Consider the following 57,671-nt stretch of genomic DNA (forward strand, 5'->3'; position numbering starts at 1 on the left):
GCTTATCAACTCCGGAAGGGAAGGGCGCCCTGCCCGAACCAGTACGATCTGCAGCTACGACACGCCGACCGACATCGTTGCGATCACCATCATCGTGCCGCCTGCGTCCGAACGAAACTCGGCTGCGTACCTGTCCCAGCGGGAGGCTTACTTTCGGCAGTATCCCGGTTCAGCACGACATGTGTCCGGAATTGGTGAGGATGCCTGGCTAGCTGCCGGTACCACGCTTCACGTTCTCGCCGGAAGTAACGCCCACTTCATCGTTGCGACGCGAACGGCGCAGCCGAAATCGCCGGAGGTTGTAGCTGCAGTGGCGCGTGCGGTGCTCGACCGACTTTATCGGTGAAGCAATGAGAGCCGGCTTTGACCGGCTCTCATTACTGCCACCGCGTCCGCGGAGTACTCCCGACTGCTACGGGGTCCCGAGGTTTATCGTGAACGGCCCAATTCCGTGAAGCTGAATTAGGGTCGCGCCCTTTGCTCCGCCAAAGTGCGGGTTCCTTGCCGGCAAATACAGGAAATCTCCGGGCTGATACGTCTTGACGGCAGAGGCATTGACCTGGCCGCCCATGCCGAGGAGCAACGCTCCCGAGAGCACGGTCACGTGCTCGGCTTTGGGGTGCCAGTGGACCGGGAACTGATATCCATCGGGGAACTGAAGGCGCACGGTGTAGTCGCCTGTCCCTCCTGGATCACCGTGGATCACGGCCAGCTTGGCACCGGGCGCGAAGCCGGGCGCCTTGAGGTCGGTCCAGGAAAGCGCTGCGCCAGCGGTCATTCCCATCGTGGTAACCGTATCGAAGACCACTACAGTGGGCATCGGAGCGTGGCTCGTGACGCCCTCGTTGACGATCTTCCACTGGCCGCCGATCTTCTGGAGAACAGTGACGTACGACCCGCTGTCGACGACCGGGCCGCTGGGACTGTTGAAGCTCGTCCGATAGGTGCCAATGCTGGTCGCGAGGTCGCCGCCTTTCGAAATCCTGATGGATGTAGGCGCCGCCGTCAACTTGAGGCCCGGCATAGCGGACAATCCGGCATAGGCCCCCATGATCGCCCTGGACCCCCTCGCGATGGCCACGTTGGGATACATCCCGATTGCATCCGGGGTGTAGAACGTGGCGAGCCTCACCGTATCGCGCGCGGCGAACACCGCCAGCCACGTCGAATCGAGCGCGCGGATGAGCTGCTCATCGGTCTGGGCGCGGGCGGGTGCAAGCGCCGCGCACGTGAGCAGAATTGCGAGCATTCCAGTTGAATGCCCTCTTGCGTAGTGTGGCATAAGTTCCCCTTTGGTGGATAAGGCTTTTCGAGCGAATGCCGGGCCCGGCCCAGGATTGCCGAGCCCGCAACCACAAATCGTCCTGAGAGAAATGTGCCAAATGATGCAGAGACACAAGGGTTGTTCGCCTCGTAAGAACCGCATCTTAGCCACTGGTATTCTCATGCTGGTCTCGACTACTGCCGGGACGCAGCTCGACGCGCAGAGCCAGACGCTGCCACCGCGTCAACCGGACTCTACTCGGATCAAAGCGATGCGAGCGGCCGAGGACGAGCGCATCCGGACCGATTGGCCGAGCCTGCAGAAGTTCGCACGCGCGAACGCACAGCTCCGTCCTCCAGCGGCGGGAGAAGAACGTGTCGTCTTCATGGGAAACTCGATCTTCGAAGTCTGGGCGCGACATTTCAGCAGCATGTTCCCCGGGAAGCCTTACATCAACCGCGGGATAGGTGGTCAGACGACGCCGCAGATGCTCGTCCGCTTTCGTCAGGACGTCATCGGGCTCAAGCCCAAAGTCGTTGTGATCCTCGCCGGAACGAATGACATCGCGGGCAATACCGGCCCCGCGACGCTGGAGATGATCGAGAACAATCTTGCGTCGATGTCGGAGCTGGCGAAGGCAAACGGGATCCGAGTCGTGCTCGCGTCGGTGCTCCCGGTTTACAGGTATGCCTGGCGGCCGAGCATTCGACAACCTGCCCAGACCGTCATTGCACTGAACCGATGGATGCGCGACTACGCGCGAAGGAACGGACACGTCTATCTCGACTATCATTCCGCGATGGCCGATGAAAGGCTGGGAATGAGGGGAGACCTTTCAGGCGATGGTGTACACCCGAATGACGCCGGACACAGAATCATGGCACCGCTTACGGAAGCGGCGATTCGGGAAGCGTTGCGGCAGTAGCCCCGGAGGTTGGTAGCTGTTACCGCCGCGTGCCCGACGGCAGTCTGCCGCAACCCAATTTGCATGCTAGAAAACACTGAGGCGAAGTGACTTGGTCGTGGCCCCGTGGACGATCGGCACGCCCTATCGTACTCTTACTGTTGCCGATATTTCCTAACCCGATGACGAGGCCCACATGTCCCGATCGTCCAGGAATGGCCCGTCGCACATCAGGGTGGTGATGGCGTGCTTAAAGGCGAGTTGATTCTCCCTTTTCCACCCGAACTGAATGTCGGGCGACGCTGAGCAGCTGGAGCGGCTTAGATCAGCGCTCGCACACCGCTACCAGATCAAGCGAGAGCTTGGTCATGGAGGGATGGCCACCGTTTACCTGGCCGAAGAGCCTCGCCATGCTCGCCATCTTGCTCTTAAAGTATTGCTTCCGCATCTGGCGGCTACCATCGGCGCGGACCGATTCCTACGCGAAATCAAGACAACCGCGGGTTTGACTCACCCGCATATCCTTCCGCTATTCGATTCCGGCGAGGCGGATGGGTTTCTCTTCTATGTGATGCCGTATGTAGAGGGCGAGTCCTTGCGCGATCGGCTGAAGCGGGAGATCCAGCTCCCAATTGATGACGCGTTGCGGATCGCAAGTGACATTGCTGATGCATTGGGGTTTGCTCACAGTCGACAAGTTGTGCACAGAGACATCAAACCGGAGAATATTCTACTCGAAGCGGGCCATGCGATTGTAGCAGATTTCGGTATCGCGAAGGCGCTTACTGATGCGAGTGCAGACGTGCTGACGGCCACCGGCCTCGCAATCGGCACTCCGCAGTACATGAGTCCCGAGCAGGCAGTAGCAAGCCCTAACTTGGATGGACGCAGCGATTTGTACAGTCTCGCCTGTGTGCTGTTTGAGATGTTGGCCGGCGACCCACCGTTTGCGGGTTCAGCTCGGCAGGCGATTCTGGCTCGAAAGTCGCTCGAATCTCCACCTCGATTGCGAACCGTGAGAGAAACCGTTCCTGTGGCCGTGGAGGCGGCTATTGCGAAGGCCCTTGAAAGAGTACCCGGCGACCGGTTCCGTACCATGCAGCAGTTTGTGGACGCGCTTTCCACGCGGCAACCAGCGCGACGATCCGACAATAGAGAAACTAGCATTGCAGCGCGCTCGGTTGGTGAAGGCGTAGAGACCCTTCTCCCAATGGAGCTCAAACCGCTTGACGAGGAGCTCGACGCCTTTGGATTAACTCATCCCGGAAAAGTGCAGCGGGTAAATCAAGAGCACTTTCTGATATTCAGCGTCATGCGAGACGCTTCTTTTCACCAAACGAGTCTCCCCAACGGAAGCCGGCTCCCTTACAAAGGAGATCGTCGGGCATTCGTTGGAATGATCGCGGATGGCGTAGGCAGGGGCGCTTGGGGTGAGGAAGCGAGCAGACTTGCAATTGAGGTAATGGCGCAGTACTTGGTTCATACCGTCCGGTCGTACGACACCTCCAACGAGGCGAACGAGCAGGCATTTCTGAAGGGACTGCAGATGGCCGCGATCCAAGGTCAGGCGAACGTTGCGCAGAGGTCTTGGGAGACCCCTGGTGCGGCGGGAATGACGAGCGGGCTCACGATATATGTCGGGATATGGCCTCGAGCTTATATCCTGCACATTGGCAGTAGTCGTCTTTACGCACTAGTCGATGGCCAGGTCAGTGAAGTCACGAAAATGATGCGATCTCAGCAGACTGGAGACCAAGACGTGGCGACGGATCCCTTGGGGACGACCCAGGCGGCAGCGACGGCCCAAGGTGGCCAATTCGAAGGAAGCTTAGTCTTACCGGCAACCCTCACATTTCCACAGAGATGGGGGCAAGTCGGTCTCATGTGCACAAAAGGATTGACTAAGCACGTGCCGGAAGAGCAGATCGAAAAGCGCCTAAAGGTTGCGACGTCGGCGAAGCAGGCCTGTCAGGAACTCCTTGAAGACGCTCTCAATGCTGGAGGCACCGAGAACATCACCATGATCGTCGCCCGAACTCCGAATCCGCGCCAATAGCCCCACGAGGCTTGCCCAGTTCTACGCGAGTGCGATAGCCAATCGTCCGAGTATTTCCCCCAAATCCGGGCGTCCTTCGAGGACGGGCACCACCGGGTCGGCGCCCAGGCTCTCCATGCGTCCCACTGCCGTCTTGATTGTGAAGGCTTGTGGATTCAACGACTCGTTCACCTCGTCCCACGTGAGAGGCATCGATACCGACGCGCCAGGCAGCGGTCGCACGCTGAACGGCGCAACGATGAGCTGTCCATGCCGGTTCTGGAGGTAATCGAGATATACCTTGTCGCCGCGCTTCGTCACGTGGCGCGTGATTGTCGCAATGTCCTTCAATTCGCGCAAAGCGAGACGCGCGAGTAATTCGCCAAGCGTCCGGCACTGCTCGTACGTGAACTGGCGTCCGAGCGGGAGCATGATGTGCAGGCCCGTCTTTCCAGTGGTCTTCACATAGTTTGGCAAGCCGGCTGATTCGCAGATTCGGTGCAGCACCTGAGCTGTGCGAATGACGTCCGAGAACGGCGCTTCTTTCGGATCGAGATCGATCACGCACCAGTCCGGCAGCTCGAGTGAGTCCACTCTGCTGCCCCAGATGTGCAGCGGAATCGAGCCCATGTTCGCGATGTAGAGGATCGACTCTTCATCGTCGCAGACGAAGTAGCGAATGTCACGCTGCGTGTCCTGGCTCCAGATGGGAACGGTGCGCATCCATTCGGGCGCGAATTCCGGCGCATCCTTCTGATAAAACGACTTCCCCTCGATTCCGTCCGGAAATCGAGTGAGCACAACTGGGCGATTTCGGAGATACGGAAGCAGCCATCGCGAAACCGCCCGATAGTATTCGATCAAGTCGCCTTTTGTGTAACCCTCTCCTGGCCAGTAGATCTTTTTCGGATTCGAGAACGCGATCGTTTTCGAGACCGCAGCCTTGGGCGGCGGCGCAGGAGGCTCGGACGGTGCCACAGCCGCGGGCGCGGCGTCGACCGCGTCAGGGTGCCATTTCTGTCGATCGCACTCGTGCGGGAGCTTGTCGGTCCTCATTCCCATGAACGCGGAATGGCGCAACAGCCCGTCAGGCGTCCACTCGCGAAATCGCACTTCGCAGACATACACCGGGTCGACCCAGGTCGTCGTACTCGTCTCGGCGATGTCTTCACTTGCGAGCGGCTCGAGTCCCGGCGCAAGGCACGGCCCTGCACAAGGAGGGTTGGCGCGGACTATCGGGTCGAGCAGTGATTTCAATTCCCGGAGAAGCGCGTCGTTGAATCCGGTGCCGACACGCCCCGCGTAGACGAGCGTCCCGTCGATCTGATCAGCGAGCTGCAACGCGCCGAAATGACCGCGACTTCTCTTCGGCTCCGTGAACCCGACAATGACGAAATCGGCCGTCGGCTCAGCTTTGATCTTGAGCCAGTGGCCCGAGCGTCCCTTGCGGTAAGGCGAGTCGGCTTTCTTGGCGATGATTCCTTCCATGCCCATCGCCATTACCTGCTCCAGAAACGCTTCGCCCTCCCGCTCGATGTGATCGAGCGCGCGCAGCGGCCCTAGCTTCGGCACGACGTCGATCAGAAACTGCTTTCGCTCCGTGAGCGGGAGTGGGCGCAGATCGAAGTCCTCGAAAGCAAGGAGATCGAACGCGTAAAATGTCGCGGGCAGCTCCACGGCGGCGCGCTTGATGTCGATCGACGATGACAGTCGCCCACGGCGTTGTAACATCGCAAAACTCGGAAGTCCTTTCGAGTCGCACACGACAACTTCACCGTCGATGATGCATTCGTCGACCGGCAACGCTTTCACCGCGCGCGCAATCTCCGGAAAAACGCCGGTATAGTCGTTGCCGTTACGCGTGAGCAGCAGCGCTTCGCCCTTCGACTTGCTGGCGATCAACCGGTACCCGTCGAGCTTGAGCTCGAAGATCCACCCGTCGCGCGTGAACGCTTCGTCATGGGGCTCGGCGTGCATCGCTTCCACCGATCGTGAATCGACGCGCACACGCGGTGCACCGTTCTCCGCCAGCGCCTCGCGCAGCCGACTCTTTGGCACAACCCCGGCTTTTACTTCGTCGACCGTCAACCCCGAGAGCACCGACTCTTCAGGGAACTGATCGCCCGGGTGCTTCACATGGGCGTCGCGCTCCTTGATGAGCAGCCAGTCCTTCTCGCTCTTCTTGATCTTCACGAGCGTCCACTTGCCGTGGAGTTTGTAGCCCTTGAGCTCGAAGAGCAGCTTGCCTTTCTCGAGGCCGGTGCGCCAATCCTCGAGCGGCACCCACTCGCCGCGGTCCCAGACAATCACTCCGCCCGCGCCGTAGTTGCCCTCGGGTATCACGCCCTCGAAGTCGCCGTACTCGAGTGGATGGTCTTCGACTTTGACGGCGAGTCGTTTGTCGGCCGTATCGTACGAGGGCCCCTTTGGAACCGCCCACGAGCGCAGGACGCCGTCCATCTCCAAACGCAGATCGAAATGCAGCTGCCGCGCGGCGTGCTTGTGAACAACGAAAAGATGACCGGGAACGGGCGACACGGTTCCGACCGGTTCTGGGGACCGGTCGGCCGATCGCTTCGCGCGGTATGTGCTTAGGCTATCGCCGGTGCTGGGATCGCCGGGCGGCGTCATCCATATAGTATGCGCTCGGGACTAGCCTTTTTCATCTAACGCCACGGAATGGCAGTCGTGAGCGTGAGCACGTGACCCCGATACTTCTTGTCGGGATCGTTGGAGAATCGCATCTCGTACTCGTACTCCAGATCCGTGCGCATATTGCGCGACCACTCGTGCACCCATTTCAGCTGAGGCTTCCATCGCCTGTCCACGCGCGGCTCCTCGCCGATTTCCTCACCTTCTTCGTCGAGTAAGTCCACTGTTCGCTCGGGATACTGCACAGGTCTGTACTCCAGGCCTGCGAACAGCTCGGCGCGTTCGCCAACTTGCCGCCCGTAGCGCGCGCTATAAGTCTGCCGGTTGAATCGAAGCCGATGGATCTTCGGGAGATTCTTCTCGAAGCGGGCGGCGCCTTCCAGGGTTTCGTCGCCGAACCTTATGCGGGAATCGAAAGTGACGTACCTGTTGATCGCATTGCTGGTCGGAGCCTCGTCGAAATGGCGCTGCCGGTAGCCTGTAATGATGCGAAGGCGCACGTCATCGATCGGCCGGATCTCGATGCGCGGCAGAACGGCGTACTGATCTCCGACTTCCCGGTCTTCCGAGCTTCCTTTCAGGTAAATCTCGCCAGTGACTCCGACGAGGAGCATGTCGCCGAGGGGGATATCGAATCCCAGGCGGCCAAGCTGGCTTACACGGTCCCACCTGTCCGTGGCGGTGTACTGGTGAACGGCGACACCGTATTCCATGTAAACGCCCGGCTTGGAGCTGCGACTGCGATAGCGGCCAGTCGCACCCACGACGATGCCATACGACCCGATGTTCGTGCTGTCGTGCTCGACGTTGCTGTCGTACACGTTCGTCACGCCGTTCTCGAAGTAAAAGCGCTGCCGCAGTGGAGGAAGACGGCGAATAGGCGACGGCACGAGGCTGTCGGTCACCCTCGCGTCGACCAGAGCCTGGGCGGTCTGCACCGGCTTTGTGGTGTTCGCGGTATCGGGCGAGGTGTCCCGCGGGCCAATCTGGGCAGCCGCGACAAATGGACTGCCCACCAGCAGGAAGGCGAGTCGCATGCACAATCTAGATGGAGAATTCATAGGTCTTTGCCGTGTACGAGTCCATGTTCTTCAGGGAGCGAAGCCGCCATGATACGAGCCTCATTAGGCGTGGCAGCGTCGAGCCGCTCTCGAGCGATGTCGATAAGTGAAGCAGGCAGATCCGAGTCGCGATCCCGCAGTGCACGCGCGGCGCCCAGCCGCAGCAGCATCAATGCCTCGCAGACGGCGAGATCGCCCGCGGGTTCTCCGGAGGCGTCGAGATACGCGGCTCGGAGTCTTTCGGCCGCGGATTGCCCTGTCCCACGTTGCAGCGCATTCCAGCTGAGCTCGGAAAGTAGAGATCCCACGTCGAGAAGCGGATCGGCGAGCACAACGTCGTGAGCCAGGGACGTGGCAATTCCGGCATCGGTGATCCGAAAATTGGCCAGGCTGACCGGAAAAATGGTTGGAGCGCGCCGGTCTACCATCTGATCGAGAAGAATCTCGAGCGAAGAGAGGAGCTCGCGGGAGACGCCTGACGCGGGATGGCCGGCTTTCTCGAGGGCCCTCACGCGCCGGGCAACCGCCCTCCACGTGTGCCGGCTCGCGCGCTCCTTGGTGACGACGGGAATCTCGAGCGAGTGAAACTCCGCCAGCGCGAGGCCCAGCTGGTCCAGCGACGCTGACTCGCGGTCGGAGCCCAGCACCGTGACCAGCCGATCGCCACGTGGAGGCTCGAAGACGACGAGAGAAAGAGGGTCCATGCGGCCAAGCGGACGCGGAAGCTGCAGCGCCGAAGGTCGCTCTGACGTGGCGGCGTACGTCGCTTGGAGTCGGCTGAGAACGTTCTTGCCCCTGGTGTGCGGGAACCCAATCGCCTCCAGGGCGCTGGTCCATCGCTCTTTACCCTTGTAACCCTTGAGCACCCATCTGACGTGAATGCACTCTCGACTCACGCTCTTGATCGACGGAGTGGTCTCGGTGAGCTCGATGTCCGGGCTGTATACCTCGTGCACGAGGAGCACGAGCAGAGCTTGCGCGTAGACTCGATCCATCGCCCATTCCGGGCGGTCGCTGAAGGGAATTTCCCGCCTGAAATCCTTCGGCGTCCCGGCAACGCGCGGACCGGCAAGCGAGAGATCCAGGGTGCGCTCTACCTCATCGATGAGCAGGTCGGCATGCTCCTCCCATCCCTCTCTCTGCATCCGGAAAGGGGATGCCGCGGCAGTCATGAGCGAGACCGCCTCGAGCAGGCGCGCCCGCTGAACGCTTTCCCCGGTCTGCTCGAGGTATGCCTCGAGGAATCCGTCGCCCACGGCGGCGAGGCCGTCGAGGGTGCCGGTCATGCGGAGCGAAGTGACACGGAGCGCTGCGAGGAAACGCCCGACGTCGAGCATCGGGTCGCCGTGAGCCGCCTGGTCCCAGTCGATAAGCATCACGCCGTGCGCGTTGACAAGGACATTTGCCAGATGAAAATCCGCGTGGATGGTGCCGGTGATTCGCATGCGCTCGACGACCTCTCGTCGCAGACGATTGCTCAGCGATTCGATCCGGAGTGCCTGTGCGGGACGTACCTGCGACAGGACACCTCCCCAGCGCGCAACGTTGCTCATTTCCTTCTCAACGCTCCGGTGCTTCAACACCGGCAGCGTCAGCGCGTGGACGTTGGCAATTGCCCGTGCGGCCTTGCGCACGGAACCTGCCAGCTCGCCCAGGCCGGTGATGTCGGACAACCTCCTGCCTGTCAGGAACTCCTGCAGCGAAAGGCGCGCGACCGCGACGTAGCCGACCGGGGGAGCGAGCGGCGCGCGACCGGATGCCTTGCGCCAGATCGCCCAGTGCCCGGCGAACAGACGCGCCGGCGGGCGCCGGGCATCGATCTTACCGACGAGGCGGCGCAGCTCCGGCACCAGTGACTTGCGGTCCTCCGCCAGCACTTCGTACTGAAGCGCAGCTCTCATTCCGGGCGTGTACGAAAGGGTATCAACGTGCACATGTCTGACTCGGGCACCGCGCGCCTGCCACAGGTGTTGAAATGCGACCTTCATTTCCTGGGGATGCGCAACGGTCAGAAGGTTCGGCATCACCGGATCCAGCGGATATGCGTGCACGACGACATGAGCATCGCGCGCTGCCAGCCAGGGTGTCCGGAACGGCATCCTGCGCGCCATTCCCTTGCTTGCGCGCAGATCGCGGTACCGCGCAATCAGCTCCACAGGGTCGGCGGGGATCTCCTCATCCACGCGAAGAGCCCGCACGAAGAGGAGCTGTCGTCCCGTGCGCCCGGTATCGGGATCACGAACCTTGATCTTCCAGAGGACCTTCGCGCCAACGCCGGGAGTGTATTGCACGTCCTGCAGCCGACCATCCAGAAAGCGTAGACCGTCGCGACATTCATCGAGTCGCTGCGTGAGCAGCTCGAACAGCGAGTCTACGCGCAGTGCGAAGCCCAGGCCCGGCACCGCGGGATCAGCCGGCGTCTCGGGTACAGGTCTCACGATCAACGCACCTGCCCGAACTCGACGAGCTCGCGGAACAGCCCTGCCCGCAGCGACATCTCCGCGTATCCACCTTCCTGAACGAGACGTCCATTCTCGAGAACGACGATGCGGTCGGCATCGCGGAGCCGATCCAGATCGTGGCTGATCATGAGCACGGTGCGGCCCTGCATGAGCTTCTGCAAAGCGTCCGTGACGATCGATGCCGCGCGCTGATCGAGCCCCGCCGTTGGCTCGTCCAGCACAACGATCGGCGCATCGCGCAGCATCGCGCGCGCGATGGCGACACATTGACGCTGACCGCCGGAAAGTGTGCCGCCCCGCTCGCCCGGAATCGTGTCGTAGCCTTCGGGAAGCGCGGCAATGACATCGTGGATGCCGGCGCTCCGCGCAGCTTCCACGATTGCCTCGCGGTCAGCTCCCGGGCGCCCCGCCGCTATGTTTTCCGCGATCGTCGTCGCGAACAGCACGGGCTCCTGAAACACGAAGCTCACCTGCCGGCGCAGAGAGACGAGAGTGAACGAGCGCACGTCGCGCCCGTCGATGCACACGCGGCCTTCTGTCGCATCGTAGAAGCGGGGAACGAGACTCACGAGCGATGACTTGCCCGCCCCCGTGGGACCGACGATGCCCAGGCGCTCGCCAGGGCGCACGGTGAGATTGACCGTGCGCAACACCCACGGTCCTCTGCCATGGCGAAGGCCGACTTTCTCGAAGCTCACTTCACCAACGAACGCCGGTGCTTCATTCGCATCCGGCAGATCGCGTACACCCGGGACGAGATCGAGGACCTCCAGTATCCGCTCTCCGGCAGTCGCCGTTCGCGTCACCTGCTCGGTAGTACGCGACGCGCGCCTCAATGGCCGCGCGAAGGTGCGCAGATAACTGACGAACACCACCAGATCGCCCGGCGACAGCGCGCCCGACATGATACGGCGCGCGGCAACTCCCACGACCACTGCGGTAATCGCACCGACGGCGAGCTCCGACGCCCACCGGAGCCTTGCCTCGATGCGCGCCGCCTTCAGACCTTCCCGTAGGCTTCTGTTGTCGAATCTTCCGACCCGCTCCGCCTCCTGCTCCTCGAGCCCGAATCCGTGCACGACGCGAATCGCCCCGAGAGATTCGCTCATCTTCGTCGCGAGATCGCCCTCCTGCCGGCGCTGCTTCCGGATCGCGGCTCGCATCGGTTTTCGGTATCGTCGCATCAACAGGTACAGAAGCGGGAGCGACGCAAAAGAGACGAGCGCCAACCGCCAGTCCATCAGCAGCATGATGATCGCCATGCCGACCATCAGGAGCGAGTTCTCCGAGAGGCCGAGCGGAATCTTCACGAGGGCGTCACGGAGCAGCCGGATATCCGCGGTCAGACGGACGAGAAGGTCGCCGGTCTTTCTGCGGTCGTGGAACGAGAAATCGAGATGCTGCAGATGTCGAAAGAGATCGGCTCGCAGGCGTGCGACCACTTTCTGTCCGACATACGCGGAGAGCACGTTCTGCCAGTAGTAAAAGAAGCCCGACAGGACTGCGATAACGACGATGGCGACGACAACGAGGTTGAGCAGCCCCGTCCTGCCGCCGGTCCAGTCCCCTACAAACGAAAGTGACTCGGGGAGCGGCTTGCCGAGGAGCACGTTGTCGAGGACGATTTTGATCGGCCACGGCTCCAGAAGTCGCAGCAGCATGAAGCCAACGGTCGAAAGCAACGCCAGCGCGAGGTCCCTTTTTCGACCGCGCAGATACGGTGAGAGTCGTTTGATGACCCGCCGCAGCGCGTCGATCTTCTGCAACACCTTCGGCCGCGCCCGGCGCCGTCGCGCCACCGGCTCGCCCGTTTTCATGCGGCACCCACCGGAACGTCTCTCATCGCAATCGAGACGATGTCCGCAACGCGCGAGGTCCACGCGTGGTTTTCCCGTGCTTCCGCAAGACCCGCTTCGCCGATCCGCTGCCGCATTGCCGGATCGCCCGCAGTCGCAAGGAACGCGGCGGCTAGCGCATCGGCATCGCCGGGTCGGACCAGGACCCCGGTCTCGCCGTCGCGGAGAAGCTCGGGGATCTGCCCGATGTCGGACGCGACGTTGCAAACTCCGCAAGCCATGGCGTCAAGAATCTTCAGCGGCGAAAAGTAAAATCGGTCGATGGGCGGGTACGGCGCGACCGCAATGTCCATCCCGCGAATCCATGGCGGTACGTCCTCCAGCGGCAGAGCGCCCGTGTGTGTGACGCGTCCGGGAAGCTCGGCCGCAAGGCATGTTACTTCGCCACGAAGCGGGCCATCGCCGACTACGAGGAGATGGAGTCGCGGGTCAGCGGCGGCGGCTTTCCTGAACGCCGCCGTCAGGACATCGATGCCGTGCCACGCCTTGAGGCTTCCTGAAAATCCAATGACGACAGAGCTGTGGTCACCCGCGCGCTTAACTTCGCCCACCGGCGAAAAGAGATCGAGGTCGACGCCGTTGACCACCACCTCGACTTTCGCCTCGTCCACTCCTGCGTCCACCAGGCGGTCGCGCATCTGGGCGGAGTTGGTGATGATGCGCTGTGCTTCGTGCATGACCACTTCTTCCAGCGTCTCCGCCGCTTCCTGCAGGGCCTGCGAGCGAAACGTGGCCCCTTCCCACGCCAGCGGCGCGTGGACGTTGAGTACGTGCGGCACCCCGAGCCGGTTACAGGCGAATACTCCGGCGACGCCGAACGGAGAATAGAGCTCGAAAACGAAATCCGGATTGAATCGTTCTATCTCGCGCTCGAGCTCGTCTTCAGCGAGCACATTGTTCAGCAGCTGCCCGACAGCATGAGCAACCCGCTTTCGCGTGCGCTGAGCTTCCCGGCTTGGGGCAGCCATCGCTTGCGCACTCCTGAGCAAATCGTCGAGCACGGGCGGAGTGGGAATGCGAACAACGGAAGCGCCAAGTCTCCCCGAGTCGACATCGGACGGCGTAAGCACGACGACCTCGTGTCCCGCGGACTGAAACGCGTGCACAAGGCTGCGGAAATGCGCGGTCGCGCCATTGTGCTTCGCGAGCGTGATGCCGCGGTCCGCACACAGATAGAGGATCTTCATGCGGGCCGCTCCTGCAGGAGGTCGTACAGCTTTGCGGCAGTCTTTGTCTGATCGAAGGCTTCCACCACCGATGGGCGGGCAGCCGAGGAGAGCCGTGTGTGCAGGTCTGCATCGCGCATGACTCTTTCGATCGCGTCGGCGAGACTTGTCGCATCGCGCTCGGGTACGATCAACCCGTTGACGCCGTGATGCACCGCTTCGGGGATTCCCGTGACCGCTGTGCTGATTACAGGAACACCGCAGGCGAGCGCCTCGACGATCGACACGGGGAGGCCGTCGCGGTTGCCGTCCTCTCCCACGATGCACGGGAGTACCAGCAGATGCGCGCCCTGATAGTGGCGGACGATCTCCTGTTGGGGCAGCGGCTCCAGCAGTCGCACGTGATCGCCAAGCTTCGATTCGAGAACCATGAGCTCGAGAGTGCGACGCTGCTCGCCCTTACCGATGATGTCGCAGCGGAAGTCGAGGCCGCGGTCCCTCAGTATGCGGCAGGCGTCGATAAGCACCGGGATGCCTTTCTTCTCGACTAGGCGAGCGACTGTGATCAGTCTGAACGGACCGCCAGGCGGGTTGCGCGGCGGTGAAAAGCGTGTCATGTCGATGCCGTTGCGGACGAGCTCCACTCGCGCCGGATTTCCATTCACGAGCGATTTGAGGAACCGGACATTGTAGTCGCTCACCGTGACCGTGAAGCTTGCATCCGCCATCTTCCGCGCAATCACTTTGTGGTCCGCATGGCGATAGATGTCGAACGCGTGGGCGGTGAAGCTGAACGGGATGCCGAGAAGCTTGCTCGCCTGCTGAGCAACTGTTGTGGAGCGGTTGGCGAAGTGCGCATGCAGATGCCTCACGCCGAGCCGGCGGGCGCGCTCGGCCACCCACGATGCCTGAAGGAAACGCCAGAGGAACGAAGGGCGGCGCGTGGCAAGCACTTTCTTCAAGTGACGCCGATAGCGTTTCGGATTGCGGGCCGCAAAGCGCTTCGCATACCGGAAGAGCGCCTGCATGTCGTCGATGCCGGGCACATAGTGGACGCTGGCTTGCAGCCGGCAGACGCCTTCATGGAACCTGGGATCGCGCGTGGGCGCCAGCGAGAAGATCTCAACCTTCACTCCCATCGCCTCGAGTGCGAGGATCTCGTTGAGAATGAAAGTTTCCGACAGGACCGGAAACTTCCGGACGACGTATCCCACCGAAGTCTTTACGCGCGCCATCGGCTACTCCCGATCCCGTGCCAGAGCGAGCAGATGATCCGCCACGCACGAAGCGCCATTGAGATCGAGACGACTGCTCCCGTTGCGGCGAGGCTGCGCGAGCGCGCGCGTCATTGCCCTGGCCAGGGTGTTCGGGGTCAGCTCTTCGGACTCCAGCGCGGTGACGAGCCCCAGCTGCGCCAGCCCAGCCGCTCGCACATGCTGCTCAGCGTCCACTCCCGACCGGCCGCGGCTCCCGTGCTCTCCCGCTCGCCACGTGCGCGGAACGAGCACCGATCGCGCTCCGGTGGACATGATCTCGGCCGATGTGTTGTATCCGCCCATCGCTACAACCAGATCGGCAGCGGCCATAGCCGAAGGCATGTCTGCGAGGTGATTCCTTACGGCAACTCCACGGCGTCCCGAGGCCGCGTGCACGATGGCCGCACGGTCCGACGGTGACATGAATTCGCCGGCGACAACGACTGCGGGGCGATCAGGAAACTCGTCCAGCGCCCCGATGAATGCCTCGAGCAACGGCCTGCCGTCGCCCCCTCCTCCGACTGTCGCGAGGAAAAAGCCCGCGTCCACTCCCAGCTCGCGACGCACCGTTTCAGGATCGCTGCGCGCCAGTCCGGACTCGGTGACGTAGCCGCAATAGGAGAGTCGATCGGCAACCGTATCTGAAAGTCCGTAAGCCTCAACCGCATCCAGAACTTCGCGCACGCCGTACACGAGCACCTTGTCGTAGTAGCGCTCGATGATTCCGTAGATTCCGTCGCGCTCCCAGTCGCGCTGGACTTTCTTCGGCGGGTCAACGACGTCGCGCAGGCCGAGCACCGTTTTCGTCGGGCGGTGCCGGAGCTCGCGAAGTGTCGGAAGCAGCTCGAGTCGCGTCCCGAGCGGAAAGTTGTCCACGAGCAGAACGTCGGCGCCGAACAGATCGAGGGCGCACCGCGTCAGCTCGCCTCGCATTGAAGCCAGCTCGGCTACGCCGATACCGAGCGTCGGCGGCTGGGTGCCTTCAGTTCCCGACGTGACGATCGTCGGGATCTTGATCGTGTCTGCATTGGGTGGAAGCTCACGAAGCAGGTGCGTCGCCGGAGAGCCGGTAATCAGCAGGAGAGCGGAGCCGGGTTCCTTCTCCGCCAGCGCCTGGAGAATGCGCGAGCTTCTCCGCACGTGTCCGACGCCGTACGCGTCGTGCGTGAAGACTGCAATGCGTGGAGCGCGAGAGGGCATCGCGCTACGCTGAAGCTTCTAGAAGCCAGTCATCCGGCGGCTCGGATTTCCCGGCCTCCAATGAGACCGGTTCGAGCACTTGCTGCAGATATCTGCCTGCACGCTCGAGACCTTTCATGTCCATGCGATGCCGGACGCGCGCGGCTGGGGAAGGGCGCTCGAGCCATTCCGATATCGCGGCGGGAGAGAGGCTTTCGGGGTCCAGCCATTCGATCAGGCCGAGGTCCGCCAATCTCCGCGCACGGATGAGCTGTTCGCGGCGAGGAGCAATCCGCGGGATGATCAGCGCATGCTTGTCTTGCGAGACGACTTCGCAGACGCTGTTGTATCCACCCATCGTTATGACCCTGTCGGCCAGTGAGAGCAGCGCCGCCGGCTCACTGATCAGGTCGAGAACGTGGAACTGCGCCGGCCGCCGGCTCGCGCGGCGGCAGAGCGCCTCACGCTCCCTCGCCGGCATGAACGGCCCGGTGAGGAGAACACCGACATAGTCCTTTGGCATTTCAGAATCGACGAACGCCTGGGCGATGCGCATTCCGTCCTGTCCGCCACCCACCGTGCACAGAACAAAGCGGGCACTGTCGAGCAGTTTCACCGCGAGTGTGTCCGCGTCCCCGGCTCCCTGGGTATCCGGGGAAGGAGCCGGATTCAGGTAGCCGGTGAACCGCGCCTTTCGTGCGACAGTCTTCGGAAACTCGTACTCGGAGAGCAGGTCGAAAACGGCGGGATCCCCGTAGATCCAGATCCCGTCGTAGAACTGCTCGATCATCTCATGATTTCCCGCACGTGCCCATTCAGACCGAACCGTTTCCGGCTCCTCGAGGATGTCGCGCAATCCGAGGATCAGCCGCGTCCCGCGCTCCTTGAGCATTTCCAGGCATGGGGCGAGCTCGCCGAGGGCGCCGCGCGGGAGGTGATCGACGATCAGGACGTCCGGCGAAAACTGAGAGAGGGCGGAGGTGATGACGTCGCGCCGCAGGCGAATGAGCTCGTGAAGACCGATCCGGAGGCGCCGCGGCGAACAATTGCCGTCGGCATCCTTTCGCAGCGCCGGAAGGCTAAGGCAGTCGACGTTGTCGGGGAAATCGAAGATGCCTGCTTCGCGCGCCTCAGTGAGCATGAGGAATGATCCAGCCGGGTACCTCGCGGCGAATCTGCGGACGAGGAGGAGATTCCTCCGCATATGGCCCAGGCCAACCATGCCGGGCGAATACAACGCGATTCTAGGATTCAGCTTACTGCTCCCGCCACTTCGGCTCTCGGTGCTTTGCCCCTCCGGTGCACCAAGCCCGCGAGCAGCGCTGCTTGTTCCGACGCTAGAGCATCCCAGTTACACGCGGAGACTCTGCGTCATTCTGTTGATTGTTACCACTTCGTGACTGTAACGCTGCACAGCACATGCCGTAACGGGCTTGCGGACGCCCGTGTCACATCACAAATATTAGAGTGCTGAAGTTTCCAACAAAATATCGTTGCGTATTGCCCGTGCGGCCTCTTATCGTACTTTGGCTGCCCGGCCAGTCAGTCCTCTAACCCCAACTCCAATGGCTGCACGCTCTATAGCTAGCGCGACGATCTCCTTCGGCCTCGTCTCGGTTCCAGTCAACGTCTACTCGTCTTCCGAGTCGAAGTCGAGCGTCTCCTTCAACATGCTGCACAAGGACTGCGGCGGCCGGTTGAAGCAGCACTACACATGCACGAAGGACAACGAGGTCGTAACCCGCGACAATACGGTGAAAGGGTACGAGTTCGCCAAGGATCAGTACGTGATCCTGACGCCCGAAGAGCTGAAGGCACTCGAGGAGAAGGCAACGAGCACCATCGACATCGTCGAGTTCGTTCCGATGACGGAGGTGGACCGGGTCTACCTCGACAAGGTGTACTATCTCGGGCCGGACAAGGGTGGCGATCGCGCCTACCGGCTGCTCGTCGAAGCGTTGAAGACGAGCGGGAAAGCAGCGCTGGGTCAGTACGCCGCGCGGGGACAGCAGCATCTCGTCCTCCTTCGGGCGCGCGATGGCGTTCTCGTGATGGAACAGCTTCACTACGCTGACGAAATTCGTCCGCCGAGTGAAGTTCCCGTTCCGAACGGCGATGTGAAAGACGCCGAGCTGAAGCTGGCGATGATGCTGATCGATCAGACTGCGAACGAGTCCTTCGAGCCGACCAAGTACAAGGACACGGTGCGCGAGCGGGTTCTGGAGACGATTCAGCGCAAGGTGGAGGGTCAGGACATCACATCCGAGGTCGCGCCCAGCAATGGAGGCGACAAGATCCTCGACCTCATGGAAGCGCTGAAGGCGAGCCTTGCCAAAAAGGCCACACCCGAAAAATCGGAGCGCAGAAAGCAGAAGGCCTCGTGAAGGTCCTTGCTGGGACTAGCGGCTACTCGTTCAAGGAGTGGAAAGGAACGTTCTATCCGGCCGACCTCAAGTCAGCCCAGCTGCTCGGCTTTTACGCTTCGAAGTTTCCGACGCTCGAGATCAACAACACCTTCTACCGGCTGCCGAAGGAGCACGTCCTGCTCGAGTGGGCGTCGCAGGTGCCCGAGCAGTTCACGTTCTCGCTGAAGGCGAGCCAGAGGATCACGCATCACACGCGGCTCAAATCGGAATCCGAGTCGCTCGTCCGGTTTCTTCTCAAGAACACATCCGTGCTCGGCGAAAGGCTCGGGCCGATTCTCTTTCAGCTTCCGCCGAACCTGAAGAAGGACGTCGAGCGGCTGAAGAATTTTCTCAGCTACCTCCCTGCCGAGCGGAAATACGCGTTCGAGTTCCGGCACGAGAGCTGGTTCGACGACGAGGTGTTCGCGGTGATGCGGGACCGCGATATCGCGATGTGCGTCGCCGAGCAGGCCGAGTTCAAGTGTCCGGTGGTTTGCACGGCGTCGTGGGGCTACTTGCGGCTTCACAAGCTCGACTATGACCAGAGCGCGCTTGAAGAGTGGGCGAAGTGTGTCACGTCACAGGGCTGGAAGGAGGCATTCGTGTACTTCAAGCACGACGAGGGCGTCGGCTCGGGGCCACCGGCGGTCGAGGCTTTCGTCAAGGCGGGACAGGCGTGAAAGGCCGGCATCTATGACGAAGGTTCAAAGAGATTCGGCGGATTATCCGGATTGAGTCTTACCGGCTTAAGCCTGGTGCCCACACCCGACCGTTTCTCTTTTTGTTTTGACAACAACACAACTCGACATGCTGAGTGGCGTTTCGCCTGCCTTGGCGCCAGCTCGGAGACACTCCGGATAATCAGTCGAATCTCTTCGAACCCTCCGTCACCGATGCCGAAAAAGCACCAACTCATGTCACAAATTTTTTTGTAGCCGGACCGGGTTGAAAGTTCGAAAACGGCACGGTGTCTGCGGCATTCTCCTCTGATTCACCAATAAGGAGGGAAGATGGCGAACATTGAAAACCGCAAGGAAACGGACCTGGGAACGACGCCCAGCGGCACGTTTTCGGGGGACTGGAATCGCGACCGCGGATGGTGGCGTGAGAACTTCAGGAATCGCCCCTACGCAATGGCGGACCGCACTTTCGAGGACTACGAGCCTGGATACCGGTACGCGTACCAGTCGTATGGTCTCTACCGGGGCCGGAACTTCACCGACGTCGAGCCCGATCTTCGCAGCGGGTGGAATGCGTTCGAGGGACGCGGCAAGTCCACGTGGGAGAACGTCAAGGACTCCGTTCGCGATGCGTGGGACAAGCTGACCGGCAAGGAGACAGGGATCTAAACGGCAGCAGCAACTCAGAAAACCACAGAGCCGAGATCTCAGAGGCATGGTCAGCGAGTTTCGATGTTACTCTCGCAACTCGCCGACTACGCTTCCGGGATCGCGGATCTGTGATTTTCTGAGTTGATTTTGCAGTTGATCTCGTAGTGAATCGCCCCTGACGCACCCCGACAATCGTCGCGCAGATTTATTCGCATGCGAACAATCATGCGCGCCAGCGTGGCGGGACTCATTCTCGTCAACGCTTTTCCCGCGGCCGCTCAAGCACCCGACCCCGAGCTCTGGCGTCAGGTCGAGATCATCCGCACTGCTCACGGCGTGCCGCACATCCGCGCGGAAAACCTTCGCGCCGCCGGCTACGCGCTGGGGTGGCTCCAGCTGGAGGACTACGGACCGCGCGCCGCATTGATGGCTCTGCGGGCCCGCGGCGAGATGGCCAGAGTCTTCGGCCTCGACAGCATCGAATCGGATTTCGAAGACCGCCGCAACCGCAGCCGGACAGCCGCTACGTACCCTCGTCTCGAGCAGGCAACGCGCGACGTGTACGAGGGCTTCGCCGCGGGAATGAATCGCTACATCGCCCTGCGCGCGGAGGAGTTTCCGGCGGGGATGCCGGCAAACTTCACGGGGCACGATGTCGCGGCGAGGGACATGGGCGGCGCCGCGAGCGGGGGCGACGCGATCGACAGGTTTCTCGCGCGTCTGAAACCGCCATCACGACGCGACACGACGAGACAACCAGATGGTGAGGGCGACGCCCGGAGTGCGGAGGTAATCGGCTCCAACGCGTGGGCGTTCGCGCCCTCGCGCACGAAATCAGGCAAGGCCATCCTCCTTCGCAATCCACACCTCCAGTGGACGGCCGGATACTACGAAGCGCACATCACTGTGCCCAAAGTCCTCGACTTCTATGGCGACTTTCGCATCGGCGGTCCGTTCAGCCAGGTAGGTGGCTTCAACCGCTTCCTCGGCTTCGCGACGACGAACAGTCAGGCCGACCTCGACGAGTTCTACGCTCTCGACGTCGATCCCGCGAAGACCGATCACTATCTCTTCGACGGAGCTTCGATCCCGGTTACGCGCGAGCTCATCACCGTCGAGTTCAAAAACGGCGACGGTATCGGAACAGAATCGCGTGAGCTGTGGTCGACGCAGCTCGGTCCGGTGATTTATCGCGGCAACGGCAAGATCTACATCGTCAAGGCCGCAACCGAAGGAGAGTTTCGCGCCGGTGAGCAGATGCTGCACATGATGCGCGCGACTTCGCTGGCTCAATGGAAGGATGCGATGCGGCTACGCGCGCGTCCGACGTCGAACTTCACTTACGCCGACGGGGCGGGGAACATCTTCTATCTATGGAATGCGTCGTTGCCGGCGCTTCCACATGCGCCCGGTGGTGATACCATCGCTTTCCCGGCGCGAGGGATGCGGGACGTGTGGACGCGGTACGTCCCCTTCGATTCGCTCACGCAGGTTCTGAATCCAAAGGGCGGGTACATCCATAACGAGAACGCCTCGCCGCATTTCACCAACATTCGCGGCCGCATCGATACGACGAATGCGTACCCGAATTTCGAGAAGCCGCGCCTTTCGCTTCGCAGCCAGCTCGGCCTCGAGCTGGTCGGCGGCGACAACAAGGTGTCGCTCGAAGACGTCATCAGGATGAAGCACAATTACAGAATGCTCCTCGCCGACCGTGTGAAGCCGGACCTCATCGCGGCGGTGAGGGCGACCAACCCGACGGGAGACGTCGCTTCAGCGCTCGTGATGCTCGAGAAGTGGAACAACACCGGCGCGGCCGAGAGTCGAGGCTCGACACTGTTCGAGGTCTGGTGGCAGCGGTACTCGTCGCGGCCGGGCAGCAACGCTCAGGAGCGGCGTGTTCCGGATTCGCTTCTGTTTTCGACGGTGTGGACTGCCGCCCAGCCGACTACCACGCCGCGAGGGCTCGCGGATCCGACCCGTGCAGCACAGTCATTCGCGTGGGCTGTAGCGGAGACGACGCTTCTGTATGGAAGCTGGGACAAGGAGTGGGGTGAGGTGCATCGTGTTCGACACGGCAGCGTCGACGTGCCGGTCGGCGGATGCGCCCTCGGCTGTTTTCGAGTGCTTGGCTTCACGCGCGCTCCCGACGGCAAGCTCGTTGCGAGCGGAGGCGATGGCTGGGTGCTGGCCGTCGAGTTTGCCGACGTCCCGCGCGCGTACTCGGTGCTCGCCTACGGCGAGAGCGCGAAACCCGAGTCACCGTGGCACGCGAGCCAGGCAGCGATGTTCGCGAAAGGCGAGATGAAGAAGGTCGCGTTTACCGTGCGCGATGTCGATGCGAGCGCGGTCGCGCGATATCGACCTGGCGAGAAGCGCTGAGGAGGCTCTTAGAACTAAAATCGGGATCATAGGGTCGGGAATCGTCGGACAGACGCTCGGGCCAATGCTCGCAGCCCCGTGTGGGTGCGCCTCTACGCTGCTCTGGGAACGCCGATGTTCAACTTCAGGATTGCTCGTTAGATCCTTGGTGCGCTGACGAGGAGCTAGCCCGGGAGTTGCGGACGAATCGCGGCTCCGGGCGGGAACCAGAAAGAAAAATCGTAAACCTTGTCGATTTCTCTCCCGGTCGTTCGACGTACTTGTAGAGACCAGGTAGAGCGGGTTGAAGCCAGGTCCGAAACCCGAAACCGAACAGGAGATACGACAATGCGGTTCCTAGTGCTGGTGAAGGCGAACGCGGAGAGTGAAGCCGGCGTTCTGCCCGACGAGAAGATGCTGACCGAGATGGGGAAGTTCAACGAGGAGCTGGTCAAGGCCGGCGTGATGCTCGCGGGCGAGGGGCTTCAGACGAGCTCGAAGGGCGTGCGAGTGAAGTTCGACGGCAGGAAGCGCACGGTTACCGACGGTCCGTTCGCCGAAACGAAGGAGCTCGTCGCCGGGTTCTGGATGTGGCAGGTGAAGTCGAAGGAGGAAGCGATCGAGTGGCTGAAGCGCGCGCCGTTCCATGGAGGAGAGGAAGTCGAGATCCGACAGATTTTTGAATCGGAGGACTTCGGAGAGGCATTCACGCCCGAACTGCGGGAGCAGGAGGAGCGGCTGCGCCAGCAGGCCGCGTCCAACGCTCAGCGATAACGGAACAGGCTGCGTAGAAGGTCGCTGCCGCGGCCGCCTTTCACCGAAGAGGAGACAGAAGCGGTTGCGAATCGGGTGTATGACCATCTGTGGCAGAGAAGTGCCGGCGGACGGGATCTGCGCGTAGCCTAAACCGTCCATGAAATCGATGGCATCCTGGCCGCTGCTCCCGTAAGGCCGCCCTTCCCGTCTTGCGTTGGATAGCTAATACGCTATCATGATAGCATGAACGCTATCAAGGACTGGGTGCCGCTGCTTCAAGAGGCGAGAACACGAGCCGCCCTCACCCAACGCGAGCTCGCCCGCCGGGCCGGAACCGCGCAGTCCGTCGTCGCCCGGGTCGAGCGCGGCCAGACCAGCCCCACGCTCGAGACCCTGGCGCGGCTGCTGGCAGCGACCGGCTTCAACCTCGACGTCGAGCTCGTTCCCCGACCCACCGCTGATCCGCTGATCGAAGCTTTCAAACGCGATATCGACCGGTCGTTGCTGCGCCGAAACCTCGAAAAAACCGTAGACGAACGAGTGAGATCGCTCCAGGCGCTCGCTCGCCTCGCCGAGGAAGCCAATCGCGCCGGACGAGTCGCTCGAAAGAAACGATGACCGATTTCGCCCGGCTGCTTGGCGCTCTCCATAAGACTGGCGTCGAGCACATCATCATCGGCGGCGTGGCAGCGACAGTCCACGGCTCCAGCCGCCTCACGCAGGACGTCGACGTCTGTTACGCCAGAACCGACTCCAATCTCGATCGCATCGTCCGCGCGCTGCGTCCGCTCAAGCCCTACCTGCGTGGCGCCCCGCGCGGCCTTCCGTTCCAGTGGTCGGCCGCAACGCTGCGAGCGGGTCTGAATTTCACCCTCACCACAACTGCCGGCGACATTGATCTGTTTGGCGAAGTGACTGGCGGCGGGCGTTACAACGATCTGCTCGCTCACACAATCGACGTCACACTCTTCACGCATCGCACCAGGTGTCTGAACCTGGACTGGCTGATCGCCACCAAGCGCGCCGCGGGGCGCCCGCGCGACCTCGAAGCGATCGCCGAGCTCGAGGCGCTGCGCGAGGAGATCGGAGGGATTGGACCCTGAGCATCATTTGACGGAAGGGGAACCTACCCCCGCTTCGGCGGAGGCACTCCGGTCTCAGCCCGCTGGCCCGCTGGCCCGCTGGCCCGCTGGCCCGCTCACTTTCTGGCGATCACTCCCCTGTCCACGACGTTCCCAGAGCGACTGATCGCCAGATAGTACATCTCCTTGTCGGTGATCTCGGCCAGCAGGAACGAGCGATCCCTGTCGAAAGTGGCATCTGTCAGCGGACCCTGGCGCGTGTCGCCGGCGCGCAGCTTTGCCGCTCCGCCAACCGTGAAGTGGTAGATGCCCTTCTGTGGCTTGAGCCGTTCGTATACATGCTCGTGGCCGGCAAACACCACCTGCACGCCATGCTTGACGAATAGAGGCTCGAGGATGGCGGGAAGCTCGACTTCCGGACCACGGCGCGCCGTGGTGTAAAGCGGATGGTGGAAGTACGCGATCTTCCAGTCGGAGCCCGACGATGCCAGCTCTCTCTCCAGCCATTTTCGCTGCTCGACGTCGAGATAGTTGCTGTCGATGACGAAGAATCGCACGTTCCCTTTCTTGAAGGTGCGATAGCGGGCGCCGTCCAGATTGTAAGGCTTGAAGTAACGCTGGTTGGGATCGTCGTGATTGCCGAGGGCAGCGTGGAACTCCACCTTCGCGTCAAGCAGCGCCTTGTACGGCTTGATGAACTTCTTGTCGAAATCCTGAGGCCGCTCCCGCCCGTAGATGTTGTCGCCGAGCATGATGGCAAAGGTGAACGGAAACCGCTGGCGGTACCGCTCCATCTGCGCGCCCACTTCGTATTGTGGCGTGTCGCCGGTGCCTCCGTCGCCCATCACGAGAAATCGTACTGATCCAGGCCGCAGCGGAAGGTCCGGCTGTTGAGCCTGCGGAGCCGGTTGCGCCTGTTGCGCCTGTTGCGCCTGCTGCGCCTGTTGCGCCTGCTGCGCCTGTTGCGCCTCGAGAGACGCCGGCCAGCAGATGGCCATGACGACGACAAGGCGGATGAGTGGCGTCACGATGGTCAGCCTCCTGTTGGAACCGCGTTGGGCATGAAATCGAGTATCAGGTTCGCTTCGATGTCCCGCAGAAGGAGATAGTCCTGGGCGATGCGATATTCGACCTCCTTCGGCAGCTGGGGCAGCAATGGCAGCAGCGCCGGAGGGAATGTCGCAAGCGGATACGACGTCGGGTAAATCTGATTCACTGTTGGGACGAAATCCGGAAGCTCCTCCTGCTGATCTTCGCGGGTTTCCTGCACCGGCTCGGAGCGGCGGCTGTACTCCTCTTTGATAAGCGTGGCAAGGACGGTCGCCACTTCGGGCGTGAAGATGTCGCCTTGTTTCGCTCCGGACCGCTTGGCGATTATCGCGTTCCCAAGCGCGGCCGCGCGGACGGTAATCTCCGCCTGGCTATTCGTCGGATCGAGCTCGCCGACGGAGTCGGCGAGCTGGTTCCGGAGCGCGACATATGCGTCGACCCGCTTACCGAAATCTGCGAACACCGCCGCAGCGGGATCGACGCGCGACGGCTCCCGCTCGTTACAGGCGGTGCCGGAGGCTAGCAAAGCGCCCGCGATACCGAGTAGCGTGAGCCCGCGGCGCTGGTGTGTTAGTGACACGCTCTTCCTCCGTTAAAGGGAAGGTCAAAGGCCGATCCGCATCGTATCGCAATAGACGGCACTCTGCCAGTTCGGTGCCCGGAAGACCCGAATTCCGGGCATCCCTGTCGGAAGCCTCAAAGGGGATACCGGCGGTTTAGCTTTCAGTGAAACTCACGGCACGCGAAATTCGTCCGACCATTGTGACCCCTCCTTATCGCGTCCGTCACACCGCCGAACACGGCGTCCTGGTGAGAACTCTCCCCGAGGATCTCATCCCGGAGCTGAGCCGAGTCGTGGCCTGGTGGACGACCGAAAAACGCGAGGGGGAATGGGTTGTCCCTCGGGAGTTCAAGGCGTTCGCGTGCATGGGGACTGTCGAGCTCGACCTCACCTACGCACGAATGGGCGCGGGGATCAGCGACATGGAGCTCAACGGCTTCATGGCGAATATCGAAGTGACGGTTCCCGCCGACATCCGCGTTGAGTGTGACGGCGACGGGATGCTCGGCAATTTCGACGTCAAGCGCATCGGGAATGCCGATCCGCCCCCCGATGCACCCGTCCTCAGAATCTCGGGAACGGCCTATGTGGGCTCGATTACGATCAAGATCGTCGATCCCAATGCGCCCGGGTGGGCGGAGAGGCTGAAGGCCCGGTGGGAGTCTCTCAAAGTCAAAGCAAGCGTGTAAGGAGACCGGCGCCCTGTGCAACGGGCTTGCATCGGGGAATGAAGATGGTGTGATTGGAAATCGTGACCGTTTCCGATGCGCACCGCGCCATCGACGCCGTGTGGAGAATCGAGTCCGCGAAGCTCATCGCGGGTCTCACGCGGATCGTGCACGACGTTGGTCTCGCCGAGGACCTCGCTCAGGACGCACTCGTCGCTGCCCTCGAGAAATGGCCCGCCTCTGGCGTTCCCGACAACCCCGGCGCCTGGCTCATGGCGACGGCGAAGCACCGCGCGATCGATGCGCTGCGCCGGAACAAGTTGCTCGACAGGAAGCACGAACAGATCGGCGTTGAGCTCGAGGCTGAGCAGGCGATGGGGGTGCCCGACCTCGACGCCGCGATCGACGATAACGTCGGCGACGATCTCATCCGTCTCGTTTTCATATCGTGTCATCCGATTCTCTCGACCGAGGCCCGTGCTGCGCTCACGCTGCGTTTGCTCGGCGGCCTCACCACCGATGAGATCGCGCGTGCATTCCTCGTCCCCGAGCCGACAATCGCGCAACGAATCGTTCGCGCCAAGCGGACGCTTTCCGATGCACAGGTTCCCTTCGAGGTCCCGCGTGGCGGGGAGCTCGATGCGCGTCTCTCCTCGGTGCTGGAGGTTGTGTATCGCATTTTCAACGAGGGATACTCGGCGACCGCGGGTGACGACTGGATGCGCCCCGCGCTCTGCGAGGACGCGTTACGACTCGGGCGCATACTAGCCGGGCTCGCGCCGCTGGAGCCGGAGGTGCATGGGCTCGTTGCGCTGATGGAGATTCAGGCGTCGCGGATCCGCGCGCGCACCGGGCGGAGGGGAGAACCCATACTGCTGCTCGATCAGGATCGAGCGCGTTGGGACTACGTGCTCATTGGGCGCGGACTTGCCGCGCTCGAGCGAGCGGAGATTCTGGGCGGCAGGCTCGGGCCGTATGGATTGCAGGCGGCGATCGCCGCCTGTCACGCGCGAGCCAGAAAGGCGGACGAAACCGATTGGGAACGGATCGCATCCCTGTACGATGAGCTTCTGAGGCTCACTCCATCGCCTGTGATCGAGCTCAACCGGGCGATGGCGGTGGCGATGGCGTTCGGCCCGGCGGCGGGACTCGAGCTCGTGGAGCCGCTCGAGTCGGAGCCCTCACTCAGGAAATACCATTTACTGCCCAGCGTGCGGGGAGATCTCCTGTCGAAGCTCGGGAGGCTGGATGAGGCGCGCAAGGAATTCGAGCGCGCTGCATCGCTCACGCGAAATGAGCGTAAGCGTGAGCTTCTGCTCGAGAGGGCGCGTGCGTGCGGCTTGGCGGATGTTCCCGCCGCATGAGCAACAACGGGCAGAATGGCGATTCGGACCTCGATGCCGATTTTCCTCTCGGAGATGGCACCGTGGATACGACGGCCGATGTCGTCTGTCCTTACTGCGGCGAGACTGTGACGATCGCCGTCGATCCCGGCGGCGGCCCCGTGCAGGAGTACGTCGAGGACTGCGAGGTCTGCTGTAATCCATGGGCGGTGAAGGTGCGGTTCGTCGATGGAGTGCCGGAGGTTCTTATCGCTCCCGTCGACGAGTGAGGGTCTTCCTCTAAAACACCGGGTTATGCGGCCGCCGTCGATCTCTCGAGTCCCGGCATGGTAAAGCCGGCATGCACGAGATCCTCGAGCAGTGAAGTGTTCTGTTCTGCCGAAAGCTCGACGAGCGGGGGACGTACGACCGCCCAGTCCGCATCGCCGGTGTAGCTGGCGATCGCGGCTTTGAGCGCGGGGATCATTGGATATTTCGCGAAGACACCACGAATCTCATTGAGCGCCGACTGCTGTTCGTCTGCATCGGCCGCCTGCCATGTGGCGAAGAGCCGCGCAATGGCGGCCGGGTTCACATTCGCCGTGGCGCTGATGCAGCCCGCTCCCCCATTCCGTAGCCCCTGGAGCAGGAAGGTCTCGCTTCCCGGAAAGACGTCGAAAGCTTGCTTGCCGAAGTTGTCGAGATACGCCTTCGTGTTGCTCCAATCGCCCGAGGAATCCTTGACGCCCGCGATGATCTCCGGATACGCCTCGAGCAGTCGCTCGATCAATGGAACCGTGATCGCGACCTGTGAAACCGGCGGGATGTTATAGAGGTAGATGCGCAGGCGATTGTCGCCGACGCGCTCGATCACCTCGGCGAAGCTTCGGAAGAGTCCCTCCTCGCTCACGCCTTTGTAGTAGAACGGTGGGAGCATCAGCACTCCCGCGCAGCCGACTTTCGTCGCATGTGCCGTGAGCCGAACCGAGTCCGTCAGCGCGCAACAACCGGTGCCCGGCATCATGCGCGCCGGGTCCACTTCGCTGTCAACGAGTCGGTCGAGGAGCTCGATTTTCTCGTCGACCGCCAGCGAATTCGCCTCGGAATTCGTCCCGAATACAGCCAGGCCGACATTCTGCGACAGCAGCCAGCGGCAATGCCTGGCCAACCGCTCCGGATCGGGGGAAAGATCCGCGTTGAAAGGGGTGACGACCGGTGCCAGGACGCCCGTGATGCGCGCTCTTGTGTTCACGCTCTGCTTTCGATCATCTATGGGCTCGTAACCATCTGTGGTGGAAATATTCGGTGAGGACTGATCAACTGCGCAAGCGGTTGACAGCATTTGCCGTCTGGTGTATTATACCATATGGTTAAATACGCTACGGGCGATCGGCGGCTCTCAGTGGAACGACTGAACCTCGCGTTCGGCGCTCTAGCCGATCCGACACGGCGGGCGATCCTCTCCGGGCTTGCTTCCGGCGAAGCTTCTGTGTCCGATCTGGCGAGACCGTTCAAAATGAGCCTTCCTGCCGTCTCGAAGCATCTCAAGGTCCTGCAGCGCGCGGGGCTCGTCACGCAGGGGCGCGAGGCGCAGTGGCGGCCGTGCCGGCTCGAGGCCGCACCGCTGAAGGAGGTCGCCGACTGGGTGGAGCGTTATCGCGTTTACTGGGAGCAGAGCTTCGACAGTCTCGAAGACTATCTACTGAACGTCCAATCAAAGGAGAAGAAACGTGGCCGAAAGAAATAGCGACACAGTGACAGCGAACGATCGAGAGCTCGTCATCACCCGCGTGTTCGATGCGCCACGCGATCTCGTGTGGAAGGCCTGGACGGAGCCTGAGCGAATCAAGCAGTGGTCGGCTCCGAAGGGCTTCACGATTCCCGTGGCCGAGGGTGAGCTCAGGCCCGGTGGCGCGTGGAAGTCCTGCATGCGGAAGCCTGACGGGACTGACTTATGGCTTGCCGGCGTGTATCGCGAGATAGAGGAGCCGAAGCGGCTCGTGTTCACGCACGCGTGGCTGGATGAGCACGGGGATCCCGGCCCGGAAACTGTCGTCACGGTGACTCTCGTCGAGCGCGGGGGGAAAACGGAGATGACGTTCCGTCAATCCGGTTTCGATTCAGCGGATTCGCGCGACGGTCACGCCGGCGGCTGGAACGAATGCTTCGATCGGCTGGACGAGCTGCTCGCGCGCAGGTAATCGTCGCGGACCCGGACGTCTGACCTCAGGTGCCTAATGGCAACATTGCCATTAGGCACGCGAGAAAAGGGTGCGGAGCGGCGCGAATAGTGCGGCAATTCGTTCCGTCCCGCGCTGACGCAGAACACCATGACAAACTGCATCCACCTCGATTCGATTCGTCCCGTTCAGCCGCGAACGCCGCAGGGTTGCGAGGAATGTCTCAAGACGGGGTTGACCTGGGTTCACCTTCGCCTCTGCATGACCTGTGGCCACGTCGGATGCTGCGATAATTCTCAGGGCAGGCACGCCACGGCGCATTTTCACGCGAGCGCCCACCCGATCATTCGGAGCTTCGAGCCGGGGGAAGACTGGGCGTGGTGCTACGTGGACGAGCTGTTCATCGAGCCCGCACCCATGCCTGCCTAACAAACCCGCCACCTCGCTTCCGCCGATCAACCAGACTGAAGGCGCAGGCGCTCCGGAAGGGTGTTTGACGACGGCGCGGATCGCGCGGCGCCGTCGCGGTCCCGCAAGTACTCTAAAATCCCGTCGTGACTGAGAACCGGAGCGTTCGCGGAGCACCCGGGCTGATGTTGTTATTGTTGTTTGCCGTGGGGTAGTAGCGCGCGTTGAACACGTTCTCGACGTTGATCTGCGCGCGCAGGTTGCGACCGAAAGCATAGTAAGCCGCGCCGTCGAGCTTCGTAAACGCGGGCAGCGTAACCGTGTTGTCGATTGCCGCGAACGATTTGCTCTGGTGAATGATTCCGGCGCCGAGTGCCACGCGGTCGGTCAGTCTCACGCGGTTCCACAGCGACGTCGCGGCTCGCGGAACGAGTGGTACCCGCGCTCCGCGTGGCGCAGCGGTCGTAGCGCTGCTGATGAACGCGTTCTGCCAGGAGTACCCGCCTGCGACTTCCCAGGCCTGTGTAAGCTCACCACGCAAGTCGAGCTCGAATCCATTCGTCCGCTGGCTACCCGTCTGAAGTATCCGCGCCGGGTCCGTGGGATCGTTCGCCCGAGTGTTGTCGCGATCGAGGCGATATGCTGCGGCTGAGAATGCGAGGCGATCGCTCACGTCCCATTTCAGGCCGGTCTCATAATTGACGAAGCGCTCCGGCTCGAGCGCCCGCGTCACCTCTGTGAGCGCCGAGAACTGATCACCCGAGCTCGGGAGGTACGAAACGCTGGCGGAGCTGTACAGTGAGATTGGCGCACGAGGCTTGTAAACAAGTCCGACGCGCGGGGAGATCATCCCGTCCTGACGGCTGAGCGAGCTGTCATCGCGGTTGTTCTGAAAGTCGATGTCGAAGCTCTCGTATCTGAGTCCTGCGACAATCTGCCATCGCTGCGAGAGGCGTATCTGATCCTGTCCATAGAGTGACAGAACGGTATTGTCGACGTGATTGTCGGCGTCGGTCGCGCTCTGCCTGAACTCCAGCGGCGCGGATATTGTCGGGCTCGATACGGGCATCGACGTCGCCGTTGCCGTGCCGTTGAAGTATCCCGTGCGCCGGAAATTGTCGGTCGATTGCCTTCCTGCCTCGGCACCGAGCACCATCGTGTGGTTGATGCGGCCCGTGAACACCGGCAGCACCGCGTCGGCCTGCGTGAAGAAATTTCTACGCGTCGTCGCATTGTCGTACGCCGAGATGCTGACCGTGGTGCCGGTCGCACTCACTGCGCCGGGGAAAACGTTGCTGTAGAACTTGTCGTACCCGGCGAACCGAGTCCGGCTCGTGAGGATCACGCCGGCCGGCGCTTGATGCGTGATCGTAGCGGTTGCAGCGTTTACTCTGGCGTCCGAGTGGCTCGCCCGCGGGTCTCCGAAGAACGTCGAGCGGTTTGCCTCGAAAGGGCGACCCTCGAACGACGGAATTCCGCGATCCGCCGTCCGATGATCCTGGAAATGCTCGTATCCGACGGCGACACTCGTGTTCGGTCCGCTGAAACTGAGCGTGGGATTCACTCCGTAGCGCTCGAGATCGACGCCGTTCCGAAACGACCGGGATGACTGATACATGCTCGTCAGGCGGGTAGCCATCGAGGGGGACAACGCCTGGCCGAGATCGGCCGAGAAGCGCCTGTGGTCGTACGCTCCGACTTCGGCGCTCACGTCCCGCACCGTGTTGAAGTCGGCCTGCTTCATCACACGGTTGATGACTCCGCCGCCGCCGCCTCGTCCGAAGATCATCGCATTCGGGCCCTTCAGCGCTTCGACGCTCTCGACGTTGAAGATGTCGCGGAAGTACTGGACGTCGTCACGCACACCGTCGACGTAGAAATCCGCGGTGGAGCTGTTGCCGCGCAGTATCATCTGGTCGCGGTTTCCCTCGCCCTGTCCCGCCGTGATTCCGGGGATATAGCGCGCGACGTCCGCCAGACTCTGCATGCCGCCGTCGCGGATCATCTGGCTCGAGACGACCGACACCGACTGCGGCACGTCGCGAAGAAGCACGGGAGACTTGAGCCCCGACCTGTTGAGTCCCGGGACGTATCTGCCTCGCGTCGCCCTTACCGCGACCGGCTCGAGTTTCTGCGCGCGTCCGGTGTCGGCGGGAGTGACTTCCGGGGGCGCGGTACTATCGGCGGGGTTTTTGGGGGTCTCCTGCGCTGCAGCGGCGGCGGCGAAGGAGACAGTCAATACCAGGCAGGCGACTGAAGCGGTCAATCTCATTTCTGAAGGGCTCGTTGGCGAATCCCGAGCGCATCTTTCGGGATTCGCGCAACGTAAGGATCGACGCGGTCGAGGTCAAGTTGACCGCTCGGCTATCTGAGAGAAGCGCGCCCCACGAGCCGCTCGAGCACTGGATCCCTGTTCGCGAAATACTGGCTCGAGCTGAGCTCGATTTTCAAGTCAGGCTCGATCCACTCGCGTTTGTCGCCGGGGATGTTCTCGTGGTACCGATTCGAGATGCTCACCATCGCGCCGCTCCACGGCAACGCGAGGTTGTTTTCTTCGCCCACGAAGTTTGGCTTCGAGCTGCTCGGCTCGCCGACGAATACGGCGCGTGTGCGCCGGTCGAGCTGCGCGATGAAGTTCTGCGCCGCGGAGAACGTGTTGCGGCCAGTGAGCACGTAAAGCTTTCCCGACGGAACGTCTCGCTCCCATGTAGTGAGCGCGTCGATGATGGGCGGATACAGGTACGAGTTGCCGCCGTTGTTGTGCCTGACATCGAGAATCACGCGGCTTGGCCGCTTAGCGGTAAGCTCCTGCTTGAGCGCCGCGCCTGACTGACTGAGTGGTTCCGTGTCGCCATCCCTCACCTGGTTGAACTGTACGTAAAATGCTCCGTCGGAGAGAGAACTCATCCAGAAATTCTTTTCCACTTGCCGCAACCAGATCGGTGGCGCAGGAGCTCCCGGAAGCCTGGACGCCATGAGCTTAGGCACTCCCTGCATCCTTGGCGGAGGTCCGCTTGCGAACTTCAGCTTGTGCAGGCGTCCCGCACGATCACGAAGCGTGACCGGAATGCTGTCGGATGTTACTCCATCGGCAACCGATTCGATCACGCCGCGGAGATTGAGGAAAGGCGGTCCGATCCAGCGATAGCCGAAACGATTGTCGGCGCTGATTGCGGGCTTCATCCGCTCGAGGATGACCGCCGACGAGGTGTTGCCGATCGATATCAGCTTGCTGCCGATCCATCCCTCGTGGCCGGCGCTGGCGTCGATGACGAAAAGCCCGTCCGAGAACAGATAGAAGCGGAGTGGAATCACGCTTCCGCGAACGCGCTCGGCGCCGAGGGGCAGGACGTACGTGTGACCGTCGCCGACGTGCGCGGCGAGCCGCTGCATCTCGAAAAGCACACGCTCGTCGCTGAACCTCGGAACGTTCCGCGAGAGATCCGCCGCCGCTTTGACCAACGACGCAGGAAGCGGCTTCGATTTGTAGATGTAGTGCTGTTTCCGGAGCTGTTCAAGCCAGAACGCGATGTCGTACCTCCACCCATTCACCCTGTCGGCCGGAACAAGTGGGGCGCCGGGAGTTCGCGTCTTCGGCGTCTGGCTCATCAACAGGGCCGGAACAATCAGGATAGCGGAAGCGGTGATGGTGAACACCGCGCGGGGCAGGGAAGCTGGTGCGAGTAGCCTCATAGGTAATCGTCCTTCCTCTTGTGGCGAGGGTCCGATTTACCTACGGCGTTACATCTCCCGAGGGTTCATTCGAGCCTGACGGGCGATCGCTCATCAGCTCCGCCATCCATCTCGACTCTTCAAAGCTCTCGAGCAGGAGCTTCAAACCAATCGACAGTGGAATCGCGATCAAGGCGCCCAGCGGCCCGAGCAGCCATCCCCAGAAAAGCAGCGAGAGCACCACCATCAGCGGCGAAAGGCCAAGGGTCTGCCCGACAAACCTTGGCTTGATGACGTTGTCCACCAGAAAGTTGATGAGGGTGTAACCGCCCAGAACAATGAAGGCGCGCGCAAACCCGAACTCTATCAACGTGAGAAGCGCGGGCGGGATGAGCGCGATAATGAACCCGATGTTGGGGACGAAGCTCAGGAGAAAGGAGAGAACTCCCCAGAGAAAAGCGAAGTCGACGCCGAGGGCGAGAAGCAGAGCGGTATTGACAACCGCTGCAGCGAGCCCGAACACCGCGTTGATCAGCACGTAGCTCTTGATCCCCTCGCCAAGCTTGTGAAAGCTCTCGAGCACCGGAGGATTCGATGCGAATGCTGAACGAAGCTTGGCGGGAAAGCCGATGGCTTCGAGCATCATGAACGCGATCAGCAGCGCAAGAATGAGCAGATTGCCCGCCGTCTCGGTGAGACGCCGGATGATCCTGACGGCGTACCCAACCAGATTGCCGGGCTGGAAGGTCTCCACCGAAAAGATGCGGCTCGAATCAATCGGAATGATGCGCAGCTTCTCGGTGAGCGTTGCCTGCAATGCGGCGATCTTTGGCTGGTATTCCGGAAGCTTGTCCTGAAGCTGGAGGAGCGAGATCCAGACGAGCGCCACGAGCAATCCGAGCACGACTAATCCAGCGACGATTCCCGCGGTGGCCGCCAGAGTTGGATTGACACCACGTTCGCGCAGCCATTCCGCCGCAGGACTCCAGGCGATCGTAATGACGAGGGCGATCACTACCGGCGCGAGGATCGGCGCGGCTACTCGCATCCCGGCGAGCACAGCGACTGCCGCGGCCGTGGCGAGAAGCATTCGGCCGATGGGTGAGAAGCTCCCGCGATCGGGGGGGGCCATGTGAGGGGGAAGGTAGCCTCACCAGGGGAGGCTGTCACCCTCGACTACGCCCGCGCTGCATTCCAACTTATTCCAATGAAGATTCAGTCGATGTTCGGCACGGCACTGATGCTGCTCGGCGCCTTCGCGTTTCGAGCGAATGCCCAGGCGAGCCCCGCTGACAACGCGCGTGCATGGCGCGAAGCACTCCGCGCCGCCGACGAGACGGCCAGCACCGCCGCATTCAAGACCGGTATCGCCGCAGCGCTTCCTCTTGCAATGACTGACGACGCGGTGCTCCTCTGGGACGCGGCTCCGATTGTATCCGGACGCCCCGGAATCCAGCAGCTGCTCGCTGCACAGCCAGGCGTTCGAGTGAGCTGGCAAGCGCTCAGCATTCTTGTCTCGAGGGATGGGAACTTCGGTGTCACATTCGGCGCGACGTCGCGGTACGGCGATAGCAGTGCGCCTGTGGGCTCCGCGCGATACATCAGCGTCTGGCGACGCGCTGCTCCCACCGGCTGGAGAATGACGGCGCACGCGCAGATAGGACTAGTGAACCCCGACAGCGTGAAAATCCCCGCTGCTCTGCCCGGGACTCTGAGCCCAACCAAGGTTCCGCAAGACCCGTTTGCCGCAGCCGACATCGCATTCGCGCGGATGGCAATCGACAGCGGAGCACCGGCCGCGTTCTACCATTACAGCGCGCCCGACGGAATGACTTTCGCCGGCACAGGCGAGCTCAACATCGGTCCGGAAGCGATTCGCGCCCGCCTCGGGGAAGGCGCCGCTGGAAAAGCGAAATGGGTGTGGCGTCCATTAATCACGATTGCCGCCGCGTCAGGCGAGCTCGGAGCAACCGTGGGCACCGCGGAAATTCAGCTAGGCGCGGGACCGAACGATGTCTTCTTCTCGAAGTACCTGAGTATATGGAAGCGGCAACCTGACGGATCGATCAAGTTCGTCGTCGACGGAGGTAGCGGTCGGCCGCAGAGGCCGTGACCGAATGAAAGCCGTTCGCTTCCTCGCTGTGCTTGGCGCGATTTCGGGAACTTTCCTAGCGCCAGCGGAAGCGAAAGGGCACGAGGGTTGGGGCATCGTGCGCGATGCCAGCGGGCGCATCTACGTCACCGACATTCCGGCAAATACTGTCTGGCGCATCGACGCCGATGGCCGAGCAGTGCCGGTTCGACGTACGACTCACTCACACGCTCTTGCCGTCGGAGCGGACGGTGCGATCTATGGTACGCACGTTCATCTAACCGCGCCGATAAGAAGTGTGTGGCGCCTCGATATGACAGGCCGCTCGACGGCATTCGTTCCGGAAACACGAGGGCTGCCTCTCGACCTGCAGCCGTTTCTGCTCGCCGCTGACGGAGCCATCTACTCAATGAGCCCGCATGAACCCGCACTCCCAGTGGATCAGCGGCGGCTGTTCGTCGTCCGGCGCTCGCCGGCCGGTGTTATCGACACAGTAGCCGGCGGACTGAAAGGACATGCAGACGGAAACGGAAGGAATGTGCGATTCAGCGGCGTCGACGGAATAGCCTGGCTTTCGGACGGCTCACTACTTCTTGTCGATGGCGCGCGACTCCGGCGACTCACACCCGACGGGACCGCTCAGACCCTCACTCCGCCACTAACGGAGTTTCAGTGGGATCAGGATCTGATGGGAGCCAGCGTTGCACCGGACGGGTCAGTGTACGTCGCGGATTTTTCAGGGCAGCGTGTTCTCAGGATCGATGGACCGAACGTGAGCACGGTAACGAGCACTTGCGGGTACTGGGCACCGACAGGCGTGCTTGCAACGGCAGACGGCGCGTACACCCTGGAGCATCCGCGCGCGCCGTTGGGCATCCTCGGCGATCTTGGTATCGGCCCTTACCTTCGCGTTCGCCTGGCACGCCCGGATGGGTCGACGCAAGTGATCACGCGCATCTGGGGCCGTAACACGAAATACGTAGTCGCTTTCGCGGTGGGAGTGGTCGCGCTGATCGTCGGCCTGCGCGCGCGGCGTCGCGCGCGACGACGGTCAGGGTAGAATCCAGTAGGGAAGGCCTCTCCGGCTGGCGCCGCGAAGATTCCTTTCCTGCGCCGCCTTGTTGAGGACGGTCGCGGAGAAGAGATCGTCGAGTATCTGCTTGTTCGCGGCAATGTACGAGTGACCGAGCCAGTCTCCGTCGACCCGCGAAGCATCGATCGTCTCCATTCCTCTCAGTATCGTCAGTGACGGGCCGGCTTGGCCTAATCGCGGTGCGCCGTGCACTTTGCGGGAGGCTTTGAGGGCCTCATCATTTGCCGACGCGTAAAGCGTGACACGCTGCGCCGAACGGCGCAGCCGAGGCGCGATCTGCTCGATGAAGACATCCCGATCGATGTCGGGTGCAGCAAGAATGACGTTGTGAAACATCACCGGACGCGGGCTCTGCGCGATCTGTTCCAATGCCCTCACCAGCCCGCGGCTGCCCATGGAGTGGGCGAGCAGATGAATCTTGCTCGCTCCGCTCTTCGCTGCGACCTGCTCCAGGAACGATCGGAGATTCGGTATGGTTTTCTCGATCGACGCCTCGTCTACCGTGTAGGCCCACGTTTGCGCCTGCGAGGGCCAGCTGTACATGACCGGAACGATTCTCAAGTTGAGATCGAACGCGATTTGAGCGGTTCGGCGCGCCGCATCGTCGAACGAGACATTGAAGCCGTGCACGAACACGAACAGCTCGCGACTATCGACCCCTTTCACCGCTTCCGCGAGGCTGCCGAACATCGCTGCCTGCGAAAGCGGGCGGACCTGGTGAAGCATGACGTGCTTTCGGGGATTGAAGTGGAACTCCAGACGCTTCCACGACGGGGATTCCAGGTCGCCCGGACGATGTCCAGGCGGGATCGACACATCGAGAACTCCGTACTCCAATCGGCCGCGTGCTCGGCCGTAGCGAACGATGTTGCCCGGCAGGCGTGACCTGTCCGTGGCGTAATGCACGCGAAGAGTCGTTACGCTGTCAGCGATCGGACCCTCTCCGCCGGCGAAAATCGGAAGCGGCGGCGGCGGCGGCGGTGGTGGTGCTGGGGCTACGCACTGCGGGCTGTCGGCAGGAATAGACTCGAGTCCGGCGTACTCGCAGCTCGGCCCGGTACGCCCGGAGCCCGTCGCCATACATCCCGCTACGGACGCGCAGGCCAACGTTGGAAGCAACCGGGAGAGGAAAGCAGTCCCAGATTTGAGCGGACGGGAAGTTCGCATCACCGCACCGGTCCGAGATATTTGTCGAGCCAGCTCAGCGACTCCGCAATGAGCTGTGTTCTTGGAACAAAATGCCCGCCTTCATAGAGCACGTAACGCTTTTGATCGGCAGGAGTGCCGAGCAGTCGGAAAAACGGTTTCTGTGACGTCTCCGGCGGGAAGAAGTGATCGTACTTCCCGTTGAGCATGATGACGGGGACTCGAACCCGCGGAAGAAAATTGAGTGGGTCTGCTTCCGGCCGCGGGCGCTCCATCTCGAGTCCGGCCACATAGAGAATAGCTGTCTTGAGGCGAGGCTCGACTGCCGGCATGATCCCGCCCAGGTAGCCGCCCCAGCTGACACCGAAATATCCCAGCTTTTTCGAGTCGATCTCCGGCCGTGTCTCCAGATAATCGATTGAACGCCGGAGATCCTTCGCCCACATCAGGACGTGGTCGCGATAGAAGATCGTCTCGTCGGCGTAATCACTCTTGAGACTGTCGCCGCGCTCATAGGTCCCCTTGTAGATCGGATAGATGACTGCTCTTCCGCTCTTCAGGAAAAAGTCGATCCGGTTGATCTCGAGATTGTTGGTGCTCGACCGCGTGTGAATCGCGTTGGAGCCGGGAAAGTAGACGATCGTCTGATACGGTGGCTTACGTCCCTTCGGAAGGAAAATGTAAGCCGTGACGCGCTCGTTTCCGTACGCGGCCGCGAAGGTGACCTTTTCGCGGGACATGTTCGCGTCGGCATTGTCCCTTTCCTCGACCTTCGCTTCGAGCGGAAGAGGGTCGTAGTCGTAAAGCGTGAGGAAAGTTCTGAACTCCGCGTCCGACACCGGCTTCTCGGCGGAATAATCGCGGTAGGCGCGTGCGACCGGCTGCATCGCAGTGCGAAGGTTGGGCTCGTCCTTCAGGTACTTCACGAGTCGAATCCCGTTTATCACTGAGCGGTCGAACGGCGGCTGAGTGAACGCGTCGTTGAACAGGTATGTCGCATCGCTCCATCCCCCGCCCAGAATGAATCGATTCTGACTGTCACCGTTGAAGCACCATTCGCGGACGTTCCCCGCCATGTCGAACACCCCGAATCCGCTCATGCCGGCTGTAGTTCCTCCGCGCGCGGGGCCCTGACCGGCAAAGTTGCTGCCCGGAACGATGTAGGCGCTGATCGGCAAAGTCGCGGCGCGCGCCCAGTGATACAGAGTAGGGAGAGACTTGCCGGCGAACTTCGCATAAGCGGCGGCCTCGTACCAGCTGATGCCGCCAACCGCGAAGTCCCCCTGGCTGGAAGGAAAATCTCCCGCCTCCCAGGTGGAGGGGCCGGGTCGGCCCGTTTTGTCGATGAAAAGCGCCGTTGCCTCAGCGAAGTTGAGCCGCCGGCCGTCCTTCACGAATTCATGCTCCCAATACTCCGGTTTCGCGTAACCTCCGGCGTCCACGAACGCCTTGTACTGGCGATTGGTGACCTCGTGGCGGTCCATGAGAAAGTCTGAGAGCGCTATCGGCTCGAGCGCATCGAGACCAGGCAGGGCACCCGGGAAGTTTCCGCCGGTGACGCGCACCATTTCCGCATTGGGTGCGTTCGCGGCGTCGAGCACGATCGTGCCCGCGGGTACGACCATCACCCGATTCACCGTTCTATAGCCCGGCATCTCAATGCGGATTCTCGATATCGACGGCTGGCTGGGCAGCCGCACCGTGTCGGTGGGAGTTGTGCCAACCAGTTCCCAATGCGTCGTGTCATTGAAAAGTGCGCGGTAGACCTTCGCACCTGCGGGCTGGGTCAGGAAAACTCCCTTGCGAGTGAACCGCGCCCAGAGTGATCCGAGAACGGAATCACGAGGGTTCACAGCCACGACCTGCATTGCGAGCGCGAACGCGCTGTCGTTCGCGCCAGCTTCGATGTGGCGCTGGATTGCCGGCATTGCTTCGCTGCGCACCCACCGTTCGCGACGCCAATTGGATGTGAGTGCGTAGGCAGCTCCGGCTGCCAGGATTACACCGGCCGCAGCTCCCGCAATAAGGCGTTTGGCATTCGACGATCTGCCATTTGCCGAGCTGCCGCTGGTGAAGGTCCCGGTTGGGGTCGCAAGAGCTTCGAGCTCGGTCAGCAGCTCGGCCGCACTTTGATAGCGCGCCTCCCGTTGCTTCTCGAGGCACTTCATTACTATGCGCGAGACTTCAGGAGGCACCGACGGCTTCGCGCTTGAGAGCGGCTCCGGCGCAGTCACCACATGTGCCGACATCACCTGCTGCGAATTCCCCGTGAACGGAGGCTTTCCAGCGAGCATCTCGTACGCGACGATGCCGGCCGAATAGATATCGGCCCGCTGGTCCACGTCCTCATCGGCCGTGACCTGCTCCGGCGCCATGTACGCCGGAGTGCCAAGCGACATGCCTGTTGCCGTGAGGTTGTGTGCACTCGCGGAGCCCATTGCTTTCGCCACACCGAAGTCGAGCACGAGTGCGTGGCGATTCGAGATCATCACGTTGTCGGGCTTGATGTCGCGGTGAACCATGCCGTGCTGGTGGGCATGAGCCAGCGCGTCAACGATCTCGCGGAAAAGTCGAGTGGCTTCCGAAACGGGCAGCGCGCCATCGCGGGAGAGTCTCGACCTGAGAGACTCTCCATCGACGTACGGCATGACGTAATGGAGGAAGCCATCCGCGTCGCCCGAGTCGATCAGCGTCAGTATGTGCGGATGCTGAAGCTGCGCAGCGATGGAGATTTCCCGGATGAAGCGGTCGGCTCCAATCGCCTGACCGGCTTCGCGGTTGAGGACTTTAATAGCGACGACGCGAGCATGGCGGAGATCACGGGCCAGGTACACGGTGGCCATCCCGCCGTGTCCGATCTCTCGCTCTATCTCGTAACGGTCCGCAAGTGCGGCGTACAGGCGACTGACGTCGTCGGCCATGGGTGCCTTCGTGAAGGAAGAGCGATTGCCTTTAGGGACATGCGTCCCACGATAGATTGTGCCCGGGCGCTAATTTAGGGAGCCGCGCCGGGCGAATATAGTCTCGTCCGTGACACGCTCCAACGGGATCCTCGACCACTACGCATGATCGTCCACCTTCTCGATGGAACGTACGAGCTCTTCCGTCATTTCTACGGAATCCGCCGCGGCGTGAAGGTCGATCCACCTTTCGGCGCAGTGGTCGGCGTGCTGCGCACAGTCGCGAAGATGATAGAAGAGGGTGCGACGCACATCGCTGTCGCAACGGATCACGTGATCGAGTCCTTCCGCAACGATCTATGGACTGGCTACAAGACCGGCGAGGGCATCGAGCCCGTGCTCTATTCGCAATTCATCCCCCTCGAGGAATCGCTCGTTGCTATGGGCGTAACAACTTTCGCGATGGTGGAGCTCGAGGCCGACGATGCCCTTGCTTCTGCTGCGCACATCGCGGCGCAGGATGAGCGCGTTGAAAAAGTCTGCATCTGGACGCCGGACAAGGATCTCGCTCAGTGCGTCGTCGGAGAGCGGGTGGTGCAAGTTGATCGGAAGAGCGGAAACATTCGCGACGAGCAGGGTGTCCGCGCGAAGTTCGGCGTCGCCCCCGAATTCATTGCGGACTACCTCGCCCTCGTAGGCGATTCCGCTGACGGATATCCCGGACTCGCGGGTTGTGGTCCGAAGACGGCCATCAGTCTCATCACGCGGCACGGTCACATAGAAGACTTCCCCGCAGCCGTACTGGGACCGAATCGCGAGCGTGTGATCCTCTTCAAGGATCTGGCGACGCTCCGAACCAATGCGCCGCTCTTTCGCGATGTAGACGAGCTGCTCTGGACCGGCGCGACAGGGTCGTTTCCCGCGGTGGCCGAGAAGATTGGCGATCCGCGACTGGCGGAACGGATACGAGATCTGGCTGCGCGACTCGTTGTTTCGGTTTTGTTTCTGGTGTGTTTGCTGCCATCGGCGGTGAGCGCGCAGGGCATCGAGGCAGTACGCGTTACCAGCTCGGCGCTACAGCTCGACGGTCGATTGAGCGAGAACGTGTGGCGAACAGCTCCGGCCGCACGAGGCTTTCTCCAGCGCGAGCCGAATGAAGGAGCGCCGGCCGCAGACAGCACCGAAGTGCGATTTGCGTACGACGAGAGCGCGCTCTGGATCGGCGCCAGGATGTACAGTCGCAAAGCAAGCGACATCCGGGCACTGGTGACGCGACGCGATCGCGAAGGGAGCTCGGAGCAGATCAATATCTCTCTCGACACCCATCGGGACCGGCGCACCGCCTACACCTTTTCCGTAACACCGGCCGGCGTACCTATCGACTACTTCCACGGCGAGGACTTCGAGTCGGAGCGCAATTACGACTACAACGCAGTGTGGGAAACGGAAACAAGGATCGACTCGCTCGGCTGGACGGCGGAGATCCGCATCCCCTTCACTCAGCTGCGCTTCAATCCAGGCGACGTTCAGGATTGGGGCGTGAATATCTCCCGCGTCGTGCCGGAAACGAACGAGCAGAGCTATTACGTGCTCGTGCGCAGGAACGAAACCGGCTGGTCGTCGAGAATGGCGTCGCTCACAGGAATCCGCGGCATAGAGCCGAGTCGCCGAATCGAGATTCTTCCGTACGTGGCCGCGGACTCGAGGTTCCTTCACGTGACCGATCCAGCCGACCCCTTCGCGGAAAAACGTGACGCGGGAATACGGGCCGGCGCAGACCTCAAGATCGGCATGGGGCCGAACCTCACGCTCGATGTTACCATCAATCCCGATTTCGGGCAGGTCGAGGCGGATCCGGCGGAGGTCAATCTCACCGCCTACGAGACGTTCTTCGATGAGCGGCGGCCGTTTTTTCTCGAGGGGTCACAGCTGTTCGGTGGAAGAGGCTTCTATTACTCCCGGCGCATTGGCGCGGCTCCTCCCGGCAGCGCGGATACCGACTACCAGGAGCGACTCGACAACACGACAATCCTCGGCGCAGCGAAGCTGACGGGAAGGCTTCCGTCCGGTCTTTCGATTGGAGCGCTCACGGCAGTGACCGGTCGCGAATCCGTGCGCACCTACGATGCAGCATCAGCGGACTTCGGCACGGCGACAATCGCGCCGATGACGGGTTACGCAGTGGCCAGTGTGCAACAGGAATTCGGCAAAACCCGCTCGACGTTCGGCGGAACCGTGACGATGGTGCAGCGAGGCCTCGACGCCGGATCGCCGCTGTCCGCGCTGCTCGTGAAATCGGCGTATTCGGCAATCTTCGACAGCCGGCTCCGGTGGGCGGGCGGTATGTACGACGCCCGCGCGTACATCGGAGTCACTCACATTCGCGGCGACTCGCTCGCAATTCTCCGGCAGCAGCTGTCATCGCGCCGGTACTGGCAGCGTCCCGATGCGTCTCACGTCGAAGTCGACCCGTCGCGCAGGTCGATGAGCGGAACGATCAGGGGACTCAGCCACAGCAAGCTTTCCGGGAAGCACTGGCTCTGGGACGTCGACTACTGGGAGAAAGGCCCCGGCCTCGAGCCGAACGACATCGGCGCATTCGGCAGCGTCGACGATCGCGGCGGCGTCGCCCGGATCCGCTATCGGGAGACGACTCCGCGGGCGTGGTATCGGTCGTACGTGGTCGGAGTCGGCGCTGAAGGCGAGTGGAGCTTCGACGGCACCCGCACGAGTGCGGAAGCGTTTGCTTTCGGCAACGCGACGTTCAGGAATTTCTGGCGCTTCAGCAGTGATTTTGAGTGGGCCCCTCGTTCGCTCTCCGACGCACTGACACGAGGTGGTCCGTTGATGGGAACACCGAAAGGCTACAGGGCGGAGATCAAGTTGCAGAATCGTGCAGGTGCGCGGAACGGCTGGGGATTCGAGGTGGAAAGTGCCAGGGACGAGACAGGAGGGTGGGACCGCGAGCTGGAGCTCAGCCTTTCGTATCGGCCGGGCACGCAATGGGAGCTCAGCTTCGACCCATCGTGGGTCCGTGGAAAGACATCGCAGCAGTTCGTCACCTCACTCGGTGGAGGCCCGACGGAGACATTCGGCACACGGTACATCTTTGCCCATGTCGATCGCAGCGAAGTAGCCGCCCGGCTCCGACTCAATTACACGTTCACCCCGCGGCTCACTCTCGAGACGTACGCGGAGCCATTTGCTTCGAGCGGCACTTATCAGGAGTTTGACGAGCTTCCGGCGGCGCGAGCGCGAGAGCTTAGGATCTACGGTGCAGAGGGCACCGGCACGAGCATCCGGAAAAACGCGGATGGAACGCGGACCGTCACCGCTGACGGTCAGACATTTACGCTGTTCGACCCCGACTTCAACGTTCGGTCGTTCCGGAGCAACGTGGTTTTCCGGTGGGAGTGGCGTCCCGGCAGCACGATGTTCGTCGTCTGGCAGCAGGACCGGAGTGCAGATCGTGCGGTGCGACTGGTTCGTCCGGGCGACCTGTTCGACTCCTTCGACGCTTCAGGGGATAACTTCTTCGCTCTCAAGATCAGCTACTGGCTTGCAGTCAGATAACACGACTCGCCCGAGGGGGAACGGGAGTTGAATGATCGCGCTGGAAGTCGCACCTTCCCATTCCTCATTTCAATGAAGGCCTGAAAGCTTGGAACAGGTCCTTACCCGGCAGCAGGGAGAGCTGGTTGCGCTCGAGCGGAAGCTCGTGCTCCGCGTTCGCGATATACTCGCGAAAGCCGACGGCTCACGCGCCGACCTCGAGCGGCTCGGCTCACTCGTCAACGAGATGGACGAGCTGTTCCTGCTCGTCGTGGTGGGCGAGTACAACAGCGGCAAGAGCACGTTCATCAATGCGCTCCTCGGCGACGAGGTGTTCGCCATGGGAGATCTGCCGACCACACGTACGATCTCCATTCTGCGCTACGGTAAGGCGGGACCGCCGGAATCGCTCGGCGAGAACATGCACCTCTACCAGTATCCGCTGGAGGTCCTGCGTGACCTCGACATTGTCGACACTCCGGGAACCAACTCCATCGAGCGGATGGAGGAGGCAATCACGCGCGATTTCGTGCCGAGAGCCGATCTGGTGCTGTTCGTGACCAGCCTGCTCCAACCGTTGACGGCGAGCGAGCTCGACTTCCTCGCTCATATCCGGCAATGGGGAAAGAAGGTCGTCTTCGTCGTGAACGGAGTGGATCGCCGTAACTCCGATGACCAGGTGAAGCGGGTGCGCGAGTACCTGACGAAGGAAATCGCTGCTCGGCTCGGTGCTTCGTCTCCGACGATCTACTTCATAAGCGCGCTGCTTGCGCTTCGCGCGAAGCTCGCTGCTAAGTCCGCGACCGATTCGAAGAACCCCTCGGCGCCCGCGCTGGGTGGCGCGCCAATTCCCGACCCACTCAACGAGTACCCGGCGCTCGAGCGGTACGTCATGGAGACACTTCGTGAGACCGAGCGCGTGCGACTCAAGCTTCTCAGTCCGCTTGGCGTGTTGCGGCACGTCCTGAAGGTCAACGTTTCTGCGCTCGACACCCGCCTCAAAGTCGTCGACGAAGACTCGCGTGTTCTACGCTCCATTCGCGATCAGCTCGAGGCTTACACCAAGGAGATGCGAACGGATTCCGAGCGCTACCTCATCGAGGTTCGGAACGTTCTCTACGAGCTCGAGCGGCGAGGGAGGTCATGGTTCGAGCGGACGATCAGGATTGGAAACGCGAACTTCCTTCGCAACAAGGACGCTGTCGAGAACCGGTTTCGTCTGGAAGTCGTTCAGGAGACTCCGCAGGCGATCGAGAACGTCGTCCACCGCATGGTTGACTGGACTGTTCAGCGCAACCTCAAGCTCTGGAGCACCGTGTTTGCGGAGCTCGACGCGCATACCGCCCGGCTCCGTGCATCGGGCGCGCTAGCCGCGCATGGCGACACCGAGTTCCAATACAATAGAGAAGAGCTCTTCGCGAAGCTGCGTGAGCCCGTGGAGCGGCGGCTAAGCGATTTCGACACCGAGAGGGAGGCGCGGCAGATCACCGAGTCGGTGAAGGAGGCGGTGATGAGCGCCTTCGGCGTGAACGTTCTCGCGATCGGTCTTGGTGGAATACTCGTCGCCGCTTTTACGACGGCCGCGCTCGACGTGACTGGCGTGCTTACGGCGACTGTATTCGCAATCGCCGGCTGGCTGTTGATTCCCGCGCGGCGGCGGAAGCTGATAAAGGAATTCGAGACGAAGGTGGAGAAGCTGAACGAGGACCTTGCTGCGTTGTTGAAGGCCAAGTTCGAAGAGCAACTCGGCAAATACGAGCGGCAGCTGCTCGAGGTGATCGCTCCTTACGAGAGGTTTCTCGAGACTGAGCGGGCGAAGCTGGAGAGCGGCCTTGCCGAGCTGCGCGAGGCGGAGCGGGAAGTTACCGCGCTCGAGGAGCGAGTGGGCGCGGCCTTCCCGGAGTAATCGTCAGCGCTGGCGATCGACAATCCTTGCCAGCGCGGTTGATTCATCATCCCAATTGTCCCGCGGCTCGGCGGCAAGACGGGCGAATGTCCAGCGCCAGACGCGCTCGTGATCGACCTCGAGTAGATCTGCTACGGACTTGATGGTTTCGTCCGGTCGCGATCGAAGGCGCTCACGGCAGTTGAGGAGATGCTGCGTGGCGTCGTAGGCTCTGTCTCCGACAAACGGCTTGGGATCGATGACGAGCCACGGCTCGCGCTCCGCCCTGAGAACATTTCCCGCGTGGAGATCTGTCACAAGCAAGACGTCGGATGCTGCCGCGACTCCCATCTCCTCGAACGTGCGGAGTCCAGCTCGCACGAGCCCTGCATCGTGCCATCGCGCTTCGTTACGCCTTGTCTCTTCACTCCAATGCGTCAGCATCTCGGAGAGATGACCGAACGTCGAATTTGACGGAGGCGGTCGCCAGAATCGCCTGAGCAATCCGGCGATGATCACATCCTGTTCAGGCTCAGCCAGGGCTCGCAATGAAGTTCCGGGTATGCATCGCTCGAGAAGCATCGCGTTGAGATTCTCATCCGCCTCGAGCAGGTGAACTGTCGGATAGCCCTTCAAGAGCCGCAGTCCCGCAATCTCCTGCTCGCCTTCGAAATGCGGCATGCCGAGCTTGAGCACGACGGAAGTGCCATCGCGTCGCGTTGCGGGCGCGACCCACGCGCAGCTCACGTCGTCGCCTTCGAAAGGTGGCGCGATCTTCAGCGACCACCGGGTTGTCAGCTCACCGATCACGCGCGGAATCACGTCGAGCCAAGTCGCGCGTACCGGGGACCTGGCGCATGACGAGGCGAGATTCGCAGGGATGGAAAACGGGATCACGGTGGTGAAGATATCGGGATGGGTCGGTCGCCCGAATGAGCCAGGATGGGGCGTGACCTGCGTTGGTTCACGCAGCTTTTCGATATGTCCACGGAACAAACTCTGGACGAAATCGCGCGGTTGTCCACCCCGGCGTTGCTCTCAAATGCCGGCCAGAGCTATCTTGACGCGAGGACCAGTTCCTCGGACGCGGGACGTACACACCAGCCCGCACCCTGTGCTGCCGAAGCGGGGCAGCATCTTGGCGCTTGTGGCGTACGCCGTTCTCTCAACCAGACGCCATGTATCGTACGCCACTCAAACTTGCGTATTTCCTGCTGTTGCTCGGCTGTGACAGCACCGGCCCGAAATCAACGAGCCTACTCTTCGATGGGACTGTCACAGAAGCGGCAACCGGAGGTGTGATCGCCAGCGCTGACGTTAGCGTGAGGGACTTTGGTGGCAGCTATGGTCTCGTCGGAAAAGACCTGCAATCCACCCGCACGAGCTCACAGGGGCGTTACACACTTTCGTATAACGCGTGTGCCGGGTCGCCTGCGCTCGTTGTTTACGCTGTGGGCTACCACCCGAAGAGCGTCGAGGTCGGATGCAAGGCCGAGAGGCAGGCTGTAGACATCTCCCTGACTCGAGATCCGCTTGCGCCAAGTAACTGAGAGGTACTGACCACGGGCCGAATGGATCAGCGCCGAATGGCCGGAATAATCACGTTCGGAACGATATCGTCGAGAAACCTCACCCACACTCCGCCGTGACCGTAATTGCCCGCCGTGAACACAACCGCGAGCTCGAGTTCGGGCACGACCATGAGCGCCTGCCCGCCGTTTCCGGTCGCCGCGTAGGCAGGGTAGGTCCTGTTTCCCGATTTGAGAGTCCACAAGTGCCACGCATAACCGTCCTGACCAGCCGAAACATTTTCATCCCGATAAGGCCACTCGATATGCTTCGCCGTCGATCGTGTGACCCACGCTTTCGGGACGATGCGCTTCCCATTCCACATGCCGCCGTCGAGATAGGTCTGGCCGAACTTGAGCAGATCCCGCGGACGCATCCACATGCCGCCGCCGGTGTATCCCTCGAACGTCGGCATGAGATTGAAGTAGTACCGGCCGAACTGTAACGGACGCGCGATGGCGCGATCGAAGAACTCAGGCAGCCATGTCTTCGTCGCGGCAGCGACTCCCGCGCCGACGAGATTCATTCCACCGGAGCAATACGCCCAGTAACTGCCGGGATCGCGCGCCATCGGAAGGTCGAGGACGTACTTCCACCAGTTCCGCTGAGCCGTCTGGCTTTGCATAGTGCCCTCGTTGCCCGGAGAATCATCCACGTTGTCGTCGCACGCCAGCCCGGAGCTGTGCGTCATCAAATGGGCGAGGGTGATCCGCGGCTTCCGAGAATCCGAATTCGCGAAGGGTCCGTAGCGGGAGAGCAGCGTCGTGATCGGCGTCTCCGGAGCGACTGGAGCTCCCTGCATCATCGCGGCGCCGAGCATCACTGAGGCGAAGGTCTTCGCGGCCGATCGCGTGTCATGCGGGCGGTCGCGGTCCCATCCATAGAAATATTCTTCGAGTACCAGCTTTCCTTTTCGCGCGATGAGCAGCGAATGGATCAGCGGCGCCCGTGGCAGTGTTGGAACCGTGTCGGCGATGCTTTGTACCAGTCGCTCGAGGCGTGCTTCATCGAACCCCGCATCGCGAGCGCGCGCAACTTTCCAACCGTCCTGCTCGGCAAGTGGGGTGGTGTAGGAGTACTTCAATCCGCGAGGTACCCGCGGGAAGAGACCGATCGCCTGGTCTGGTGCGCGTCGAGTGAGCGCGAGGACGCGGCCGATCTGCCACCACCACACGACGATCTGATTGTTGATCGTATCGAGCTTCGCTGCGAACCTCACCACTGGCTTTGCAGTATCGGGCCCCGCGGCGAAAATCACCGAATCACCGACGAGAGCCATCCGGTGCCGGAGTGCGCCACCTCGAAGGTTCAGCTCGGGATTGCGAAACGCGCCGACGAGCATGCCGTTGGGCTCTCGCCACACCGACAGATACAGCGAGAAGCGATCATCGACCGGCACGACAACAGCGCGCCAGACGTGGCGCTGCTGGAGCTGTAGAGTGAGCGGCGTTGCGAACGGCTGGTCGAGGCCGCCTGGGTCATGTGGTCCAAGCTCCACGGTCACGCCGTTGGGCTGAATCCAGAATCCTCTGATCGCCCGCCGATCAGCGGAGAGGACGCCGCGAAACTGTCCGTGGTTTCCGGGAAAGCCGAACCGAATGCTGTCGCCGCTTGGTTGAAAGCGTGTCTCGACGCTCGAGATTGTCGCGCTCCAGTTCGATCCGTTACGCCTCACCGTGAGCTCGCCGCGCAGAGCAGGGCCGAACGTCGTCTCGCTCGCCCAGATGCCGATCAATCGATCGGAGGGTGTCGCCGGAGATTGAGCTGTAGAGGTCGAATGTGCGATCACAACACTTGTCAGAGCGACGAGGCAGGCAACGACACGAAACGGGGTCACTTGCGCATTTCCTTCGCGGTCTGAGCATCGCGCGCAACGAGCCATTTCATGATTGGCGCGAAGCCAATCTCGCAGTTGAGACGAAGCGCGGCGCACGCCCCCTCGAGATCGCGTTTTCGAAGTGCCGACGTGATCGCTTTGTGCTTGGTGATTGATGCGAGGACATTCCTGCGCTCCCGCATCAGGGCGATCTCGTAACGACGCGTTCGCCGGGCGAACTGCTTGATTAGGTCGACCAGCACCTTGTTGGGACAGGCCGAGACGAGCTCGAGGTGCCATTCGTCGTCGAGTCCGATGATCTCATCGGCGTCGCGCGCTTTTTCGATCCTGCGATTGATCTCATCCAGCCGCTTCATTTGTGCGGGCGATGGCAGTCCGGCGAGTCGCAGCGCCGCGGGGTCGAGGATCGGCCGAATAGTATAGATCTGCTCGAACTCTTCGACAGTAAGAGGGCGCACGAAATAGCCGATCCGCGGAAATGCTTCTAACGCCCCCTCGTGGGCAAGCCGGGCCAGCGCTTCGCGGAGCGGCGTGCGGCTGACGCCGAGCTGCTGAGAGAGGTGGACTTCGTTGATGCGCTCGCCGGCGGGGAGGCTGCCGTCGACGATCATGTTCCGGAGGGCGTCAGCTACGTCATCGCTGATGTTGCCGCGGATTATCCGGGTAGGGACTGATCTCATACTGTATACAGTATACAAGTGACTCCACGCGCGCAACAACCTCTAACCGCTCGCCGCTGCCTGCTTGCCGTTACCCGTACCCGTACCCGTTGGCCGTTGCCCGCTATGCCGTTACGCATTCGCCGCTGCCCGTTATGCGTTTTCCGTCAGCGCGTCCACGACCGACGATGAATCGCGCTGCCGCGTCAGAAGCAGCAGCGGCAGACCCGCCGCTATCAGTACCACACCCAGGATCGACGGACCCGGTGCGTAGCGGAAGCTCGAGACCGCGATCATCGCTACACTTGCCACGAACGCCAGTGGCACGACCGGATAACCCGGCACCGCAAACCCCTTCGGTGCACCGTACCTGCGGCGCAGGATGAACACAGCAGTGACTGCCGCTCCACTGAAAAGCAGAATCGAGAACCCAGTGTAAGTGACGATCTGCTGGAATGTCCCCGTCAGCACGAGCACGCCGCTCCAGACACTCTGCGCAATCGCCGCCGATGCCGGCGGTCCATCCTTCTTCGCCGAACCCGCGAACATCGACGGCAACACGCCGTCGCGCGCCATTTCCCTGTAAATGCGCGGCCCGGTGATCACCAGTGCGCAAACGCTGCTTGCCATCGCCGCGAGTACCAGCACCATCGTGAGCGCGCCGCCGGCGTTCCCGACAAGCGCACGAGCCGCCGTCGCAACGGGAGTCGACGACGCCGCGAGCCCCGCGGGCGACAGCACCCGGATCAACACCATGTTGAGCGCAACGTACAGTAGCGTCACGATCAACGTGCCGAGTATCAGAGCGCGGGGAATGCTCTTCTGCGGATCACGGAACTCGCCGGCGACATACGCCGCCGCGTTCCATCCGCTGTAAGTAAAGAAAATCGGCACGAGCGCCGAAAGAGCCATCGCGCTCTTCGCGGAAACAGGTGCGGCGACGCGGCCCGGTGCTCCAAAAAAGCCGACGAATGCCAGCACCGCGAGCCCCACAACAATCACAAGCGCGAGCCCGTTCGTCGCCAGGCGACTCGCGCTGACACCGGCGATGCTTATCATCGTGAACAGCGCAATGAGCGCCAGCGCGATGGCCGTCGTCGCCGAAAGCGTAAGAGTCAGCGGACCAATCGAGAGAGTCCACTCGGCGCTGCGCGCAAACGCCGGCAAAACCCCCGCCACATGTGCCGCAAATCCGACAGCGGCCGCCGCGATCGCTCCCGAGAACCCCGCGATGAATGAGGTCCAGCCGGAGAGGAACCCGGCTGTTTCGCCGAACGCCTCGCGCAGGTACACGTACTCCGCCCCACCTCTGGGGAATCGCGTCGCGAGCTCGGCGTAGCACAGCGCCCCGGCAAGCGCGAGCAGGCCTCCGGCGAACCAGAGGGTGACCGTCAACGTCGGAGTGCCTGCAATGCTCGCGACGTACGACGGCACGGTGAAAATCCCCGCGCCGACCACGCTCGACACTATGAGTGCGGCACCGTCCACAGCGCCGAACCTTCCCGTCTTTACGGTCACTTGGCGCTCCGCCGCGCAACGATCAACCACTGCTTCTGCCAGTGATCGCCCATCTTGCGATCGACAAACTTCGGGTCAGTGGACACGATCTCGAACCCCTGCGCCTCGAGATCGTCGCGCGCAAAGTCAATCGCCAACGCGTGATGCGACGTCTGCTCCTTGCGCGACTTCGTTACCAGCGAATCCACCGGGGCATTGTCGACGATCACGAGAATGCCGCCGGGCTTGAGCGCGCGCTTGACTCCATCCAGAATCGGCACGCGCTTCGGCATCTCGTGGTACGCATTCAGAATGACAACGCCGTCCAGGGTGCCGAAAGGCAGGCGGGGGTCGTCCTCCTCCGCGAGGATGAGCTCTACGTTACGCAGCGAATCTTTCGCCAACTTGTCCGCGAGCGTTCCGAGGGCCCCGTCGCTGATGTCGACCGCGAACACGCGTCCGCTTGCGCCGACGTGTCGCGCGAGCCGGACGGAGAGCCATCCCTCGCCCGCGCCAAGATCCGCTATACGGCTGCCGGGTTTCGCGCCGAGCGCGGCGAAGATATCCGGGACGCGCTGCCAGTCATCCCTGCGGACCGGTGCCGCGTTGCCGGTTGGTGTGAGCGTGCCCGGCGGCGCCGCCGTTCGAGTTTGACCGGACGCCGCGGCTGGAGAAGCGAGCGCAAGTGCGAAGACGAGTCGAGCGAGACGAGTGCGCATGAAATCTCCGGATTGGTTATCCGCAATCTCGGATCGCACCAGTCGCTCGTGGCGAGAGCGTCGTACGCGAATTGTGAGAGACTTACGGCCGCAGCCGGTACCCCACCTTGTGAACCGTGAGAATGTGCCGAGGCTCCGACGCGTCACGCTCGAGCTTGCGGCGCAGCTCGGCGATATGAGCATCGACGGTGCGGGTGGTGACGGAGTTATCGTATCCCCATACCGTGCGCAGCAGCTCATGACGCGTGAGAGGTCTGTCCGCGTCGCCGAGCAGCGCCAGGAGGAGTTCGAATGCGCGCGGTGTGAGCGAAACCTCCTCGCCGCCGCGGCGGACGACGCGTCGCGTTGCGTCCACCTCGACGTCTCCAATCTTCCAGACTGTTCGAGCGGCTGATGTTGTAACGTTTGCCCGCCGAAGCAGCGCCTGCACGCGGAGCATCAGCTCCATCACGCCGAACGGCTTCGTCACGTAGTCGTCGGCGCCTGCGCGGAACCCCCGCACCCTGTCGATCTCCTCGGCGCGCGCGCTGAGAATCAGAACCGGGGCATCAACGCCGCGGGCGCGTAGCGTCGAGAGCACCTCGTAGCCGTCGATCCCGGGAAGCATGAGGTCCAGGATGACGACGTCGGGAGTGTGCGCGGCCGCCTCGGCCAGTGCAGCTTCGCCCGTGTGCGCGACGGTTACTTCGTGACCTTCTACTTCCAGGTTCGCCCTCAGTCCCAGTGCGAGGTTGCGCTCATCCTCGACGACGAGAATGCGGCTCACGTCAGTGCCTCGACCTGATCTTCCACCCGCTCGGATACAGGCTGCTGCGCGGAGGGAATCATCACGATGAACCGGGCTCCACCGCGCGGGGATTGCTCGATCGAAACCATCCCGCGGTGAGCGGCTACGAGATCGCGTACCACCGCCAGTCCGATTCCGGCGCCGGCCGAGCTGCCGCTCTCCGCGCGGACGAACGGCTCGAACACGCGCTCGCGCCAATCGATGGGCACGCCGGGCCCCGAATCGTCGACAATGACGCGCACGTAACCGTCCTGCTGCTCGGCATTAACTTCGACCGAGGCACCTGTCCCGCCGTGCTTCACCGCGTTGTCGAGCAGGTTGAGCATGACCTGACGGAATGCGGCGCGGTCAACGTGCGCGTAGAGATCCTGCCGCACGTCAAGCGAAATCGTGACGTCCGCGGCCTGCGCGATCGGCGCAAAAGCTTCGACGGCATCTGCGATTTCAGCGGCGATCCCGACGCTCTCGAGGCTCAGGGTGTCGCGGCCGGACTCGAGGCGAGAGAACCGGAGCACGCTTTCAACGAGCGCGCTGAGTCTGCGCGCCTCGGCCAGGATGATCGCAGCGAAATGTCGTCCCTCGTCGCCACCGCGCTCCCGGCGGAGCGCGAGCGTCTCGGCGAACATGGAGATCTGCGCGAGCGGAGTGCGAAGCTCGTGAGACACGTTCGCAACGAAGCGTCCGCGAAGATTCGCGAGCTCACGGCTCCGTCGCTGCTGCACGAGGCCGATGGCAGTGAGCACCGACGCGACGACGATCATGAGAGCGATCGATGGCAGCTGGGATTTCGGCGCTCCCCCGACCAGCAGGGTGTTCGCGAGGCGGGGAGGAAGATCAACCGTTGTCCGCAGCTCGCCCAACTGAAGTCCCGTGCTGTCCGTCGCGGCGGTGGATCCGAGCGGCAGCCCTGTGGCGAACACGACTCCGCCATCTCTGCGCGTCAACTGCACTGCGACGTCGGTCTCGGAAAGCTTCGCGCCAGCGTTTGTCGACGGGAGGAGATTCGTTTCGCGGATGACCTTGCCGAACCGCTCCCGGAGCACGCCGGGATCAGCGACGACCCCGTAAGCAGCTCGCATTGGCCCGTCGGAAGTGGAAATCGTCCACAGAGCGATGGCGTGCGAGGCGCCGCCGGCGCTGTCGAAAAGCATCCGGTGGGGCTCGTCGTCGCTGCGTGTCGTGCGAGCAAGGTCCAGCAGGCGACGCTCAAGCATCGCGCGCGTCTTGTCGTCTACAACGCCACCTGCGGTCTCGAGGTTACGCGATCCGGCCTCATACGTAAATGCGAAGCGTGCGCTGTCAAGAAAGACCGACTTGCGGGTCGCCCGCCCCGCCAGGATCGACGTGGGTCGTTGTAGCTCAGCGAGGTGCGCAGTGCGCTGATGGCCGGAGGCAATCCCCGTGAACGCACTCATTATGTCGTCGTGCAGCGCCATGTTTGCGCGGCGGGCGTACTGCCAGGCGGCGATGCCCGCGTAGTCGTGCACGACGCGATGGGTGACCGCCGCATATTGACGCTCGGCGCGCCAGGTGAGCAGCGCCACGACAAGGAGCAGAACCAGCGGCGCGAACAGTGCCGCGGACACGATCCACCCTCTGCGGTCACCAGTCGCGCCCGGGCGCGCGAGAGGCACACGCGTGACAGGGGACATGAGCAGAATCTAGCTCAGCGAGCGCATCCGGCCGCGAAGGAAACGTGAAAGATTTGTAAAAATGGGGCTGTCACGGGATGCAAGCCCATCCAGTTCGCGCGTTGTGAGTTTCCCGCTTTCAGTTAATCCGTTTTTCCGTGTCGAATCGTGTAGCCTGGGCTAGGGGTGCTCGACCTCTACATGAACGCGCTCGCGCCGCACGAGATAAATGCCGCTGGCGATAATCACCAACGCTCCGAGAATCGTGACGGGCATGGGAAGGGTCTGCCATACGAACCAGTCCAGTCCGACTCCCCACGCCAGCGCGGTGTACTCGAACGGTGCGATCAACGATGACTCCCCGAGTCGAAACGCCTCGGTTATCGCGAACTGGCCGATCGATCCGGTGACAGCGATCCCGGCAATCACCAGCCAGTGTTCCGGTCTTATCGGCCGCCACTCCGGCAGCGCGATGAGGCCCGCTCCAACGCCAACGGTCAGCGTCAGCCAGAACATCATGCTCTCGGTGGTGTCGGTGCGGCCGAGTATGCGGACGGTGATCGCGGTGAAGGCGTAGGCGACGGCACAGCCAAGGATGGCGAGGCCGGGAATTGTCATCGCGCCCGCACCGGTAGGTCGGAGCACTATGAGCACGCCCAGAAATCCAATCGCGATCGCAGCCCAGCGCGTCCAGTCGACCTGCTCTTTGAGAATCACCACTGCGAGAATCGTGATCAGGAGAGGGGCGACGAAAAAGATTGCATACGCTTCGGTGAGTGGGAGTGATCTCAGCGCAAACGCGAAGGTGGCGAGCATCAAGATGCCGAGGCCGCCGCGAATTGCGTGCAATCCAAATCGGACGTGGAGCAGCTGCCTGTAACCGCCGCGCATTCCGACCCAGATCGCGATAAATGGGAACGCGGAGAGTCCGCGCAGCGACGCAACCTGAAATGGCGAGTAGTGTGGCGCGAGGACTTTCAGGCAGGCGTCCATCAACGAGAGCGCGCCGACGGCAAAGATCATCGCCGTCACGCCTCTCAGGTTATCGCGTGCCTGTGCGTGCGGTCGTTCTGACGGCTTTGCGGCCACTGCAGGCGCTGCGCTTTCAGTCATGAGGACTCAAAGCTATCGACCATTTTGCGCCGTGCGCGAAGGAGGGCATTCTTTCTGCGCCGCTTCGCGCGAGACAAATGCGGAGGGAGAGCAATGGCCCGACCTGAAAGTTCGAGGGAGTGCAGAGCGTCGCGTACCGCAAACCCGGCGACGCCTGCGACGCCGGTCACGTCGCTGGGGGACAGCCTATCATGAGCGTGCGCGATATCGTTGACGCATCAGTCCCGGCTAGGGTGTGGTCGAGCGCCATTTCGGAAGAAACCGCCCCGTATTGTCCCTGTAGGTCTGATACGGCTCGCCGAAGCGATTCAATAGATGTGCTTCTTCAGTTGCGGTGCGAATGCCGAGCAAAATGAAAACCACCGCGCCCGAGATCAGGATGAACCAGTTCGCCGCGATCAGCCCCATCGCTAGAACGAACATCGCCATTGCGTCGTAGAACGGATGCCGCACCCATCGGTACGGGCCTTGTGTGACGAGCGTGTGCTCTTTGCGGGTGACAACGGTGTCGGTGAGATTCGTGCCGAGGCTGCGGAGCGTCCACGCCAGAAATGCGAGACCGATGACGAAGATCACTGCGCCGGTCCATCGCAGCCAGTCGGGAAGTGATAGCGACGACCACGCCATCCAGCCCGGATTGATCAGGTAGGCGAACACTCCTCCCCAGAGAAAGAGAGCGATGGGTCGCAACGTCGCCAGGATGAAGACGCCTTCCTTGCGCCGGTCGAGTGGTTCTCTCGTCGCTCCCGCACGAATGCGATGGTAGCCGGTGATCACCATCATTGCGACGAAGCCTGCGCCGAGGACGATCCGAAATGTTGTCTCGTGCTCCATCGGTTTCACATCCTTCCCTGTGGCGCCACGCAGTGCCCGAGCGCTCGCACAGCGGAGTCAATGTATTCCTGCCTATGCGTCTCGAGGCCGAAGACAATGTCGCCAATACATTTGGCTGCGGCGAGGAGCCGCGCGCGCTCCCTGAGTCCGTCGTCAACGGGAACGCGATAGTGCGACAGAACCACGTTCGTGAAATCGAGTCCGCCCCAGTGGAACATTCCCGCGAAGTCGATTGCGGGATCGCTGATGGAGATCTCACTCCAGTCGATGATCCCGGTTACCTGTCTCGTGCCGGAATCGAGGAGGATGTGCTCGGCTGCGAGGTCGCGGTGCACCAACGTTGAAGTGACGCGATCCATATCGTGCGCCCCAACGCGAGTTTTGAACAGCGTGCGCAGCTGCTCTTCGAGGGCATCGACTCCGACGTGCTTTACAACGTGGAGGTCACCCGCGGCTTCGTCCCGTACCTCGTTGAGCAGCGCCTCGGGGGCATACCGCGGCACGCCGCATTGGGTCGCATCGTCGATTGGGAATGAGTGCACGAAAGAGAGAAATTCGCCGAGTATCGGCGCGAGCTCGAGCAATTGCAACCGATCGAGCTCGAGGTCGATGCCCGGTATGCCCGGAAGCTTTGGGTAGCCGACGAAATGCCTTGGGAAGTCCGGAGATGGCTTGCCGTGAAATGAGAACGCTGGAACCGGAACCGGCGTTCGTTCACCGAGACG

The 57,671-nt window shown here is 62.1% G+C and carries 48 protein-coding genes (2 of these 48 cut by a window edge); 21 read left to right on the forward strand and 27 right to left on the reverse strand.

Features of this window, described 5'->3' with window-relative positions; all coding sequences use genetic code 11:
- Positions 1-346, forward strand: partial view of a hypothetical protein gene (locus tag VES88_15425; GenBank protein HYN82878.1) — the 3' portion only. It extends 194 nt beyond the left edge of the window; only the last 346 of its 540 coding nucleotides appear in the window; its start codon lies off the left edge, out of view; it ends in the stop codon at positions 344-346.
- Positions 347-412: 66 nt separating this feature from the next.
- Here VES88_15425 and VES88_15430 read toward each other — a convergent pair whose 3' ends face one another.
- Entirely contained in the window at positions 413-1,249 is an 837-nt protein-coding gene (locus VES88_15430; protein HYN82879.1) for a DUF4440 domain-containing protein, read from the reverse strand.
- Positions 1,250-1,445: 196 nt separating this feature from the next.
- Between VES88_15430 and VES88_15435 the strand changes: the two genes are divergently transcribed.
- Positions 1,446-2,189: an SGNH/GDSL hydrolase family protein gene (locus VES88_15435; GenBank protein ID HYN82880.1), complete on the forward strand. Its 744-nt coding sequence runs from the start codon at positions 1,446-1,448 to the stop codon at positions 2,187-2,189.
- 268 nt (positions 2,190-2,457) lie between these two features.
- Positions 2,458-4,224 carry a protein kinase gene (locus VES88_15440; GenBank protein HYN82881.1) on the forward strand — a complete coding sequence of 589 codons (1,767 nt, stop codon included), beginning with the start codon at positions 2,458-2,460 and terminating at the stop codon, positions 4,222-4,224.
- A gap of 21 nt (positions 4,225-4,245) precedes the next feature.
- Here VES88_15440 and ligD read toward each other — a convergent pair whose 3' ends face one another.
- Genes ligD through VES88_15480 form a run of 8 tightly spaced genes read right to left on the reverse strand, consistent with a single transcriptional unit; the run spans position 4,246 to position 17,057 of the window.
- Positions 4,246-6,834 (reverse strand): DNA ligase D, encoded by a 2,589-nt coding sequence (gene ligD / locus VES88_15445; GenBank protein ID HYN82882.1) that lies wholly within the window; start codon positions 6,832-6,834, stop codon positions 4,246-4,248.
- 35 nt (positions 6,835-6,869) lie between these two features.
- Entirely contained in the window at positions 6,870-7,892 is a 1,023-nt protein-coding gene (locus VES88_15450) for a hypothetical protein (protein ID HYN82883.1), read from the reverse strand.
- Between the two features lie 20 nt (positions 7,893-7,912).
- Entirely contained in the window at positions 7,913-10,354 is a 2,442-nt protein-coding gene (locus tag VES88_15455; protein HYN82884.1) for an aminoglycoside phosphotransferase family protein, read from the reverse strand.
- 2 nt (positions 10,355-10,356) lie between these two features.
- Entirely contained in the window at positions 10,357-12,195 is a 1,839-nt protein-coding gene (locus VES88_15460; protein HYN82885.1) for an ABC transporter ATP-binding protein, read from the reverse strand.
- Positions 12,192-13,421: a glycosyltransferase family 4 protein gene (locus tag VES88_15465; protein HYN82886.1), complete on the reverse strand. Its 1,230-nt coding sequence runs from the start codon at positions 13,419-13,421 to the stop codon at positions 12,192-12,194. The genes VES88_15460 and VES88_15465 overlap by 4 nt, the downstream gene beginning before the upstream one ends.
- Positions 13,418-14,635, reverse strand: coding sequence for a glycosyltransferase (locus VES88_15470; GenBank protein ID HYN82887.1), 1,218 nt, complete (start codon positions 14,633-14,635; stop codon positions 13,418-13,420). Before VES88_15470 ends, VES88_15465 begins: the two co-directional genes overlap by 4 nt.
- 3 nt (positions 14,636-14,638) lie before the next feature.
- Positions 14,639-15,856 carry a glycosyltransferase gene (locus tag VES88_15475; protein HYN82888.1) on the reverse strand — a complete coding sequence of 406 codons (1,218 nt, stop codon included), beginning with the start codon at positions 15,854-15,856 and terminating at the stop codon, positions 14,639-14,641.
- A gap of 4 nt (positions 15,857-15,860) precedes the next feature.
- Complete coding sequence (locus VES88_15480) at positions 15,861-17,057, reverse strand: hypothetical protein (GenBank protein HYN82889.1); 1,197 nt, start codon at positions 17,055-17,057, stop codon at positions 15,861-15,863.
- A 343-nt stretch (positions 17,058-17,400) separates the two neighbouring features.
- On the opposite strand from VES88_15480, the gene VES88_15485 reads away from it, so the two are divergent.
- The 7 genes from VES88_15485 (at position 17,401) to VES88_15515 (ending at position 23,791) form a co-directional block, all read left to right on the forward strand.
- Positions 17,401-18,219, forward strand: coding sequence for a Ku protein (locus VES88_15485; protein ID HYN82890.1), 819 nt, complete (start codon positions 17,401-17,403; stop codon positions 18,217-18,219).
- Positions 18,216-18,920, forward strand: a complete 705-nt coding sequence (locus VES88_15490) for a DUF72 domain-containing protein (protein ID HYN82891.1) — start codon at positions 18,216-18,218, stop codon at positions 18,918-18,920. Before VES88_15485 ends, VES88_15490 begins: the two co-directional genes overlap by 4 nt.
- A gap of 330 nt (positions 18,921-19,250) precedes the next feature.
- A complete protein-coding gene (locus VES88_15495) occupies positions 19,251-19,589 on the forward strand; it encodes a hypothetical protein (GenBank protein ID HYN82892.1) in 339 nt (112 codons plus the stop codon).
- Between the two features lie 195 nt (positions 19,590-19,784).
- On the forward strand, positions 19,785-21,953 hold the full coding sequence (locus tag VES88_15500; protein ID HYN82893.1) for a penicillin acylase family protein: 2,169 nt from the start codon (positions 19,785-19,787) through the stop codon (positions 21,951-21,953).
- 327 nt (positions 21,954-22,280) lie between these two features.
- A complete protein-coding gene (locus VES88_15505; protein ID HYN82894.1) occupies positions 22,281-22,706 on the forward strand; it encodes a YciI family protein in 426 nt (141 codons plus the stop codon).
- Between the two features lie 225 nt (positions 22,707-22,931).
- Complete coding sequence (locus VES88_15510) at positions 22,932-23,306, forward strand: helix-turn-helix transcriptional regulator (protein HYN82895.1); 375 nt, start codon at positions 22,932-22,934, stop codon at positions 23,304-23,306.
- Positions 23,303-23,791 carry a hypothetical protein gene (locus VES88_15515; protein ID HYN82896.1) on the forward strand — a complete coding sequence of 163 codons (489 nt, stop codon included), beginning with the start codon at positions 23,303-23,305 and terminating at the stop codon, positions 23,789-23,791. Before VES88_15510 ends, VES88_15515 begins: the two co-directional genes overlap by 4 nt.
- A 95-nt stretch (positions 23,792-23,886) precedes the next feature.
- On the opposite strand, the gene VES88_15520 is transcribed toward VES88_15515, so the two are convergent.
- Positions 23,887-24,798 (reverse strand): metallophosphoesterase, encoded by a 912-nt coding sequence (locus VES88_15520; GenBank protein ID HYN82897.1) that lies wholly within the window; start codon positions 24,796-24,798, stop codon positions 23,887-23,889.
- Positions 24,799-24,803: 5 nt separating this feature from the next.
- Positions 24,804-25,400 (reverse strand): hypothetical protein, encoded by a 597-nt coding sequence (locus VES88_15525; GenBank protein HYN82898.1) that lies wholly within the window; start codon positions 25,398-25,400, stop codon positions 24,804-24,806.
- 146 nt (positions 25,401-25,546) lie between these two features.
- On the opposite strand from VES88_15525, the gene VES88_15530 reads away from it, so the two are divergent.
- From VES88_15530 to VES88_15540, 3 genes are all read left to right on the forward strand, one after another.
- Complete coding sequence (locus VES88_15530; protein ID HYN82899.1) at positions 25,547-26,071, forward strand: LiaF domain-containing protein; 525 nt, start codon at positions 25,547-25,549, stop codon at positions 26,069-26,071.
- A gap of 62 nt (positions 26,072-26,133) precedes the next feature.
- Complete coding sequence (locus tag VES88_15535) at positions 26,134-27,414, forward strand: RNA polymerase sigma factor (GenBank protein ID HYN82900.1); 1,281 nt, start codon at positions 26,134-26,136, stop codon at positions 27,412-27,414.
- A complete protein-coding gene (locus VES88_15540; GenBank protein ID HYN82901.1) occupies positions 27,411-27,662 on the forward strand; it encodes a CPXCG motif-containing cysteine-rich protein in 252 nt (83 codons plus the stop codon). Before VES88_15535 ends, VES88_15540 begins: the two co-directional genes overlap by 4 nt.
- A 23-nt stretch (positions 27,663-27,685) precedes the next feature.
- On the opposite strand, the gene VES88_15545 is transcribed toward VES88_15540, so the two are convergent.
- The gene (locus VES88_15545; protein HYN82902.1) at positions 27,686-28,624 is read right to left on the reverse strand and encodes a dihydrodipicolinate synthase family protein; all 939 of its coding nucleotides are present in this window, start codon (positions 28,622-28,624) and stop codon (positions 27,686-27,688) included.
- A 150-nt stretch (positions 28,625-28,774) separates the two neighbouring features.
- Here VES88_15545 and VES88_15550 point away from each other — a divergent pair, with 150 nt between their 5' ends.
- The 3 genes from VES88_15550 to VES88_15560 all read left to right on the forward strand — a co-directional run bounded on the left by VES88_15550 (position 28,775) and on the right by VES88_15560 (position 29,981).
- Complete coding sequence (locus VES88_15550) at positions 28,775-29,119, forward strand: metalloregulator ArsR/SmtB family transcription factor (protein ID HYN82903.1); 345 nt, start codon at positions 28,775-28,777, stop codon at positions 29,117-29,119.
- Entirely contained in the window at positions 29,103-29,573 is a 471-nt protein-coding gene (locus VES88_15555) for an SRPBCC domain-containing protein (protein ID HYN82904.1), read from the forward strand. Before VES88_15550 ends, VES88_15555 begins: the two co-directional genes overlap by 17 nt.
- A gap of 129 nt (positions 29,574-29,702) precedes the next feature.
- Positions 29,703-29,981, forward strand: a complete 279-nt coding sequence (locus tag VES88_15560) for a UBP-type zinc finger domain-containing protein (GenBank protein ID HYN82905.1) — start codon at positions 29,703-29,705, stop codon at positions 29,979-29,981.
- Positions 29,982-30,093: 112 nt separating this feature from the next.
- Here VES88_15560 and VES88_15565 read toward each other — a convergent pair whose 3' ends face one another.
- From VES88_15565 to VES88_15575, 3 genes are all read right to left on the reverse strand, one after another.
- Entirely contained in the window at positions 30,094-32,232 is a 2,139-nt protein-coding gene (locus tag VES88_15565; GenBank protein HYN82906.1) for a TonB-dependent siderophore receptor, read from the reverse strand.
- Positions 32,233-32,324: 92 nt separating this feature from the next.
- Positions 32,325-33,653 (reverse strand): hypothetical protein, encoded by a 1,329-nt coding sequence (locus tag VES88_15570; GenBank protein HYN82907.1) that lies wholly within the window; start codon positions 33,651-33,653, stop codon positions 32,325-32,327.
- Positions 33,654-33,693: 40 nt separating this feature from the next.
- Positions 33,694-34,764 carry an AI-2E family transporter gene (locus VES88_15575; protein ID HYN82908.1) on the reverse strand — a complete coding sequence of 357 codons (1,071 nt, stop codon included), beginning with the start codon at positions 34,762-34,764 and terminating at the stop codon, positions 33,694-33,696.
- 90 nt (positions 34,765-34,854) lie between these two features.
- Here VES88_15575 and VES88_15580 point away from each other — a divergent pair, with 90 nt between their 5' ends.
- Both VES88_15580 and VES88_15585 read left to right on the forward strand, forming a co-directional pair.
- Complete coding sequence (locus VES88_15580) at positions 34,855-35,745, forward strand: DUF4440 domain-containing protein (GenBank protein HYN82909.1); 891 nt, start codon at positions 34,855-34,857, stop codon at positions 35,743-35,745.
- A 4-nt stretch (positions 35,746-35,749) separates the two neighbouring features.
- Complete coding sequence (locus VES88_15585) at positions 35,750-36,784, forward strand: hypothetical protein (GenBank protein ID HYN82910.1); 1,035 nt, start codon at positions 35,750-35,752, stop codon at positions 36,782-36,784.
- On the opposite strand, the gene VES88_15590 is transcribed toward VES88_15585, so the two are convergent.
- Both VES88_15590 and VES88_15595 read right to left on the reverse strand, forming a co-directional pair.
- Positions 36,776-37,897 (reverse strand): alpha/beta hydrolase, encoded by a 1,122-nt coding sequence (locus tag VES88_15590; protein ID HYN82911.1) that lies wholly within the window; start codon positions 37,895-37,897, stop codon positions 36,776-36,778. The genes VES88_15585 and VES88_15590 overlap by 9 nt on opposite strands.
- Before the next feature lie 86 nt (positions 37,898-37,983).
- Positions 37,984-40,884: a protein kinase gene (locus tag VES88_15595; GenBank protein ID HYN82912.1), complete on the reverse strand. Its 2,901-nt coding sequence runs from the start codon at positions 40,882-40,884 to the stop codon at positions 37,984-37,986.
- A gap of 144 nt (positions 40,885-41,028) precedes the next feature.
- Here VES88_15595 and VES88_15600 point away from each other — a divergent pair, with 144 nt between their 5' ends.
- Together VES88_15600 and VES88_15605 are read left to right on the forward strand one after the other, a co-directional pair.
- A complete protein-coding gene (locus VES88_15600; protein HYN82913.1) occupies positions 41,029-44,436 on the forward strand; it encodes a DUF5916 domain-containing protein in 3,408 nt (1,135 codons plus the stop codon).
- 88 nt (positions 44,437-44,524) lie between these two features.
- Positions 44,525-46,321, forward strand: coding sequence for a dynamin family protein (locus VES88_15605; GenBank protein HYN82914.1), 1,797 nt, complete (start codon positions 44,525-44,527; stop codon positions 46,319-46,321).
- Between the two features lie 3 nt (positions 46,322-46,324).
- Here the strand turns inward: VES88_15605 and VES88_15610 are convergent, their stop codons facing one another.
- On the reverse strand, positions 46,325-47,197 hold the full coding sequence (locus VES88_15610; GenBank protein ID HYN82915.1) for an aminoglycoside phosphotransferase family protein: 873 nt from the start codon (positions 47,195-47,197) through the stop codon (positions 46,325-46,327).
- Positions 47,198-47,478: 281 nt separating this feature from the next.
- Here VES88_15610 and VES88_15615 point away from each other — a divergent pair, with 281 nt between their 5' ends.
- Positions 47,479-47,850: a carboxypeptidase regulatory-like domain-containing protein gene (locus VES88_15615; protein ID HYN82916.1), complete on the forward strand. Its 372-nt coding sequence runs from the start codon at positions 47,479-47,481 to the stop codon at positions 47,848-47,850.
- A 26-nt stretch (positions 47,851-47,876) separates the two neighbouring features.
- On the opposite strand, the gene VES88_15620 is transcribed toward VES88_15615, so the two are convergent.
- The 9 genes from VES88_15620 to VES88_15660 all read right to left on the reverse strand — a co-directional run.
- On the reverse strand, positions 47,877-49,706 hold the full coding sequence (locus VES88_15620) for a serine hydrolase (protein HYN82917.1): 1,830 nt from the start codon (positions 49,704-49,706) through the stop codon (positions 47,877-47,879).
- Positions 49,703-50,386, reverse strand: coding sequence for a GntR family transcriptional regulator (locus tag VES88_15625; GenBank protein ID HYN82918.1), 684 nt, complete (start codon positions 50,384-50,386; stop codon positions 49,703-49,705). The genes VES88_15620 and VES88_15625 overlap by 4 nt, the downstream gene beginning before the upstream one ends.
- A gap of 132 nt (positions 50,387-50,518) precedes the next feature.
- Positions 50,519-51,883: an amino acid permease gene (locus VES88_15630; GenBank protein ID HYN82919.1), complete on the reverse strand. Its 1,365-nt coding sequence runs from the start codon at positions 51,881-51,883 to the stop codon at positions 50,519-50,521.
- Positions 51,880-52,581: a methyltransferase domain-containing protein gene (locus VES88_15635; protein HYN82920.1), complete on the reverse strand. Its 702-nt coding sequence runs from the start codon at positions 52,579-52,581 to the stop codon at positions 51,880-51,882. The genes VES88_15630 and VES88_15635 overlap by 4 nt, the downstream gene beginning before the upstream one ends.
- A gap of 82 nt (positions 52,582-52,663) precedes the next feature.
- Positions 52,664-53,347, reverse strand: a complete 684-nt coding sequence (locus tag VES88_15640; GenBank protein ID HYN82921.1) for a response regulator transcription factor — start codon at positions 53,345-53,347, stop codon at positions 52,664-52,666.
- Positions 53,344-55,020, reverse strand: a complete 1,677-nt coding sequence (locus VES88_15645) for a HAMP domain-containing sensor histidine kinase (GenBank protein HYN82922.1) — start codon at positions 55,018-55,020, stop codon at positions 53,344-53,346. The genes VES88_15640 and VES88_15645 overlap by 4 nt, the downstream gene beginning before the upstream one ends.
- Positions 55,021-55,179: 159 nt before the next feature.
- Positions 55,180-56,112 (reverse strand): DMT family transporter, encoded by a 933-nt coding sequence (locus tag VES88_15650; GenBank protein HYN82923.1) that lies wholly within the window; start codon positions 56,110-56,112, stop codon positions 55,180-55,182.
- A gap of 228 nt (positions 56,113-56,340) precedes the next feature.
- The gene (locus VES88_15655) at positions 56,341-56,946 is read right to left on the reverse strand and encodes an isoprenylcysteine carboxylmethyltransferase family protein (protein HYN82924.1); all 606 of its coding nucleotides are present in this window, start codon (positions 56,944-56,946) and stop codon (positions 56,341-56,343) included.
- A gap of 5 nt (positions 56,947-56,951) precedes the next feature.
- Positions 56,952-57,671 carry the 3' portion of a phosphotransferase gene (locus VES88_15660; GenBank protein ID HYN82925.1) on the reverse strand. The gene runs 189 nt beyond the window's last position, so only the last 720 of its 909 coding nucleotides appear in the window; its start codon lies off the right edge, out of view; its stop codon occupies positions 56,952-56,954.

This window comes from Gemmatimonadaceae bacterium, from assembly GCA_035633115.1.
Taxonomy (GTDB): Bacteria; Gemmatimonadota; Gemmatimonadetes; order Gemmatimonadales; family Gemmatimonadaceae; genus UBA4720.

What these genes read in the sequence shown, in the direction of transcription:
- VES88_15575 (HYN82908.1), bottom strand. Translation starts at nt 34,764, where the DNA reads ATGGCCCCCCCCGATCGCGGGAGCTTCTCACCCATCGGCCGAATGCTT.
- VES88_15505 (HYN82894.1), top strand. Translation starts at nt 22,281, where the DNA reads ATGCGGTTCCTAGTGCTGGTGAAGGCGAACGCGGAGAGTGAAGCCGGC.
- VES88_15585 (HYN82910.1), top strand. Translation starts at nt 35,750, where the DNA reads ATGAAAGCCGTTCGCTTCCTCGCTGTGCTTGGCGCGATTTCGGGAACT.
- VES88_15625 (HYN82918.1), bottom strand. Translation starts at nt 50,386, where the DNA reads ATGAGATCAGTCCCTACCCGGATAATCCGCGGCAACATCAGCGATGAC.
- VES88_15470 (HYN82887.1), bottom strand. Translation starts at nt 14,635, where the DNA reads ATGGCGCGCGTAAAGACTTCGGTGGGATACGTCGTCCGGAAGTTTCCG.
- VES88_15595 (HYN82912.1), bottom strand. Translation starts at nt 40,884, where the DNA reads ATGGCCGACGACGTCAGTCGCCTGTACGCCGCACTTGCGGACCGTTAC.
- VES88_15560 (HYN82905.1), top strand. Translation starts at nt 29,703, where the DNA reads ATGACAAACTGCATCCACCTCGATTCGATTCGTCCCGTTCAGCCGCGA.
- VES88_15570 (HYN82907.1), bottom strand. Translation starts at nt 33,653, where the DNA reads ATGAGGCTACTCGCACCAGCTTCCCTGCCCCGCGCGGTGTTCACCATC.
- VES88_15580 (HYN82909.1), top strand. Translation starts at nt 34,855, where the DNA reads ATGTTCGGCACGGCACTGATGCTGCTCGGCGCCTTCGCGTTTCGAGCG.
- VES88_15590 (HYN82911.1), bottom strand. Translation starts at nt 37,897, where the DNA reads ATGGCGACGGGCTCCGGGCGTACCGGGCCGAGCTGCGAGTACGCCGGA.
- VES88_15440 (HYN82881.1), top strand. Translation starts at nt 2,458, where the DNA reads ATGTCGGGCGACGCTGAGCAGCTGGAGCGGCTTAGATCAGCGCTCGCA.
- ligD (HYN82882.1), bottom strand. Translation starts at nt 6,834, where the DNA reads ATGACGCCGCCCGGCGATCCCAGCACCGGCGATAGCCTAAGCACATAC.
- VES88_15655 (HYN82924.1), bottom strand. Translation starts at nt 56,946, where the DNA reads ATGGAGCACGAGACAACATTTCGGATCGTCCTCGGCGCAGGCTTCGTC.
- VES88_15500 (HYN82893.1), top strand. Translation starts at nt 19,785, where the DNA reads ATGCGAACAATCATGCGCGCCAGCGTGGCGGGACTCATTCTCGTCAAC.
- VES88_15435 (HYN82880.1), top strand. Translation starts at nt 1,446, where the DNA reads ATGCTGGTCTCGACTACTGCCGGGACGCAGCTCGACGCGCAGAGCCAG.
- VES88_15540 (HYN82901.1), top strand. Translation starts at nt 27,411, where the DNA reads ATGAGCAACAACGGGCAGAATGGCGATTCGGACCTCGATGCCGATTTT.
- VES88_15650 (HYN82923.1), bottom strand. Translation starts at nt 56,112, where the DNA reads ATGACTGAAAGCGCAGCGCCTGCAGTGGCCGCAAAGCCGTCAGAACGA.
- VES88_15480 (HYN82889.1), bottom strand. Translation starts at nt 17,057, where the DNA reads ATGGTTGGCCTGGGCCATATGCGGAGGAATCTCCTCCTCGTCCGCAGA.
- VES88_15510 (HYN82895.1), top strand. Translation starts at nt 22,932, where the DNA reads ATGAACGCTATCAAGGACTGGGTGCCGCTGCTTCAAGAGGCGAGAACA.
- VES88_15495 (HYN82892.1), top strand. Translation starts at nt 19,251, where the DNA reads ATGGCGAACATTGAAAACCGCAAGGAAACGGACCTGGGAACGACGCCC.
- VES88_15565 (HYN82906.1), bottom strand. Translation starts at nt 32,232, where the DNA reads ATGAGATTGACCGCTTCAGTCGCCTGCCTGGTATTGACTGTCTCCTTC.
- VES88_15460 (HYN82885.1), bottom strand. Translation starts at nt 12,195, where the DNA reads ATGAAAACGGGCGAGCCGGTGGCGCGACGGCGCCGGGCGCGGCCGAAG.
- VES88_15475 (HYN82888.1), bottom strand. Translation starts at nt 15,856, where the DNA reads ATGCCCTCTCGCGCTCCACGCATTGCAGTCTTCACGCACGACGCGTAC.
- VES88_15635 (HYN82920.1), bottom strand. Translation starts at nt 52,581, where the DNA reads ATGCGCACTCGTCTCGCTCGACTCGTCTTCGCACTTGCGCTCGCTTCT.
- VES88_15600 (HYN82913.1), top strand. Translation starts at nt 41,029, where the DNA reads ATGATCGTCCACCTTCTCGATGGAACGTACGAGCTCTTCCGTCATTTC.
- VES88_15465 (HYN82886.1), bottom strand. Translation starts at nt 13,421, where the DNA reads ATGAAGATCCTCTATCTGTGTGCGGACCGCGGCATCACGCTCGCGAAG.
- VES88_15430 (HYN82879.1), bottom strand. Translation starts at nt 1,249, where the DNA reads ATGCTCGCAATTCTGCTCACGTGCGCGGCGCTTGCACCCGCCCGCGCC.
- VES88_15615 (HYN82916.1), top strand. Translation starts at nt 47,479, where the DNA reads ATGTATCGTACGCCACTCAAACTTGCGTATTTCCTGCTGTTGCTCGGC.
- VES88_15645 (HYN82922.1), bottom strand. Translation starts at nt 55,020, where the DNA reads ATGTCCCCTGTCACGCGTGTGCCTCTCGCGCGCCCGGGCGCGACTGGT.
- VES88_15450 (HYN82883.1), bottom strand. Translation starts at nt 7,892, where the DNA reads ATGCGACTCGCCTTCCTGCTGGTGGGCAGTCCATTTGTCGCGGCTGCC.
- VES88_15485 (HYN82890.1), top strand. Translation starts at nt 17,401, where the DNA reads ATGGCTGCACGCTCTATAGCTAGCGCGACGATCTCCTTCGGCCTCGTC.
- VES88_15515 (HYN82896.1), top strand. Translation starts at nt 23,303, where the DNA reads ATGACCGATTTCGCCCGGCTGCTTGGCGCTCTCCATAAGACTGGCGTC.